The organism is Pseudomonas grimontii (assembly GCF_007858185.1).
GTDB classification, from domain to species: Bacteria; Pseudomonadota; Gammaproteobacteria; order Pseudomonadales; family Pseudomonadaceae; genus Aquipseudomonas; species Aquipseudomonas grimontii.
Map to the genome: position 1 here is coordinate 55,724 of NZ_VFES01000008.1, position 56,973 is coordinate 112,696.

Annotated in this window: 48 protein-coding genes and 3 pseudogenes (2 of these 51 only partly in view); 30 read left to right on the forward strand and 21 right to left on the reverse strand. The window is 58.0% G+C overall.

Annotation, left to right across the window (positions count from 1 at the left end; translation table 11 throughout):
* The 4 genes in view from FIV39_RS14180 to FIV39_RS14195 are tightly spaced (at most 29 nt apart) and all read right to left on the reverse strand, a layout consistent with a single transcriptional unit that may run on beyond the window.
* On the reverse strand, window positions 1-850 hold the 5' portion of the coding sequence (locus FIV39_RS14180) for a bifunctional 3-(3-hydroxy-phenyl)propionate/3-hydroxycinnamic acid hydroxylase (RefSeq protein WP_167361124.1). 806 nt of this gene lie to the left of the window's left edge; only the first 850 of its 1,656 coding nucleotides appear in the window; its start codon is at window positions 848-850; its stop codon lies beyond the left edge, outside the window.
* A 29-nt stretch (window positions 851-879) separates the two neighbouring features.
* Complete coding sequence (locus FIV39_RS14185) at window positions 880-1,701, reverse strand: IclR family transcriptional regulator (RefSeq protein WP_090406417.1); 822 nt, start codon at window positions 1,699-1,701, stop codon at window positions 880-882.
* A gap of 1 nt (window position 1,702) precedes the next feature.
* Window positions 1,703-2,554 carry a fumarylacetoacetate hydrolase family protein gene (locus FIV39_RS14190; RefSeq protein WP_090406414.1) on the reverse strand — a complete coding sequence of 284 codons (852 nt, stop codon included), beginning with the start codon at window positions 2,552-2,554 and terminating at the stop codon, window positions 1,703-1,705.
* 19 nt (window positions 2,555-2,573) lie between these two features.
* Window positions 2,574-3,935, reverse strand: a complete 1,362-nt coding sequence (locus FIV39_RS14195; RefSeq protein WP_090406411.1) for an MFS transporter — start codon at window positions 3,933-3,935, stop codon at window positions 2,574-2,576.
* 216 nt (window positions 3,936-4,151) lie between these two features.
* On the opposite strand from FIV39_RS14195, the gene FIV39_RS14200 reads away from it, so the two are divergent.
* Both FIV39_RS14200 and FIV39_RS14205 read left to right on the forward strand, forming a co-directional pair.
* On the forward strand, window positions 4,152-5,948 hold the full coding sequence (locus FIV39_RS14200; RefSeq protein ID WP_159440132.1) for an FUSC family protein: 1,797 nt from the start codon (window positions 4,152-4,154) through the stop codon (window positions 5,946-5,948).
* An 18-nt stretch (window positions 5,949-5,966) separates the two neighbouring features.
* Window positions 5,967-7,443, forward strand: a pseudogene (locus tag FIV39_RS14205) (aldehyde dehydrogenase family protein).
* Between the two features lie 155 nt (window positions 7,444-7,598).
* On the opposite strand, the gene FIV39_RS14210 reads toward FIV39_RS14205, so the two are convergent.
* The 3 genes from FIV39_RS14210 to FIV39_RS14220 all read right to left on the reverse strand — a co-directional run bounded on the left by FIV39_RS14210 (window position 7,599) and on the right by FIV39_RS14220 (window position 12,242).
* A complete protein-coding gene (locus tag FIV39_RS14210; protein WP_090406405.1) occupies window positions 7,599-9,035 on the reverse strand; it encodes a carotenoid oxygenase family protein in 1,437 nt (478 codons plus the stop codon).
* A 236-nt stretch (window positions 9,036-9,271) separates the two neighbouring features.
* Window positions 9,272-10,597 (reverse strand): NAD(P)-dependent benzaldehyde dehydrogenase MdlD, encoded by a 1,326-nt coding sequence (gene mdlD / locus FIV39_RS14215; RefSeq protein WP_090406403.1) that lies wholly within the window; start codon window positions 10,595-10,597, stop codon window positions 9,272-9,274.
* A 49-nt stretch (window positions 10,598-10,646) separates the two neighbouring features.
* Window positions 10,647-12,242: a GMC family oxidoreductase gene (locus FIV39_RS14220; RefSeq protein WP_032904492.1), complete on the reverse strand. Its 1,596-nt coding sequence runs from the start codon at window positions 12,240-12,242 to the stop codon at window positions 10,647-10,649.
* A gap of 291 nt (window positions 12,243-12,533) precedes the next feature.
* Between FIV39_RS14220 and leuC the strand changes: the two genes are divergently transcribed.
* Together leuC and leuD are read left to right on the forward strand one after the other, a co-directional pair.
* Complete coding sequence (leuC, locus tag FIV39_RS14225; RefSeq protein WP_020300863.1) at window positions 12,534-13,946, forward strand: 3-isopropylmalate dehydratase large subunit; 1,413 nt, start codon at window positions 12,534-12,536, stop codon at window positions 13,944-13,946.
* A gap of 6 nt (window positions 13,947-13,952) precedes the next feature.
* Window positions 13,953-14,597: a 3-isopropylmalate dehydratase small subunit gene (gene leuD, locus FIV39_RS14230; protein ID WP_020300862.1), complete on the forward strand. Its 645-nt coding sequence runs from the start codon at window positions 13,953-13,955 to the stop codon at window positions 14,595-14,597.
* 14 nt (window positions 14,598-14,611) lie between these two features.
* Here the strand turns inward: leuD and FIV39_RS14235 are convergent, their stop codons facing one another.
* Window positions 14,612-15,358, reverse strand: coding sequence for an IclR family transcriptional regulator (locus FIV39_RS14235; RefSeq protein WP_198712613.1), 747 nt, complete (start codon window positions 15,356-15,358; stop codon window positions 14,612-14,614).
* 265 nt (window positions 15,359-15,623) lie between these two features.
* On the opposite strand from FIV39_RS14235, the gene FIV39_RS14240 reads away from it, so the two are divergent.
* From FIV39_RS14240 to FIV39_RS14260, 5 genes are all read left to right on the forward strand, one after another.
* Window positions 15,624-17,012 carry an MFS transporter gene (locus FIV39_RS14240; protein ID WP_020300860.1) on the forward strand — a complete coding sequence of 463 codons (1,389 nt, stop codon included), beginning with the start codon at window positions 15,624-15,626 and terminating at the stop codon, window positions 17,010-17,012.
* Between the two features lie 18 nt (window positions 17,013-17,030).
* Window positions 17,031-18,092, forward strand: coding sequence for a cupin domain-containing protein (locus tag FIV39_RS14245; RefSeq protein WP_047531077.1), 1,062 nt, complete (start codon window positions 17,031-17,033; stop codon window positions 18,090-18,092).
* Entirely contained in the window at window positions 18,073-18,930 is an 858-nt protein-coding gene (locus FIV39_RS14250; RefSeq protein WP_047531075.1) for a fumarylacetoacetate hydrolase family protein, read from the forward strand. Before FIV39_RS14245 ends, FIV39_RS14250 begins: the two co-directional genes overlap by 20 nt.
* On the forward strand, window positions 18,927-20,102 hold the full coding sequence (locus FIV39_RS14255) for a 3-hydroxybenzoate 6-monooxygenase (RefSeq protein ID WP_020300857.1): 1,176 nt from the start codon (window positions 18,927-18,929) through the stop codon (window positions 20,100-20,102). Before FIV39_RS14250 ends, FIV39_RS14255 begins: the two co-directional genes overlap by 4 nt.
* Window positions 20,103-20,207: 105 nt before the next feature.
* Window positions 20,208-21,470 carry an OprD family porin gene (locus FIV39_RS14260; RefSeq protein ID WP_090406400.1) on the forward strand — a complete coding sequence of 421 codons (1,263 nt, stop codon included), beginning with the start codon at window positions 20,208-20,210 and terminating at the stop codon, window positions 21,468-21,470.
* 435 nt (window positions 21,471-21,905) lie between these two features.
* Here the strand turns inward: FIV39_RS14260 and FIV39_RS14265 are convergent, their stop codons facing one another.
* On the reverse strand, window positions 21,906-22,178 hold the full coding sequence (locus tag FIV39_RS14265; RefSeq protein ID WP_081997921.1) for a response regulator transcription factor: 273 nt from the start codon (window positions 22,176-22,178) through the stop codon (window positions 21,906-21,908).
* Between the two features lie 223 nt (window positions 22,179-22,401).
* On the opposite strand from FIV39_RS14265, the pseudogene FIV39_RS14270 reads away from it, so the two are divergent.
* The 3 genes and pseudogenes from FIV39_RS14270 (at window position 22,402) to FIV39_RS14280 (ending at window position 25,710) form a co-directional block, all read left to right on the forward strand.
* Window positions 22,402-23,580 (forward strand): annotated as a pseudogene (locus tag FIV39_RS14270) (IS3 family transposase).
* Between the two features lie 228 nt (window positions 23,581-23,808).
* Window positions 23,809-23,994: an acyl-CoA dehydrogenase C-terminal domain-containing protein gene (locus FIV39_RS14275; protein WP_076961359.1), complete on the forward strand. Its 186-nt coding sequence runs from the start codon at window positions 23,809-23,811 to the stop codon at window positions 23,992-23,994.
* A 63-nt stretch (window positions 23,995-24,057) separates the two neighbouring features.
* Window positions 24,058-25,710, forward strand: a complete 1,653-nt coding sequence (locus tag FIV39_RS14280) for a methyl-accepting chemotaxis protein (protein WP_020300852.1) — start codon at window positions 24,058-24,060, stop codon at window positions 25,708-25,710.
* Here the strand turns inward: FIV39_RS14280 and FIV39_RS14285 are convergent.
* The 4 genes and pseudogenes from FIV39_RS14285 to FIV39_RS14295 form a co-directional block, all read right to left on the reverse strand.
* Window positions 25,698-27,224, reverse strand: a pseudogene (locus FIV39_RS14285) (DHA2 family efflux MFS transporter permease subunit). The gene FIV39_RS14280 and the pseudogene FIV39_RS14285 overlap by 13 nt on opposite strands.
* A complete protein-coding gene (locus FIV39_RS33425; protein WP_244176373.1) occupies window positions 27,217-27,552 on the reverse strand; it encodes an HlyD family secretion protein in 336 nt (111 codons plus the stop codon). Before FIV39_RS33425 ends, FIV39_RS14285 begins: the two are co-directional and overlap by 8 nt.
* Window positions 27,553-28,398, reverse strand: a complete 846-nt coding sequence (locus tag FIV39_RS14290) for an HlyD family secretion protein (RefSeq protein ID WP_244176371.1) — start codon at window positions 28,396-28,398, stop codon at window positions 27,553-27,555.
* Entirely contained in the window at window positions 28,391-28,870 is a 480-nt protein-coding gene (locus tag FIV39_RS14295; protein ID WP_090406397.1) for a MarR family winged helix-turn-helix transcriptional regulator, read from the reverse strand. The genes FIV39_RS14290 and FIV39_RS14295 overlap by 8 nt, the downstream gene beginning before the upstream one ends.
* Between FIV39_RS14295 and FIV39_RS14300 the strand changes: the two genes are divergently transcribed.
* The 4 genes from FIV39_RS14300 to FIV39_RS14315 all read left to right on the forward strand — a co-directional run bounded on the left by FIV39_RS14300 (window position 28,857) and on the right by FIV39_RS14315 (window position 31,974).
* Complete coding sequence (locus FIV39_RS14300; RefSeq protein ID WP_128706716.1) at window positions 28,857-29,057, forward strand: hypothetical protein; 201 nt, start codon at window positions 28,857-28,859, stop codon at window positions 29,055-29,057. The genes FIV39_RS14295 and FIV39_RS14300 overlap by 14 nt on opposite strands.
* Window positions 29,058-29,179: 122 nt before the next feature.
* Complete coding sequence (locus tag FIV39_RS14305; RefSeq protein ID WP_090406394.1) at window positions 29,180-30,121, forward strand: Rieske 2Fe-2S domain-containing protein; 942 nt, start codon at window positions 29,180-29,182, stop codon at window positions 30,119-30,121.
* Window positions 30,122-30,138: 17 nt separating this feature from the next.
* A complete protein-coding gene (locus tag FIV39_RS14310; protein WP_020300846.1) occupies window positions 30,139-31,170 on the forward strand; it encodes an aromatic ring-hydroxylating dioxygenase subunit alpha in 1,032 nt (343 codons plus the stop codon).
* A gap of 24 nt (window positions 31,171-31,194) precedes the next feature.
* Window positions 31,195-31,974 carry an SDR family oxidoreductase gene (locus tag FIV39_RS14315; RefSeq protein ID WP_020300845.1) on the forward strand — a complete coding sequence of 260 codons (780 nt, stop codon included), beginning with the start codon at window positions 31,195-31,197 and terminating at the stop codon, window positions 31,972-31,974.
* Here the strand turns inward: FIV39_RS14315 and FIV39_RS14320 are convergent.
* Entirely contained in the window at window positions 31,971-32,378 is a 408-nt protein-coding gene (locus FIV39_RS14320; RefSeq protein WP_020300844.1) for a VOC family protein, read from the reverse strand. The two genes, FIV39_RS14315 and FIV39_RS14320, sit on opposite strands and share 4 nt — an antisense overlap.
* Window positions 32,379-32,570: 192 nt before the next feature.
* On the opposite strand from FIV39_RS14320, the gene FIV39_RS14325 reads away from it, so the two are divergent.
* Genes FIV39_RS14325 through FIV39_RS14345 form a run of 5 tightly spaced genes read left to right on the forward strand, consistent with a single transcriptional unit; the run spans window position 32,571 to window position 38,738 of the window.
* The gene (locus FIV39_RS14325; protein WP_047531069.1) at window positions 32,571-34,808 is read left to right on the forward strand and encodes a CoA transferase; all 2,238 of its coding nucleotides are present in this window, start codon (window positions 32,571-32,573) and stop codon (window positions 34,806-34,808) included.
* A gap of 50 nt (window positions 34,809-34,858) precedes the next feature.
* Window positions 34,859-35,596, forward strand: a complete 738-nt coding sequence (locus tag FIV39_RS14330; RefSeq protein WP_020300842.1) for an SDR family NAD(P)-dependent oxidoreductase — start codon at window positions 34,859-34,861, stop codon at window positions 35,594-35,596.
* A gap of 24 nt (window positions 35,597-35,620) precedes the next feature.
* Window positions 35,621-36,916 carry an acyl-CoA dehydrogenase family protein gene (locus tag FIV39_RS14335; RefSeq protein ID WP_020300841.1) on the forward strand — a complete coding sequence of 432 codons (1,296 nt, stop codon included), beginning with the start codon at window positions 35,621-35,623 and terminating at the stop codon, window positions 36,914-36,916.
* The gene (locus tag FIV39_RS14340) at window positions 36,913-37,965 is read left to right on the forward strand and encodes a phosphotransferase family protein (protein ID WP_020300840.1); all 1,053 of its coding nucleotides are present in this window, start codon (window positions 36,913-36,915) and stop codon (window positions 37,963-37,965) included. Before FIV39_RS14335 ends, FIV39_RS14340 begins: the two co-directional genes overlap by 4 nt.
* A gap of 17 nt (window positions 37,966-37,982) precedes the next feature.
* Window positions 37,983-38,738 carry an SDR family NAD(P)-dependent oxidoreductase gene (locus tag FIV39_RS14345; protein ID WP_020300839.1) on the forward strand — a complete coding sequence of 252 codons (756 nt, stop codon included), beginning with the start codon at window positions 37,983-37,985 and terminating at the stop codon, window positions 38,736-38,738.
* A gap of 28 nt (window positions 38,739-38,766) precedes the next feature.
* Here FIV39_RS14345 and folE read toward each other — a convergent pair whose 3' ends face one another.
* The 5 genes from folE to FIV39_RS14370 form a co-directional block, all read right to left on the reverse strand.
* The gene (gene folE, locus FIV39_RS14350; protein WP_020300838.1) at window positions 38,767-39,324 is read right to left on the reverse strand and encodes a GTP cyclohydrolase I FolE; all 558 of its coding nucleotides are present in this window, start codon (window positions 39,322-39,324) and stop codon (window positions 38,767-38,769) included.
* A gap of 36 nt (window positions 39,325-39,360) precedes the next feature.
* Window positions 39,361-39,990: a TetR/AcrR family transcriptional regulator gene (locus FIV39_RS14355; protein ID WP_020300837.1), complete on the reverse strand. Its 630-nt coding sequence runs from the start codon at window positions 39,988-39,990 to the stop codon at window positions 39,361-39,363.
* On the reverse strand, window positions 39,987-41,168 hold the full coding sequence (locus FIV39_RS14360) for an acetyl-CoA C-acetyltransferase (RefSeq protein WP_020300836.1): 1,182 nt from the start codon (window positions 41,166-41,168) through the stop codon (window positions 39,987-39,989). Before FIV39_RS14360 ends, FIV39_RS14355 begins: the two co-directional genes overlap by 4 nt.
* Window positions 41,169-41,238: 70 nt before the next feature.
* On the reverse strand, window positions 41,239-44,802 hold the full coding sequence (locus FIV39_RS14365) for an indolepyruvate ferredoxin oxidoreductase family protein (RefSeq protein WP_020300835.1): 3,564 nt from the start codon (window positions 44,800-44,802) through the stop codon (window positions 41,239-41,241).
* Window positions 44,803-44,998: 196 nt separating this feature from the next.
* Complete coding sequence (locus FIV39_RS14370; RefSeq protein ID WP_076961360.1) at window positions 44,999-45,448, reverse strand: hypothetical protein; 450 nt, start codon at window positions 45,446-45,448, stop codon at window positions 44,999-45,001.
* A 231-nt stretch (window positions 45,449-45,679) separates the two neighbouring features.
* Between FIV39_RS14370 and FIV39_RS14375 the strand changes: the two genes are divergently transcribed.
* From FIV39_RS14375 to FIV39_RS14410, 8 genes are all read left to right on the forward strand, one after another.
* Entirely contained in the window at window positions 45,680-47,350 is a 1,671-nt protein-coding gene (locus FIV39_RS14375; RefSeq protein ID WP_032904486.1) for a DUF1302 domain-containing protein, read from the forward strand.
* A gap of 65 nt (window positions 47,351-47,415) precedes the next feature.
* Window positions 47,416-48,768: a DUF1329 domain-containing protein gene (locus FIV39_RS14380; RefSeq protein WP_146371538.1), complete on the forward strand. Its 1,353-nt coding sequence runs from the start codon at window positions 47,416-47,418 to the stop codon at window positions 48,766-48,768.
* Between the two features lie 64 nt (window positions 48,769-48,832).
* Entirely contained in the window at window positions 48,833-49,651 is an 819-nt protein-coding gene (locus tag FIV39_RS14385) for an SDR family NAD(P)-dependent oxidoreductase (protein ID WP_081089279.1), read from the forward strand.
* 33 nt (window positions 49,652-49,684) lie between these two features.
* Complete coding sequence (locus FIV39_RS14390; protein ID WP_047531064.1) at window positions 49,685-50,134, forward strand: nuclear transport factor 2 family protein; 450 nt, start codon at window positions 49,685-49,687, stop codon at window positions 50,132-50,134.
* 38 nt (window positions 50,135-50,172) lie between these two features.
* Entirely contained in the window at window positions 50,173-51,537 is a 1,365-nt protein-coding gene (locus FIV39_RS14395) for a phosphotransferase family protein (RefSeq protein WP_047531062.1), read from the forward strand.
* A gap of 59 nt (window positions 51,538-51,596) precedes the next feature.
* Window positions 51,597-52,418, forward strand: coding sequence for an SDR family NAD(P)-dependent oxidoreductase (locus FIV39_RS14400; protein ID WP_047531060.1), 822 nt, complete (start codon window positions 51,597-51,599; stop codon window positions 52,416-52,418).
* Between the two features lie 11 nt (window positions 52,419-52,429).
* Entirely contained in the window at window positions 52,430-53,677 is a 1,248-nt protein-coding gene (locus FIV39_RS14405; RefSeq protein ID WP_047531059.1) for an MFS transporter, read from the forward strand.
* Between the two features lie 94 nt (window positions 53,678-53,771).
* On the forward strand, window positions 53,772-54,698 hold the full coding sequence (locus FIV39_RS14410) for a quinone oxidoreductase family protein (protein WP_047531056.1): 927 nt from the start codon (window positions 53,772-53,774) through the stop codon (window positions 54,696-54,698).
* A gap of 60 nt (window positions 54,699-54,758) precedes the next feature.
* On the opposite strand, the gene FIV39_RS14415 is transcribed toward FIV39_RS14410, so the two are convergent.
* Window positions 54,759-55,664 (reverse strand): helix-turn-helix domain-containing protein, encoded by a 906-nt coding sequence (locus FIV39_RS14415; RefSeq protein WP_060765608.1) that lies wholly within the window; start codon window positions 55,662-55,664, stop codon window positions 54,759-54,761.
* 142 nt (window positions 55,665-55,806) lie between these two features.
* Between FIV39_RS14415 and FIV39_RS14420 the strand changes: the two genes are divergently transcribed.
* Window positions 55,807-56,718, forward strand: coding sequence for a LysR family transcriptional regulator (locus tag FIV39_RS14420; RefSeq protein WP_047531052.1), 912 nt, complete (start codon window positions 55,807-55,809; stop codon window positions 56,716-56,718).
* 5 nt (window positions 56,719-56,723) lie between these two features.
* Here the strand turns inward: FIV39_RS14420 and FIV39_RS33430 are convergent, their stop codons facing one another.
* On the reverse strand, window positions 56,724-56,973 hold the 3' portion of the coding sequence (locus FIV39_RS33430) for a TetR-like C-terminal domain-containing protein (RefSeq protein ID WP_311775936.1). 86 nt of this gene lie beyond the right edge of the window; only the last 250 of its 336 coding nucleotides appear in the window; its start codon lies off the right edge, out of view — the gene reads right to left on this strand; its stop codon occupies window positions 56,724-56,726.

The following is a 56,973-nucleotide window of genomic DNA, read 5'->3' on the forward strand; positions in this document are numbered from 1 at the left end:
AAACACGACCGTCCTGCCATCGAGAAGCGACCCTGGCGTGGAAGGTGTAGACCACTTTGCGCACCAGCGAATAGGCTTTTTCACCCCGAAACGGCCGCAGCAGGTTGCCGAGGCTGGTGTCGCTGAGCATTTGGTCATCAGTCTCGTCGTCTTTGAGCATGAACTCGAAGCGACGTGTCTGATGAGGGCCGGGCACTTCTACGACAGGTCGCTGCGCATCGCAATACACACGAGTCTGCCAGAACGGGTCATCGTCCTGATCCAGATCCACGACCAACCATCGGGACTTGAAGCTGGAACCCACCATATCGATACCCAGTTGTTTTCGAACCGGGCTTCTGCCGCCATCACAGGCAACCATGTACTGGGCGTGCACCTCAACCGTGTCACCGGCCGCATTTTGTATTCGAGCGAGAACGCCTGAGGCGTTCTGTGTGAAGTCGATCAGTTCATGGCAGAAAAGCGGAGTCAGGCTAGGGAAACGCTCCATACCTTGCATCAGCGTGCGTTCGAACAGGGGTTGCCTGAACGCATTGCGTTTGGGGTAGCCGTATTGCTTGCCGACAGGTTCGACCTTGCCAAAGCAACGTCCCCCTGGCTTGTCGAAGTAGTGAACGCCGTAGCCTTTGACGACGTCAGCCAACACGGCTTCATCCAGCCCGGCTGCCTGCATGGTTCGCAGCGACTCATCGTCGATCGAAACGGCACGCGGTTCAGTCACGGTGCCGGCTTTACGATCAAGGATGGTCGTACGCACGCCGGCCTGCCCTAGGAGGTTGGCCAACGTGAGTCCTGTCGGGCCGGCACCGATAATCAGTACGTCAGTATTCACGGGTGTAAGGGTTGTCATTTTTATTCCCTCGGTGACCGCCGGGCTGGTCAGTCCAGTACTTCTGGTCTGTGCGCCAGCGCGGTCATGAGTTGTGAAAGATTGTCGGCAAGGGCGAGGATTTGCTGGCCTTGCACTTCATCCTGTTCGCTATCGCGTTGCGAGGTCGGGCGCACGCAGCTGATGCTGCCCACCACTTTGCCGTCGCCATCGAATATGGGGGCCGCGAGGCCAAAGACGTCAGCATCGACTTCGCTGGTGCTCAGCACATATCCCTGGCGGCGCAAGCGTTGGAGCGAGCGCCGGAACACCTCCCACGTCTTGCCAAGGTTGCTGGACTCGATGTCACTCGGGTTTTCCAGAAACAGTTGGCTTTGATGCCGTGAGCCCATGTTGGCGAGGATCGCTTTAGAGGTCGCCCCCATGAACAAAGGTCTTGGCGATCCTCGCGAGTAGCTCACTTGGTTGGAAAGGTTGCCGGTTTGATGGACACAGACCACTTGATCCTTGAACAGCCGACACACCAACCAGGCTTGCTCGGCACCCCATTGCGGAAAGGTCGACTCCAGGGAGTGCGCCGCGCGTACCAACGGATCACTGGCGCGCAGTTGGCGATCCCAGGTGATGATTCTCGCGCCCAGCGCATAGCGACCGGCCTCCACTTGAAACAGCAAGTTGGCCTCGGCCAGTTCGCGTACATAACGGTAGGCAGTGGAGCGTGTGAACCCCAGCGCATTTCCCATCCCGTCGACCGTCCAGATGGGATGGTGCTCGGTGAACAGGTCGAGAATTCGCAGCATCCGCTCCAGGCTGGAGCCTTTGCTGTCTGCCAGGTGCTCGGTGGTGTCTTCGGAATCAAACGGTCTTTGCATGTCAGCGCTCGTCTACAATACTGTTGCGCAGGATACCAATGCGCTCGATTTCGATTTCGACGATATCGCCCGGCTTCATCCAGACTGGTGGCTCGCGGAATGCACCAACGCCGCCGGTGGTGCCGCTGACGATTACGTCTCCAGGGGCCAGTTCAGTGAACGCGGTGCAGTACTCGATCAACTTGCGGACATCGAAAATCATGTCGCTGGTGCGCGTGTGTTGCATCACTTCGCCGTTCAAACGAGTCGTCAGTTCCAGGTCCTGCGGGTCGACGATTTCATCGCTGGTGACCATCCATGGGCCGAATCCACCGGTGGCCGGGAAGTTCTTCCCTGGAACAAACTGGATCGTGTGCTTCTGCCAATCACGTACGCTGCCGTCGTTGTAGCAGGCATAGCCGGCGACGTAGTCCAAGGCGTCCTCCGGTTTGACGTGGCGAGCGGTCTTGCCGATCACCACGGCCAGTTCACCTTCGAAGTCAAGCTTGTGGGACACGGTTGGGCGAACGATGGGCTGCAGGTGTGCGGTCTGGCTGTCGGCAAAGCGGGTGAAAATCATCGGGTAGGTCGGCATGTCCCGGCCAGTCTCGCGCACATGCGTGGCGTAGTTGATCCCGATGCAGAGCACTTTGCCTGGGTTGGCAATGACCGGCAAAAAGGTGATTTCACTCAATGCCAGGCGAGGCAGGTCTTTCAGCGCATCAGCCCCCAGTTCGCTCAGTCGATTGCGCGCGATGGCTTCTTTGAGGTCCGCACCCAGGTGAGACTTGAGTGATTCCAGGTCAATGACGTGGTCACCTTCAACAATGCCGTACGTGGAACGGTTTTGGTAAACGAAGCTTGCGATTTTCATGGGTATGCCTCTGGTTGCATCAATGATGAGTAACAGACTGTGAGGGTGTGGGTTGTTGTTTGCTCGCGGGGTCAAGTCGTAGCAAGGAAATCGCCGTCAGCGCGATGATTCCCGGAACCAACGCTGCGCTGAGGATCTCTGTCAAAACCCAGCCGGCTGCCAACATCAAGCCGCCGCAAACGGGCCCTGTAATGGAACCCACTCGCCCGACGCCAAGTGCCCAGCCGATGCCTGTGGAGCGTATTTCCTGTGGGTACAACTCGGCGGCCAAAGCGTTAAGACCTGCCTGCGCGCCTTGCACCAAAATGCCCAGCAACAACATTGCGGGGAAAAGCGAATAAATCGAAACAGGCAATTGGCTGAGCGCCAGCACGATCGCCAGGTAGCCCATGAATTCGATGGTCAATACGTTGACCGAGCCCCAGCGGTTCATCAGCCAGCCTTGTACGACCGAGCCGATCACACCTCCTAGGCTGAAGAGAATGATGGCGCGAATGCCCATGCTCAGCGGTGCATGGGCTGCCACTAACAGCGTCGGGATCCAGCTCATGATGAAGTACAAAATCAGCAAGTTCATGGCATACGGCAGCCAAAGCAGCAGGGTGCGGCGCCACATGCCGGCTGTGAAAAGACGACTCAGGGAGGTAGAGGAGGTTGCCTGTTGGCGTAGTTGGCCAAGACTGGCGGGCAGTTCTGCGAGGTTGGGTGCGAGCCGTTTAATGATAGCGCTGAGGGCAGCACGACTGCCGGGTTGGCGACTGAGGAACTCTACCGACTCTGGAAGCCGCCACACCACAACGCCGGCGACCAGCAACGGCAGCGCGCCACCGATCAGGAAAAGGTTTTCCCACCCCCAGGTAGCGAGCAGTTGGTCGACCGTCAAGCCAGCCAGCATGGCGCCCAGTGGCATGCCACAGAACAGCAGCGTCACGGCACTGCGCGAGTAACGTCGCGGGCTGTATTCAGAGATCAGCGCCACCAGGTTGGGAATTGCCCCGCCGAGGCCTATGCCGGTCAGGAAGCGCACGACGAGCAGTTGCGAGACGTTGTTAACAAAAGCGGTCAGTAACGCGAATGTGCCGAACAGCAGGATCGACAACACCAGAATTCTCTTGCGCCCCAAGCGATCCGCCATAGGCGCCAGTAGCAGTGCGCCGAGCATCAAACCAAATAAACCCGCCGCGAACACCGGTGCCAAGGCTTGGGGCGTTACATTCAAGGTTGATGCCATGGCAGTCACCAGAAAACCGACGATCTGGGTGTCGAATCCGTCTAGCACTGCGACCAGTACGCAGAGGGCGAGCACCTCCCATTGCAACCGGCTGACAGGGCGGGCGTCAACGACGTCGCAGAGGATATTGCTGGGTGTATGCGTGTGCATGAACTGGCCTCTTATTGTTTTTATTGTCTGGGCAGGCAGGTGCCCTTGACTGAGGCTAAATCTATTACGAAGCAAAAATCCTGTAAAGTTAAAATTAACCAAAATCCTAAATAGCAGGAAATATGGTATTTTTGTTCCTCGGCGGCATGCACCAGGGCAATGAGAGCCGCGTGCGGCTGCGTTTCCCTTATCAGGCTGCGGATGTCAGTTCATCAAATGAATAAGTGGATCACTCAATCATTCGGTCGCTTGATAGGCCGTTTTGGCATGCAGCCCGAGCTTCAGTGGCCTTCTCGGTCAGCACTGATTTTCAGTCTGCACACAACCACGGCAGCTCTCTTGGCGCTGGTCATCGCTCAAATGCTGGACCTGCACCATCCTTGGTGGGCTGCGATGACAGTCTGGCTGGTGGCGCAACCTACGCGAGGCCTCTTGATCGAACGCATCGGCGCGCGGCTGATCGGTACGGTGGTGGGAGCCATGGCAGGCGGACTTTTGCTGACGGTGTTCTTTGATCAGCAGCACTGGCTAATGCTCCTACTGGCAGCCTGGATCGCAGCGTGCGCCGGGTATGGAAACCTGTTTCGACATTTTCGAAATTACGGTTTTGTGCTGGCAGGCTACACCGCAGCGATCGTCGCGCTGTTTGGTATTCAAGACCCCGTGCTCGATGTGGACCTAGCCCTTGGCAGAATCTATTGCACCGTCATCGGCGTGTTGGCTTCAGCTTGTTTTTCATGGACGTTTACAGGCAAGTCCGCGTCCCTGGAATCCGTGTACAACCGACTCGATGCGCTGATTGTGGCCAGCGTTCACTACAGCCTCAAAAGGTTGCAGGCAGGCACTGCACACGATGCCAAAAGTTTTAGTGCGCTGTTGCAGGAACTAGCGGCGCTTGATCTGTGCCTGGATGAAATTGCTGCAGGTTCTCGAACAATGCGTTTACGGGTCTTTCGCACTCGCGACACGCTGGGCGCGCTTGTCGATTTGCTCGTAAGTAGCCATTTCGATGTTGGCGAAAAACTCCGATTTCCCTCTGACCTGTTGGTAGCAACTCATCCTGAATCGGCAGCTGCAATGGTGCTCGCGGTGATCAATGAGGTCCACAAAAACACTGAAAACCTTGCCGCAGGCACGCTGTTCGTTGAAAAATTACAACGCGTCTTTGCAGCGTTGAATGCTTGTGAAACGCCAGGCAGGGAAGCGTTGCAATCAACTCAACAGCGCGACTGGCACGCAACATGCCTCGCGGGCTCCAGACCCTTGATTGCGATGTCCATCGCCACCGCAATGTGGTGGGGCCTGGGTTGGTCAGACGGTCCAATGATGGTCATGACGGCCGTGTTGTTCGCCTCGCTGTTCTCCAGCCATAGCCACGCCAGTGCGGCGTTAAAAGACGTACTTGTTGGCTCGACCGCTGGAGCCGTTCTTGGCGTGACCTGCCGTTTTTGGCTGTTACCTGAAGTGGGAACGGTGTGGGAGCTGGCCTTGGTTATCGCACCGTTTTTGATGATCGGAGCGTTGCTCATGGCTCGGCCCGGTACAGCAAAACTGGCCATCGACCTGAACATGACCTTTTTGTTAATCGCTCAACCTGGATTGCAGGTAGACACCTCCCTTGAACATACCCTGTCGCACATGTTGGCAATTCTGGGCGGGGTGTTCACTGCCGTGCTGACCTACCGATGGTTGGTTCCTTCATCGCCAGGCTCCCAGCGCAAGCGCCTGTGCAAGCGCATTGCGCGGCTCGCACTGAAGATCTCGGATACACCTGCCCCACCTGCTCAGGCACGAATTTATGATCAAGTCAGGGGTCTTCTGACAAGTCTGATCAGCCTCGAAAAAAAGGCCTCTCCACGGCTCATTGCTGCGTTCGAATGCGCAGCGATTGCTCAGCTTTTCGCTCACCACCGAACTGATGAACATCACACCCTTGCACTGCACCAGCAATTGGAAAACCTCGCGACTTCCAGGCTGGCAAGCAAGAAGAATACTGGCGCTGACCTACTTTGAATCAACCGGAGAACACCCATGTCTGACCGCCCAACACCGTGGCAAAACTTTACTGGCCAATACATCGCCGGGGCCTGGCGTTCCGGAAGTACGCGCAAGGTCCTGGAGAACCGCAACCCTTATGACAACGCCCTGCTGACCGAGCTTTCGCTGGGTGATGTTAGCGACCTCGACGACGCCTACCAGGCGGCAGCAACCGCGCAGAAAGCATGGGCGCAGACGTTACCTAATGAGCGCTCAGCCTTGTTCATGCGCGCCGTTAGCGTACTGGAAGCCAGGCACGAAGAAATTGTCGACTGATTGATTCGTGAGTCAGGCAGCACGCGTACCAAAGCCGAAATCGAGTGGTCAGCGGTACGTTCGACCATGATCACGGCCGCGGCCATGCCTTCGAGAGTCGTCGGCTGCATTCTGCCAATCGACACCCCCGACAAAGAAAGCCGCGTTTACCGTAAACCACTGGGTGTGGTCGGGGTTATCAGTCCCTGGAACTGGCCGATGCACCTTTCCAATCGGTCTATCGCACCGGCGCTGGCACTCGGTAACGCCGTCGTCGTGAAGCCTGCCGACGATACGCCGGTGACCGGTGGTTTGTTGTTGGCGAAAATTTACGAAGAGGCCGGTTTTCCGCCGGGAGTTTTGAACGTGGTCGTGGGAGACGTGGCTGATTTGGGTGATGCCTTTACCCTGCACCCGATTCCAAAATTCATCTTCTTCACGGGATCGACTCGGGTCGGGCGGCACATTGGGCGCGTTGGCAGTCACAGGCCCGACGCTCAAGCGAGTCGGGTTGGAGTTGGGTGGGAATGCTCCGTGTGTGGTGCTTGATGACGCGGACCTCGATCTGGCGGTGCACGCCGCCGTTGTGGGGCGCTTCCTGCACCAAGGTCAAATCTGCATGAGCAGTAACCGGATTATCGTCGACGCCTCGTTGCAAAAGGATTTCGTCGAAGCGTTTGTCGAGCGCGTTCGCCAGTTGAAAGTCGGCGATCCTGACCTTGCAGATACAGTCATTGGCCCGCTGATGAACCGTCGCCAGTTGGAGGGCGCAGTGGCCCGGATCGAGGCGGCGAAAGCCGAAAGCATCGAGTTGTTGCTCGGTGGCGCTGCACACGGGTAGGTACTGCCGCCTCATGTGTTCGTCAATGTCGATAACATGAGTGACTTGGCCCAGGCTGAGCAATTTTGTCCTGTAGCGCCGATCATCACTGCGCGTGACGAGGCACATGCGCTGGAGTTGGCCAACCAGACCGAGTTCGGCTTGTCGTCTGCGGTGTTCACCAAGGATGAAGGTCGAGGCCTACGTTTCGCTCAACAGATCGAAGCCGGCATGACTCACATCAACGACATCTCGGTCAATGATGATCCGAACAACATGTTTGGCGGCGAGAAAAACAGTGGTATCGGGCGATTCAACAGCGATTGGATCATCGCGGAGCTGACCAGCGATCACTGGATCTCGGTGCAACACAAACGTCGCGCTTATCCGTTTTAAGGTCAGGGTTTTAGTGGACTGATCGTATGGCATGAATGCCCCTTGAAAGGGGCGTTCCTTCATACAAAGACTGCCCTGCAGCGATACGTTATTTGCAGGGCAGTCAGTTGTGCGTTGCTGTTGCCAGAACGCTCGGCTAGACCTCTACCGGTGGGTTATGGGATCCAGTTCCCATGAAAACCCAGCGGTATATGATGATCCAGCTTTACCCGTGCCAATGGTGCGCCCGTGAAGTCGCTCGCGTCGTGGATCACCAGTTCGCTTTTGTTTGTCTGGGGATCCCACCAGACGACCAGCAACCAACCATCGTCTTCACTCACCGCATCGGGTTTGGCCACGAATATCGGCTCGGCAGGGGACACGTCCCTGTCACCTTCCAGTGTTTGGTACTCGGTTTTGCCTGAAATAAAATCGTGCTTTATCAGGCAATTGAAATCGTGGCTGTCACTTTTGGGCTGGTGTACACCGGCAAAGTAGCCGTATTGGTGTTTTGCACCCAGGAGTTTTTCATTGATCCTAGGAAATTCGACGGAGAAATTTCCGACCCGTGCTCGTGTCATCTGACCGGCATCGAGATCCAGGGTCCAGCGGTACAGCGCGGGAGGTGTGAACGGCGAGCGTCCAGCGTCAGGAAAAGGAAACGGAAAGAAATTCTCGACTTTTATATCATCGACAAACTGGAGGTCACTGACGCAGCCGTCGACGATTATTTTGCCATCTTCCTCGTAGGCGTTGACGAAGTGTGTGGTTTGGTAAGCTTCATCGGTGAACCATTGAGTTGCACCGGTCTGCCGATGGACCACCAGGGTTCGATTGCTCTGCTTTGGGTCAAACGTCCACGCAGATTTGCCTGCAGGAACTCGGTCGGGTGATTCTGGACGCCAGTTGATGGGCCCAAAGAAGAAGACAAAATGATTTTCAGTGAACATGAAGTCGTGAATATAGGCGGGGGCGTCAAGTGTAACGACGTGCTGTTTCAGGATGTTCCCTTTTTTGTCAGCCAGTGCACAGACGAATCGGCGGGTTTCGGGTTCGACCGTATACAATAGTAGTTCATTTTTTGCGGCGTCGGTATGGATATGCGCGGTAACCAGTGCATCAATTGCGCCGTGGAAATCAAAGGTACCAATGGTTTCCAGGGTGTTTCGGTCAAGTTCATAATAGTGTCTACCCGCCTCTTGCAGAGCCAATACGCGTCCGTCGATTTCCACGACATTGACGTTGGCTACTTGCTTGACGGCAGCCGGCCCCTTTTCAAGCTGTGGTTGAGCTACTTCGTAAGACCCGTAAATACCGTTGTAGAGCGATCTACCGGCTGCTTCTTCTTCCTTGAAACCCTCGGTGCGCACCCATTTATTGCGGTAGTTGACAGCGCCGTTGCTGATATAAAACCCATGAACCATGCCATCTCCGTCGAACCAGTGGTATCGGTCAGGGCGAGCAGGCTCCCAACGCTGGTTGGATCCGGTTCGAAAAAGCACGCCCTCAAGTTCAGGCGGCACAGTACCTTCTATGCGAAGTTCATTGGCGATGATTTCGTTGGAGAGGGGTTGGCGAATACCTTGTAAAAAGGGGCTGCTATTGTTCCACATGATGTATCTCCCGAAGGCTAATAGGGGTGTCTTATTAAGGGTTAATAGAATGCTAGCCTTTGGTGTTATTGCTGTCTCCGGGTTGTGAGTACGAATTCTTATGGAGTGTTGGTACTGAGGTACATGCAGTTGTTTATGTTGAGCTCGTCACGGTTTATGTGGTCGCGCGATCAAGGCAGGATTGCAAAGAATACCTGCCGTTGACCTGCCTCAGGTTCGCGGAGTTGGTGTTTTATTTATACCGGCTTGCCAGACTCAACTATCCGTACAGACTTTTTGTGGGTAAATGCCAGGTAGCTGTATCGGCCGTGATATTCGCCCATCCCTGAACCGCCCACCCCACCGAACGGCAGGTATGGCGAAAACGCGTGCACCAGCACGCCGTTGACCTGAGCATCGCCGGCTTGAATGTGGTCGATGACGGGGTTGGCATTGGCTGTGTGGCCTGTGAACACATACACGGCCAGTGGTTTGGAGTGATGTTGATTGATGAGATCGACTGCATTATCCACCGAATCAAAAGTCAGCACCGGCAAAATGGGCCCAAACAGCTCTTCGGCCATCAGCGCATCGTCCCATTGCACTTGGTCGACCACGGTGGCGCTGAATACGCGCCGTTCTGGGTCTGCATCGCCGCCGACCAGCACCTTGCCCGCGCTCTTGCTCAACAATTTTTGAAGACGCGATACTTGTTGGCTCGTGACGACTTTTCCCGTGGAACCTATGTCGGGCAGGTCCTGCTGAATGCGCTGCGTCAGGCGAGTTAGCAGTTCATCCTTGATGCTGCTGTGGACGTACAAGTAATCCGGTGCGATGCAGGTCTGGCCGCTGTTGATGAACTTGCCAAACATCAGCTGCGACACCACCAGATCGACATCGGCATCGGCCAGGGCAATCAAAGGGCACTTGCCGCCTAGTTCCAGGATCACTGGTGTGAGGTGCGCGGCGGCTGCCTGCATCACTATCTTGCCGACGTTAGGGCTGCCCGTGAAAAAGATGAAATCGAACGGCAAGCTCAGCAGGTGAGTATTCTCATCGCGTCCACCCTGAACCACAGCTATGTAGTTGGGAGAGAACGCTTCCTGAATGATTTTCTCGAGGACCAGTGAAGTGTTGGGGGTGGTTTCGGAGGGCTTAAGGATGCAAGTGTTGCCGCCAATGATTGCGCCTATCAGCGGCGTCAGCGTCAGGTTTACGGGGTAGTTAAACGGCCCGATGATGTAAGTAACGCCAAAGGGCTCTTGCGTGACATAGCACTGGGACGGCGCAATCAGGTCTGCGGTGGGTACCGTTTCTGGTGTCGCCCACTCGTCAAGGTGGGCGAGGGCGAAATCGATTTCGTGGAGGACTGCGCCGATCTCCGCGAGGTCCACATCGGCCTTGGGTTTTCCTAAATCTTCGTCCAGTGCGACGTACAGCGCCTCTTTGTGATTGAGCACTGCCTGTTTCAGGCGCTCCAGGCTGTGTTTGCGAAACTCGATGGGGTGGGTTTGGCGGGAGGCGAAATAGGCACGCTGCGACTCGAATACTGCATCGATGGACTCGGAGCTTGGATAGTTCATGGGTTGTCACCTTATCGAATTCAGTGGATGTTTATGAGCGTCACGCAGATCAGCGAAAGTAATCTTCACAGAGCATTTTGGCAGCGTGCAGGGCCAGCGCCTGAGTGGGCGCGTTGGTGTTGCCGCTAGTAATGTTGGGCATGATCGAGGCATCGATGACACGCAGATGCTCCACGCCTTTCACACGCAGGCGACCATCAACGACGGCACCTTCGTCCTTGCCCATGCGACAGGTGCCGACCGGGTGCCACATGGTGGTGGCGACGCGTTTGACCCATTCGCCAATCTGCTCATCGGATTGCACGCTGGGACCCGGTGAGACCTCTTCGTCGATCACCGGCGCTAGCGATTCCTGAGTCAGGACATGGCGCATGGCTTTCACCGACTCAACGGCCACTTTCAAATCGTATTCGTGGCCGATGAAATTTGGGTTGATCAGCGGCATAGAGGTAGGGTCAGCGTCAGCCAAACGTACCCAGCCGCGGCTTTTAGGCTGAAGCACCACTAACTCGAAGGTCACGCCGGGGCGCGTACCGGTAGGGCTCAAGCCGTCTTTGGAAATGATTGGTACGTGATAGCACTGAACGGTAGGGTCGCCCTGTAAGTTCAGGGGATCCCAATAGCTGACCGTCTCGATACCGCTGCCTGCGGCCGGGCCGTCTTTGGTCAGGATGTAGCGGATCCCTGCCTTCAGCGTCCCAAGGCCCTGGGCAACGCTTTGATAGCCCAAGTTCCCTTTCACATAGGCGCTGAGCGGTACGATAGGGTGGTCATGTAGGTTTTCGCCCACGCCGGGGGAATCGACCATCACCTCAATGCCGAATTCCTGCAACTGGGTCTTGGGGCCTATGCCGGAATGCATGAGAATCTTCGGGCTGTGTACCGCCCCGGCGCTGAGTATGACCTGCTTGCCCTGGATTTGCTGCGTAGTCCCGCCCTGGAGTATTTCGACCCCTACCGCGCGGTGGCTATCGATCAGCACCCGAGTGACCGTTGTGTTCGCCAGCAAGGTGACGCGGCCACTCTCCAGATGACGGCGCAGGTGCGCGACTACGGCACTGCAACGGCGACTGTTCTCGATGTTCGATTGCACCGGTGACACACCGATCTGGCTGGCGCCGTTGTAATCCGGATTGTAGGGCAGGCCGTATTCCTGAAATGCCTTCAGGCAATACTGGTTCAGTTCGTTGATCCCTTTGGGCAGCTGCACGGCCAGATTGCCTTGGGTGCCATGATGTTCATCATGGAACGTGTCGTTTTTTTCTTGCTCGATGAAGGCACGCCACATGCTGGCGTGATTCCAGTCCCCGTCGCCTGCGGTGGCTTCGTCCCACGCATCGAAATCGCGTTTTTGGCCACGCACATACGCCATGGCATTTACCGACGTGCCTCCCCCCAACACCTTGCCGGAGCGAAAGCGTCGCTCAGTACCATGCTGGGCGACGGTGGAATGGGTCCACACGTGTTTATCCTTGGCCAGGATGGTGCCGAAGCCGGCTGGAATATGGATCAGCGGGTCGGAATCCTTGCCGCCGGCTTCGATCACGGCAATGCTGGCCCGACTGTTCTCGGCCAGATAACTGGCCACCACGCATCCGGCTGCACCACTTCCTACAATCAGCACGTCAAAGCTTTTAGTTGTCATATTTACCCACTGCGGATCGCTCTTGAACGGATGAGTATTGAGGGGGGATAGCGCACTGCCTATCAGACATCGCTATCAAAAGCCGAGATCAGGAATCGTTTAAGCGGGCGCTTTCGCTGTTCAGATTTTACAAATCTGAACAGTACAGTTGGACAACACATAGTACTTTGCCACTCTTTAAAAATCAAAAATAGCGCATTACGATAAAAGCGCTCTATATTGTCTGAGCAAGCTTGCCTACAATCCGGCCAGGCAGGTCCGTAATGATCGATCTGACAAGAGGAGCCTCCAGTGCCCAAAACGCTGCTGCAAAAACTCTGGGAAACGCACGTCGTACGTCATGACCCGGACGGTTCGGCGATGCTTTACATTGATCTGCAGTTGATCAATGAAGTCACCAGCCCCCAGGCTTTTGAAGGTTTATCGGCAGCGGGGCTGAACCCTTGGCGAAGCGGCACGATCATCGCCACCTCGGACCACAATGTGCCGACTAGGGACTTGGCTCTGGGCATTCAGGATCCGGTAGCGAAAATTCAGGTTCAGACGCTTGAGCGTAACTGCGATGACCTGAACCTGCGCCACTTTAAAATGGGTGATCAAAGGCAGGGCATTTTGCATGTCATCGCGCCTGAATCTGGCGCCAGTCTTCCGGGAATGACCATCGTCTGTGGCGACTCTCATACCAGTACCCATGGTGCTTTCGCGGCCTTGGCATTTGGCATCGGCACTTCCGAGATCGAGCACGTTCTCGCCACCCAGTGCCTGCGTGTTTCACCCATGGCGGCGATGAAGGTTCAGATCGACGGCGAATTGCAGCCGTTCGTGACCGCAAAAGACTTGGCCCTGAGCTTGATTCGCAAAATCGGTACTGCGGGGGCCACCGGTCATGCAATCGAGTTCACGGGCAGCACGGTCAGTAGCATGTCCATGGAAGCGCGGATGACCCTTTGCAATATGGCAATCGAAGCCGGAGCTCGCGTCGGGCTGATCGGTGTAGACGAGACCACACTGGCCTACCTGCACGGCCGACCTCATGCGCCGCGAGACGCAGGCTGGGAGGCCGCCGCTACGTTTTGGCGCACGCTTCACAGCGACCCTGGGGCAATTTTCCAACAGGTGGTGAACCTGGATGCAGCAAAAGTTGCCCCTCAAGTTTCATGGGGAACTTCTCCGCAAATGGTGTGCGATGTTCTAGAAAAGGTGCCCGACCCCGCGGACGAAGTAGACCCCGCTAAACGTCAGGCCTTGGTCAGCGCGCTCGACTATATGGGGATTACAGCGGGCACAGCCATCGTTTCAATCGAGCTCGACAAGATTTTCATAGGCTCCTGCACCAATGCACGCATCGAGGACCTGCGGGCTGCTGCCCAGGTTGTAGTCGGTCAAAAAGTATCCACGCGTATCAAACAAGCATTGGTGGTGCCGGGATCAGGACAGGTCAAAGCCATGGCTGAAGCCGAGGGCTTGGACAGGATATTCATCGACGCTGGGTTTGAATGGCGCGAGCCCGGTTGTTCGATGTGCTTGGGAATGAACGAGGACCGGCTGCTCCCTGGGGAGCGTTGTGCATCTACGTCCAATCGCAATTTCGAGGGGCGTCAGGGGCAGGGTGGCAGAACTCACCTCGTGAGCCCGGTCACTGCAGCAGCGGCGGCCCTGGCAGGACATTTCGTTGATATAACCGCTGCCCAGATAAGGAGTTGAAAGGCCGTGAAACCATTCAAGCAGTTTTGTGCAGTAGCGGCGCCGCTTGATCGAATCAATGTGGACACGGACGCCATTTTGCCGAAGCAATTCATGAAATTGATCAGCAAATATGGCTATGGCGATTACCTGTTCGATAACTGGCGTTATCTAGACCAAGGCCAACCTGGGGACGACTGCTCGGTACGACCGCTCAACGAGCAGTTCATGCTCAACCAGCCCCGGTTCAAGTCAGCGCAAATCCTGCTGTGCCGAGATAATTTCGGTTGTGGTTCGAGCCGCGAGCACGCGCCGTGGGCCTTGCGTGATTTCGGGTTCAAAGCGCTGCTCAGCACCAGTTTCGCAGATATTTTTTATGGCAACTGCCTTAAGAACGGCGTGCTGCCCATCGTGTTGACCAAGGATGAAATGGATCACCTGTTCTCACTCGCGGCCCGTGATGCTGCGTTGCAACTTGAGATCAATCTAGCGGACCAAACCGTTTCCCAGCCTGAGGGCGTGATCTACCGTTTCGAGATCGATGCATTCCGCAAAAAATGCGTGATGTTGGGGCTCGATGAAATCAGCCTGACGCTCGCTCAAGCCGACGACGTGCGCTTATACGAAAGCAAGCGACGCGCCACCGAGCCTTGGCTGTTTCCAGAGAGCTGACGGCGTTGTGTATTTCATGATCCAGAAGACGCCAACACCGTCATTTTCTGCGTCATCTCGGCCCCGGCCTTCGCAACAATAGGCGCGAGCAGTGTTCTGACTTCCGGGGAGGCATCGACGACGGGTATCACGATGCTGATGCTGCCGATCACCCGTTTATCGTCAAAAACGGCGGCTGAAATACCCGCAGCGCTATTGCCCAATTCGCCTGAAGTGATGACTACGGACTCGTTTCTCAGCGATCTCAGTGTCTGCTTGACTTGCGCCCAATTGGCCCCAAGGCCAAAGCGCTCGAATTCGCCCGTTACGCCTTCGTAGTAGGGTTTGACCTGGCGCAATGGCAGGTGCGCCAGGATGACCTTTGAGGCTGCGCCTTGGTAAAGGGGCCTTGGGAGGCCGCGCTCATAGCTGATGTCTTGCTTGAAACGGGTGGTGAACTCCTCATGCACGCACATGACGTGCTCTTGGAAGTACCGGCATAAAATCGCGATGCTGCCAGCGGGGGCCGCATTCAGCATGTCACCCATGACCAACCTTGCAGCCTGGATCATCGGATCACCCAACCGCATTTTTCTATCCAACGCGATGATTGCTGGGCCCAGCACGTAGCGCCCCGGGGTAAAGGCGCTGATGTATCCGGCACCCGACAGGGTTCGAAAGTAACGGTACGTATGGCTCGCCGATAGTCCTAACTCGATCGCCGCTTCGTCCACAGACCAATCAGATTTGCTGTCTCCACTGAACAATTCGAGCAGGCGCATCAAGCGATCCTGGGAGCTGCCTTTGGGATCTTCTGCGCCTGAGACTTGCATGGCTGACGCGCCGGTTACCTGCTGCTTTATCAACCCTGCCCCCTTAGAAAGGTGTGCTTGACGGAGCCCGTCATGTTACCGCCAAGCTCGACCACGAGGTGAGTAAAAACAAAAATAGCGCCATAAGATAAAAGCGTTGACACTTTTTGGAAAAAACATAATTATCGTATTACAACAAATAATACAAAACACCTTAAGGTGTGAGGGTTCCATCATGAGCCAGCTAGCGCAGCCATCGTCCCCCGTCCTCGACATCGCCCCTATTCTCGATCACGGAGAGTGGACGTCCTATCAAAAGCGAATTCTCTTCTTGGTCGCCCTCGTCATGGTGTTCGATGGCGTGGACGCGCAGGTGCTTAGCCTGTCGCTGTCCTCCATTTCAGCCGAATGGGGTATCAGCCGCGCAGCCTTTGCACCGGTGCTTGGATTCAGTTTCGTGGCCATGGCACTGGGGACGGCCCTCGGGGGCCTGTTGGGCGACCGCATCGGCAGAAAATGGACCCTCATCGCGTCCAGCGTAACGTTTGGCCTGATGACGTTATTGGGCGCGCTCGCCGATGACATCGTCTTTCTGGGCGTCTGCCGAGTGATTGCATCGTTGGGCATGGGAGCAGCCATGCCTAACGTCACGGCAATGCTGGCTGAGTACACACCTTTGCGCCGGCGCAGCCTTGCCCTCGCCATCGGGATGAGCGCGTTGCCTTTTGGCGGTATCGTCGTTGGCCTGTTAGGGGCGCAAATTCTTCCTGCCCTTGGCTGGCGCAGTTTTTTCGTGATTGCGGGGTGTGCGCCGTTGATCGTCGCGCTGACGCTGATCATTGGCGTCCCAGAGTCGCTGAGATTTCTGGTGGCGCGCGGCATCAAGCCGGCAGCGTGCCTGAACATCATTCGCCACCTGGGGCATGCGGTGTCATTGACCACCACGTTGGAGGACAGCGGCGAAGCGGCTGCAGTCAAGAAGGCTTCGGTGCGAACGTTAATGGCCAGCGAATATGCCGGCGACACACGGGTGCTGGCGGTCGCTTTCTTTACCGTGATTCTGTCTAGCTACCTCATGTTTACCTGGTCCCCCTCCCTGTTCGTCGAGGCCGGTTACAGCGTCAGTATGTCCAGCGCAAGTATGGCGTTGTTCAGCCTCGGTGGCCTGATTGGAGGGGTGGGCGGCGGCTGGCTGTTCAGTCGCTTCGGTTCGCGCAAAACCATGCTCTGCATGGCGGCGGGGGCGTTGGCCTGCTGCGCTGCGCTGATGGTAACGCCGTTGCAACCTGCTGCGAATTCGCTCCCTATCATCACCGTTAGCCTGCTGCTGCTCGGCCTCTGCGTACCGGGCACACAAGCAATCCTATTCGTGCTGGCGGCGCAGATATTCCCTACCTCAATGCGTGCAAGTGGCGTCGGTTTGCCCGCAGCTTTCGGACGGCTGGGCGCGGTGCTGAGCGCTTTCATCGGCCCCTGGATTCTTGCCAGCACAGGCACTCGGTTCTTCGGTTTTATAGCAGCCATGATGTTGATTCTTTTTGTCGCGCTGACCCTCGTCCGTCGCCACATCGCACGGACCGCAAACCAAGACCGTAGCGATGCACGGCTGAACGAAGTTCGATAGATAGGTAAGGAGATATTTGTGAGTAACAATGCCTTTAGAGATCACATTGCCCACGACAACATGACGCCCCTCTGGGAGGTATTGCGCGGGCTCACCCCGCGCGAGCCCAAGCAGACGGCGGACCCCGTAATCTGGCGCGCCGAAACCATTCGCCAAAATATGAAAATGGCCTGTGAGGTCATCTCCGCCGAAGATGCGGAGCGCCGTGTGCTTGTCCTAGAAAACCCTAAGTTTCAGGGCAAGTCGCAGATAACGTCATCCCTCTATGCGGGTATTCAAATGATCCTGCCCGGGGAGGTCGCTCCCAGTCATCGCCATACGGCGTCTGCGCTAAGACTGATTTTAAGTGGCCAGGGTGGGTTCACTACGGTGCATGGCGAAAAGGTACTAATGAACCCGGGTGACTTTGTCATCACGCCCACGAACGTTTTTCATGACCATGGTGCGCAGGGCACGGAACCTGTGATGTGGCTGGATGGCCTGGATGTGCCTGTTGTGCAAATGCTCAACGCCGGTTTCTCTGCTGATGACCCGAATCTACGTCAGGTCCTGACACGCCCGACAGGCGACTCCAATGCGCGATTCGCCGCTGGCCTGAGACCGGTGGGCGACACCCACGGCGGCCCCGTCAGCCCACTTTTTCACTACCCCTATTCGCGCACGCGTGCAGCGCTTGAACAGTTGTCGCTCGTCGATGAGTGGGACGCGTGCAACGGTTTCAAACTGATGTTTACCAACCCAACGAATGGGCTGTCCCCGATTCGCTCGATGGGTGCCTTTATGCAGATGTTCCCTGCAGGGTTCAAGGGCACGAGCTTTCGTGAAACCGACGGAGCTGTTTGCTGCGTGGTTGAAGGCAGCCTGCGTGTTCAGGTCGGTGACCAAACGTGGACAGCCTGCAAGGACGACGTATTTGTTCTTCCGGGTTGGGCATGGCGCTGTTTTGAGGCGGACGAGCAATGCGTACTGTTCAGCTTTTCCGATCGACCGTTGCAAGAACACCTCGGTTTTTGGCGCAGCGAAATCAATCCGAGCGCAACTACTACACCAGGAGAAAACCATGAAAATTTGTCTGTTTAACGATAACCGTTTGGGCCTGATTGAGGGCGACATTGTCTATGACGTTTCCCAAGCACTGCGTATTTTGTCACCTGCCCGTTATCCGTTTCCGCGCCATGACCTGCTGATCGCTAACCTGGCCGAGCTACGCCCCGAAATCTCGCTTGCCAAGGGAAGCGCAGCGGTCTTCAAGTTAAGCGATGTCGAGCTGCTTAGCCCCGTCGGTAACCCAGGCAAAATTGTGGCTGCGCCTGTCAACTATCAAGCTCACCTTGATGAAGCCATCGCAGACACGGAGACGTTTACACGTGCCAATGTCCGCAAAATTCAGGAGACGGGCCTCTTCCTGAAAGCTACCAGCTCGCTGATCGGTGTCAGTAAACCGATTGTGATTAATCTTCCAGAGCGCCGTACCGATCACGAAATCGAGCTAGTCGCTGTTATTGGCAAGCGTGCCAAGGATGTGAAGGCGAAAGACGCACTGGCCTATGTTGCCGGATACAGCATTGGCCTGGACATCACGATCCGCGGGCCTGAAGAGCGAAGCTTGCGCAAATCGTTGGACACTTACTCGGTGTTGGGGCCATGGCTTGTCACGGCTGATGAGCTCAGCGAACCACAGGGCTTGGAGTTGCTGCTGGAGGTTAATGGTGAGAAACGCCAGCACGCCAATACACGGGATTTGATCATGAACGTGGCAGAGCTGATCGAATTCGCCTCGACCTATTACACACTTGAGCCGGGTGATTTGTTGTACACCGGAACGCCCGAAGGTGTGGGTCCCATTGTTCACGGCGATCAGATCAAAGCACGAATTGAAGGGATTGGTGAAATTGTTGTCGAGGTCGTGTCGTCATGAGCCTACAAGATCCGATTGTAATCATTGGGGGGGGCATTGGCGGTCTGGCAGCAGCGCTGGCACTCTCACATAAGGGCTTCAAAACGCTCTTAATCGAACAGGCCGAAGAGTTTCGCGAAGTCGGTGCGGGGATCCAGGTGGGTCCTAACGGTTTTCGCGTGTTGGAGACGCTCGGCGTTGCTGATCAGGTACGCGAACTGACCGTGTTACCCGATGATTTGATCTTCATGGACAGTGTCAGCGCTGAGGTGGTTACCACCATCCCGACAGGCGCAGCGTTTCGGGAACGTTTCAAGTATCCCTACGCCTTGGTGCATCGTGCGGACCTGCATTCGGTTCTTCTGGCCGCGTGTCGCGAGTCCGCTGATGTCGACTTCAGGATCGCCACAAAAGTGGTGGGCTACGAAGATGATGGCCTGTCCGTGTGCGTGACCACTGACCAAGGTGAAACCATTCGGGGTTGCGCACTGATTGGCGCAGATGGATTGTGGTCGAAAGTCAGAGAGAAAATTGTCGGTGACGGTGCGCCTGTGGTCTCCGGGCACATTGCGTACCGGGCGGTGTTGCCCATTGAGGACGTGCCGCTTGAGTTTCGACGCAACTCGATGATTCTTTGGGGGGGGCCAAAGTCCCACCTGGTCCAGTACCCGCTTCGAGGTGGAAAACTATTCAACCTGGTCGCAGTCTTCCACAGCGACCGCTATGTAGAGGGCTGGAACACCGAGGGAGACCCTGAAGAATTACGCCGTCGGTTTGCCGGCACGTGTGACACCGTACAAACGCTCCTGTCCAAAATTGAAAGCTGGCGGATGTGGGTATTGTGCGATCGTGAACCCGTGAAAAACTGGAGTGAGGGACGTACCACGCTTCTGGGCGATGCCGCGCACCCCATGTTGCAATACCTTGCACAAGGGGCGTGTATGGCGATGGAAGATGGCGTCGTACTCGCACAGGAAATCGAAAAGTGTCAGGGTGATTTTGAGTCAGCTTTTAAGGCATATCAGGCTCGCCGATACCTTCGCACTGGCCGTTGCCAGGTGATGGCACGTGTTCATGGAGAGTTCTACCATGCCGAAGGAGTGGCAGCCGAACTGCGTAACGGTATGCTCGCCGCACGCACCCCTGAACAAGCATATGCCGGTCTCACCTGGTTATATGACGCGATAATTTAGAACTCCCAGTGACGGTCAATTATTCAACGTGCTCACGTTGCCGGGTTGATCGTCGCTTTCTGCTGTACGCAATGATCATTCTATAAAAATAAAAAGGGTGAAATCATGTACTACAAAAATTGCGGCCCGCTCGTGTGGCCGGCGTTACTGTGTTTTTGTACGCCAGGCTTGGCATGGGCTGAGGAATCCGATTTTTTCAAAGATTCGACCGCTACACTTCAGGCCAGAAACTACTACTTTCAACGTAACTATTTAGATATTCGCGGGGCCGAGAAACCCAAGGCAGAAGAGTGGGCTCAAGGCTTCATTCTTAATTTCAAATCAGGTTATACCCCAGGCGCGGTCGGCTTTGGTATTGATGCGATTGCCACTCTGGGCCTCAAGCTTGATAGTGGCCCTGGACGGGTAGGGACGGGCTTGCTGCCTATTAAGGATAGCGGGGCTCCTGCCGACGATTACAGTCGCGTAGGGCCAACCTTAAAAGCCAGGTTTTCTAAAACCGAACTGAGGCTGGGTGAACTTCAACCAGACATTCCCGTCTTGCCCTTCAGCGATATTCGTTTGCTTCCACCTTCCTATCAGGGGGCCTCCTTTTCGAGCAGCGAACTTACTGGGCTGACCCTTCAAGGCGGGCGAATCAAATCGACTAGTCTACGAAATGAAGCCGGTGACGAAAAGTTGATCGCGATGTTGGGCTATATTCCGCAACGCACAGCGTCCAGTGATGCCTTCAATTATATGGGCGGTGACTATAGTTTTAATGAGTCACGTACCACTGTCAGTGGTTGGTACGCCCAACTGGAGGACATTTACCGACAGAGTTATGTTGGCATTAAGCATAAGCAGTTAGTAGGGCGTTGGTCGGTGACCGGTACGTTGGCACAGTATGATGCTGTGGAAGATGGTGATCATTTAATAGGGGCGGTCGATAATCGGGCTTTGTATGGCACCCTTGGGGTGGCAAGGTCCGGGCATGCTGTGACCGTAGGGTACCAAAGAATGTACGGTAACACCGCGTTCCCCCGGGTGTTCGCCAATATAGCGCCCTTGGCCAATGAACTACCTACTTATGACTTCTCATCACAAAACGAAGTGTCTTATCAGGTGCGTTACGACTATGACTTCGCTGCGGCGGGTGTATCGGGCCTCCTATTTTCGACTAGATACGTTGTGGGGAACAATGTTGAGACAGGGCGCGGCTATGAGGGTAAGGATAGCGAACGCGATATCGATATGTCTTATGTTTTCCAGAGCGGGCCTGTCAAGGGATTGGGTATCAGGCTTCGCGATGCCGTAGCGCGGTCTAATTACAGAACTGATATTGACGAGTATCGCGTCGTTCTCAGTTATACCTGGAAGCTGCTATAGCCTTGCGCTCTTACCAACCCTGCGCGCCAATGGCCAAATATGTCGTCCGTCAATTGATCTTAATCTGTTCATCTGCGTGCTGATCGTGGGCTATTGCTACCTCAGTCGCTCATAGCGTTGGCGCTGATTGAAAACTGATCAGCCTTTACTGGGTCAGTTTTCGGTCAGCGGCAACACCATCGGAACAGCTCGCGTCCATGTGGTAGCGGGACACCATTGGTGCGTGGATAGCCGGCACGCGCCGGCAAGTCTCTTGTTTCAATTACACATCGCTATACCAACCGGGCTAACCCGATTCAGGAGCGGAACCTCAACCTGGAACTAAGACTATTGCGTCAAGGACAGCCGGCCACCCCCGTCGTCAGGGGGAGGCGTGGATTGAGACAGGGGGGCTGTGAGAGCGGGGATTGGAAGAAAGGGGCCAAAGGCCTGGCGTTAGCCAGTCAACTCGAGAATACCCAACATGTAGGTGCGATCCACGACATGCTTGCGAGTACTCGCCTGGAATTTTCCAAAGAGGTTTTTCAAGTGCCATTTCACGGTTTCTCCAGCGACATTCAACGCCTGGGCAATCTGCTTGTTCGACAGGTTGCGAGCGAGCAGTTGCAAGACCGCTCGCTCCTTGGGTGTGAGCAGGCGGCTGGGTGAAGCAGAGCTTGGAGGGGGCTCCGGGCGCACAACCGGACCTGAGTGAAGCGAGGCCTGCATGGCCGGCCTGGTCGTTTCGCTTGCGATCTTTTGCAACCACTTGACCAGTGCGGGATGGGTGTTCTGAACAATGCGCTGCAGTCTATGTCACGCTCGTTGGCGTAGTAGTGGTGCAATTGGGGACACCAGGCAGCGTCGATTTTTTCGTTACGTGAAGGGTGTAGTGGTCTAATTTCCCCGGACACCCCGATAGGTGGAAAATACACCTATTGAGGAGTTCTCCATGACCGACAAACGCAAAGTATTCGACGACAGCTTCAAGCTGGAAGTTGTAAAGATGATCAAGGACCAGGGCCTGAGTGTTTCACAGGTTTGTCGTGATCTTGATATTGGTGATACGGCCGTTCGACGCTGGGTACAACAGTATGAGGCCGAGAAGTTGGGGCAAGCCGGGATCGGCAAGCCGCTGACCTCTGAGCAACAGCGTATTCGCCAGTTGGAGCAAGAAAACCGTCAGCTCAAGATGGATAACGATGTATTAAAAAAAGCCACCGCCTTCTTTGCCCGCGAGCTGAAGTAACGTACCGCTTGGTTCGCCAGCTGCAACAGAAGGCTTGTTCGGTGGCGTATGTGTGCCGTTTGTTGGGGGTTAGTCGATCCGGCTTCTACGAGGCCAACAAGCGCGCTGGGGCTCCTGCATCGATCTGCCCCGTTGCTCTGCAACTCAAGGCGTCGTTTGCTGAAAGTGGCGGCTGTTATGGCAGTCGCCCATTGCGTAAAGCGTTACGCGCAAAGGGTATGCAAGTAGGCATTTACAAGATTCGCCGCATGATGCGCGTCAACGGCCTGCGTTCGGCCTGGAAGCGTAAATTTGTGCACACCACCGACAGCAAACATGACCTGCCGATTGCTGAAAATGTATTGAACCGCCAATTTGAACCCGAGGCGGCGAACAAGGCCTGGGTAGCAGACATTACCTACATCCGAACCCGCAGTGGCTGGTTGTATCTGGCTGTGGTGCTGGACTTGTTCTCACGCAAGGTAGTGGGCAGGTCAATGGCGCCGAACATGCCCGCTGAACTGGTGTGCAGTGCAATGCAGCTGGCGGTTGCTCAACGTCAACCGCCACCCGGCTTGATCGCCCACTCGGATCGCGGCAGCCAGTACGCGAGTGCGAGCTACAGAGCGCTACTGGCAAGAAGTGACATGCAGCAAAGCATGAGCCGTAAAGGTAACTGCTGGGATACGCAGTGATGGAGCGCTTCTTTCTGAGCTTGAAAATGGAGCGGGTATGGCGACGTGATTACGCCAACCATGCCGAGGCGATACGCGACATCACTGAGTACATCGTTGGGTTTACAACAACGAACGGCTGCACTCGAAACTGGGATATCTGCCACCGACCGTTTACGAACGGGCGATGGCGTCAAAATCACCTATCGAGGTGTCCGGAATTAGTTGACCACTACAGGGTGCGGGTTCCTCCCTGCTTGCCCGGTGACTCCGCATTTAGCGGAATTCCCGGCCTTCATTGAAAAACTTTCCCTCGCCTGAATAGGTAAGCACTTGCTGGAAGCCTCACATGGACGTTCGCTTACGGCTGAGCAGGTCGCCGCAGGCTCGATGAAGCCGCAGGGCTGCGGCATTCATCGGTACTGGCGGCGGAATTAATCAAGGCACTGGCGATTCTGTGGGGGGCGGTATCGAACCTGACCTTGGTCTTTGCAATGCCGCTGCTTACCTGGGCCTGTTCGTTCCAGTGCTGGTTGGCTGGCTTTGGTTACGCCAGGCGTTAGTTGCAGGGCGGAGGCAAGGCACGATGGCGGGACATCAAACTTTTAATATTGTTCTGATAATAGAATTAAATACTGTATAAAGAATAATGCAGGATAAATTGCCTGCCTATTCACGCCCTATAAAAACAAAAACGGTAACCAACATGTCATTTCTGAAAGGCTTCTCAATCGGCGCCAAGCTCCTCGTGCTGCCCGGGTTATTTGTGCTCGCTCTACTGGTTGTCTCGGGTCTGGCCTACCGCGGGCTGGCTAAGCAACAAGCGGTAATCGAGGAAATCGACCAGTTGCGTTTCCAGCAATATCGGCAAGTGTTAGAAACCTCGGCCGCCTCGCAGGCGGCGATGGTCGGCGCATATGCCACAGGCGCGCGCATCCTTGAATCCAGTGGGCAAGCTTCCGCGGAAGACCTTGAGTCATATCTTGAAGATATGCAGGCCAGTGTTGACGACATGCGTGCCGGGCTGGACAAGGTGGCTCGTGAAACTCGCCTGGGCGAAGAGGAGAGAGCGCTCTATCAAGCGGTGCAGGAGCAGGCCGCAGTGGTCGGCGAGGGGCTTGCCGAATTCAAGCGCACTGCTTTGAGTGACCAGATACAGGCTGCCTCGCTGCTGGGTCGGGTGCGTGCCGACAACAATGGCCTGCAAGGTCAATTCAACCGGCTGTTGGGCCTACAAGCCGAGCTGACCTCTGGCGCCTTCGCTGAGGCGGGCGCAACACAACAGCAGGTCTCACGGATGCTCGTCGCGGTGCTGCTGGGTGGCAGCTTACTGGCTGTGTTAGTCAGTCTTTTGTTGCGTGCGCAAATCATCCGGCCCATTCGGGAAATCGAGAGGGCTTCGATCGAGTTGCGCGATGGCGACCTGACCCGACGCGTGCGGGTCATGGGTCGAGACGAGATTGCCCACACGGCTCAGGCATTCAACGAACTCATTGATAGCTTCCAGCAGGCAATGCGCAAGGTAGCCGGAGTCGCGGCATCGGTCGGCGCCTCGGCAGAGGAGCTGGTGGGCGCTTCGGCGCGTGTGGCGCAAAGCTCTACGGCGCAGGCCGGTGCGGTGGGCGCGGTGTCGATGACCATCGAGCAGATGAGCGACGGGATTGCGGCAATCTCCAGTCATGCTGAAAGCCTGCGCAGCTGCGCCGAAGCCAGTTTGCGCGGTGCGCAGGATGGACACTTGGCCTTGTCGCGACTGCTCGAGAAAATCGACAGCGTGCGCCATGCATTCTCCGCCATCCGTGGCTCGGTGGGCGATTTTGTCGAAAGCACTACTGCGATCACCGCCAGCATCGGTCAGGTCAAGGACCTTTCCGCGCAGACCAGCATGCTGGCGCTCAATGCGGCGATCGAGGCGGCACGGGCTGGCGAGAGTGGACGCGGCTTCAGCGTGGTGGCGGACGAAGTGCGTAATCTGGCACAACGCTCTGCGCTGGCAGCCAACTCGATCAACCAGTTGACGGTAAAGCTCGAGAGCCAGTCCGAGGTGGTCGACGAAGCCCTGCGCGCCGGCACGGTGGCATTGGACGACAGCGGCCGACTGCTGAGTGAGTTGGAAAGTACCCTGCAACAGGCAGCGGAACTGGTCGGCGACTCCACGCGTGGGGTGGACCGGATTGCCGATGCGGTGAGCGTGCAGAACGAGGGTGGGCGGGGCATCGTTGCCAACGTCGAGCACATCGCACGCATGGCCGGCGAGGGCGATGCGATCACTCATCAGGTGTCCGGAGCTGTGGTGTCTTTGCGCGAACTGTCCGATGAGCTGAATGTAGCAGTGGGACGTTTTCGCTACGAGGCCTGATTTGCTTGAGACTTCGGTGTCCTGAATATCAGCAGCAGGGGTATGACTCCAATGGATAACCACATCAGCAGCTTGAAGTCATCCAGGTAGGCCACCCAGCTGGCCTGCACAGTGATCATGCCATCCAGCGCCGCACGCCCGCCGGCGGTTAATGGATTGAGTTGGTTGTTTACAGGCCAGGCATCGAACAGGCGGTTGAACGGCGTAACGTATGCGCCGATTTCGGCATGATTGATCTGAGTGTTTTGAGCCAGCAGCACCGTAACGATCGAGATGCCAACGCTTGAGCCGACATTGCGTGACAGGTTGTACAGACCAGTGGCTTCGCCACGCAAATGCGGCGCTAGGGTGGTAAAGGCGATGGTGGTCAGTGGGACGAACAACAGACCCAGGCTCGCGCCCTGAATAAAGCCGACGTACACGATGGTGTTGATGGACACTGCCGGCGTCCAGCCGGTCATCATGTACATCGACCAGGCGGACAGCAACAAACCGCAAAACAGTATCCAGCGAATATCCACTTTGCCGATGATCTTCCCGGCAAGGAACATGCTAAGCATGGTCCCCAGTCCGCGTGGCCCCATGACCATGCCGGCGGTGAGCACCGGGTAACCCATCAGGGTTTGCAGGTAGGGTGTCATCAGCGCCAATGACGCTAAATAGGTAATGCCGATGATGAAGATAAACACGACCGCCACCGAGTAATTGCGGTCCTTGAACAGTTTCAGACTGATAAAGGGCTTGTCGTGGGTGAAGGTGTGGACGATGAAAATGTACGAAGCGATGGCGGCCACCAGCGCCTCCAGGATGATTTCTCCTGAATCGAACCAGCCCAGCTGTTCACCGCGGTCGAGGAACAATTGAATCGACAGGATCGCCACGCTGAGCGAGCCAAAGCCTAGCCAGTCCAAACGGGCGGTTCTGTCGGCCGGGGTTTCCTGAATGAAGCGCATCATGCCGACAAAGGCCAGCAATCCGATAGGCAAGTTGATGAAGAACACCCAGCGCCAGCTGAGGTGTTCTGTTAGCCAGCCGCCGATCATCGGACCCAGCACCGGACCAACCATCACCGACACGCCGAACAAGGCCACTGCCGAGCCACGGTCTTTCTGCGGGTAAATATCCAGCAGAATGCCTTGCGATAACGGCACCAATGCTGCCCCTGCCAGCCCTTGCAGTAAACGGAACAGGATGATTTCTTCCAGGGACCGGGCAATGCCACAGAGCACCGACGCCAATACAAAACCGAAGATCGATCACAGCAATACGCGCTTGCGACCGAAGCGTCGGGCAAGGAATGCCGAGGGCGGCGTCATGATGGCGGTGGCGACGATGTAGGAAGTCAGTACCCAGTTAATCTGGTCGGCACTGGCCGACACACTGCCCTGCATATAGGGTAGGGCGACGTTGGCGATGGTGGTGTCCAAGGCTTGCATGACCACTGCCAGCACCACACACAGCGTAATCAGTACTCGTAGCGGCGAAGGTGGCAGCGGCCCAGTTACTTCACTCATGATGGCGGGCGAGCAGGTTGGCCAGCGGTTTCGGCAGACCACGGGCGGTTCCGGTATCGATCTCTACCAAGGCACTCATGCCGTGGCGCAGCGCGGGTTTGCCTACGGCATCGTCGATACGGATCTTCACCGGAATACGCTGCACAACCTTCACCCAATTGCCCGTGGTGTTCTGTGCCGGCAGTAGCGAAAAGCTGGAGCTGGAAGCCGGGCTGATGCTTTCCACGGTGCCGTGCCAGGTCACGCCGGGATAAGTGTCTACCTCAATGGTTGCGTCCTGGCCGACGTGAGCGTTGGTCAGCTCGGTTTCTTTCGGCGAGGCAGCCACTCATAGGTGTTCGCTGGACACCAGGCTAAAGCCTGATTGTGGGGGTTGCAGGTAGGCGCCCACTTGCAACGAGTCCACGTTGGTCACCACGCCGTCGAACGGGGCGGTCACCACCGAGTTACGCAGGTTGCGTTCGGCTTCATTGAGCGCTGCTTGTGCTTGTAAGTAGGAGGGATGTTGCTCGAGAGGCCTGTCCAGCCGTCCTCCCAGTTGGGCTAATGCCGCAGCAGCCTGGGACTTGGCTACCAAAACCTGCTGGCGGGTATTGTCGAGGTCCTGATGGGCGTCGTCGTAGATTGTCTTGGAGACGGCGGCAACGCTGACAAGTTTTTCCAGCCGTTGGAAATTGGTCTGGTAGTAGGGCAGCCTGGCTTCAGCCTGGGCGATTTCGGCCAGTGACTGGTTGTAGCTGGCCTTGAGGTAAAGGATCTGGTTGCGCGCGCCTTCCAGTTGCGCGCTGGCACTGGCCAAGGCGATTTCAAAGGGTTCTGGCTTCAAGCGAAATAACACTTGGCCCTTGCTCACGACTTGGTTGTCACTGACCTCAATGGCCGCCACGATCCCGGCCACATCGGTCGAAACGCCCACCCGTTCGGCCTGAACGTAGGCGTTGTCGGTACTGACCACTTGGCCACCCAACACATACCAGGCGCCACAGGCCACGACGACAATCGGCGCCAGCAAAAACAGGCCGACGCGCCAGCGTTGCCGTGGAGCGCCGGAGGATTCTGGCCCATGACGATCAAGGGTGGGAGCTTCAGGCGCCTGCGCTTCAGGTTTCGCCAGTGGGTCGAGTGGACGGGCTTCTGCCTGCACCGCATGACGCTGCAATGTGGACTCAGCCATGCGTCACCTCGTCTGCCGCGCAGTTAGTGGGCTCATCCACCGGCTGGCTGCAAGCCGTCAGCAAGTGTTCACGCATGCGTTCGAGGTACTGCAGCAATTGATCGTGCTCCTGAACGGAAAAGTCGGCCATGGTTTCCACTCGAGTCTGCTCGCCAATGGTGCGCATGAATTGCAGCAGCGGATGGGCATCCGGAGTGAGAAATAACAGGGAAACACGGCGATCGGTGGCGTGGTTGCGACGTTCGATCAGACCGCGCTCCTGCATTTTGTCCAGCAAGCGCACCAGCGTGACCGACTCGATTTCAAGCAAGTCGGCCAGACCCTTCTGGTGAATGCCTTCATGCGTGGACAGTTTGGCCAGAACTTGCCATTGAGAGCGCGTGAGACCGGCTGCGCGGGCCCATTGTTCGAAGCGTTTACGCATCAAACGGGCAACGTCATGGAGGACAAAGCCGAGGATGGATTGGGTCATCGTCAACGCACCTGAAGTGAATGAGCATGCTCATGGTGATCAGGCTTATAGGTTTTCTGCTGATCCTTTTCAAGGAAAAATGGGCATTAAAGTTAAGAATGTTCATATTCAGCGATTTATTTGGCTGATAATCCGTTTTGTTGAGCAGTGTTCGGAGTATTTCTGGGTTCTAGATAGGTTTTTATGAGTATGAACATAAATCATTAAAATGTTTACTTATGGTTGCCATCACAGCATTGTACCGCTACCGTTAGCGTTGATTGCATTGCAAACAAAAGCCCAAAAACACAACAACAATGAGGCAAACCGATGACGACCCCTGGCTGGTGGGCCATGGCGCTTTCCGAGGCTGTGAATGATCAAAAGCCATTGGCCGTGGCCTTTGGTGGCGAGGAACTGGTCCTGTTCCGCAACGCAGCCGGGCAGGCTTTTGCTCTGGAAGACCGTTGTCCACATCGGCGGGTGCCGTTGGCTCTGGGACGAGTTGTCGAGTCTGGTTTGCAATGTGGTTACCACGGCTGGACCTTCGATGGTGCCAGTGGCGGTTGTACAAAAATTCCCAACCTTAATGATGATGAGCGCGTACCGCCACGCTATGCCGTGCGGGCCGTTCAGGTGAGCGAAGCCAATGGCTTCGTCCATGTGTGGTTGGGTGAGGGCGCATCGCAAGGGGAGCTCCCCAGCAGCGATTACCGGCCAAGCGGTCGCGAATTTACCGGTTCCACCGTCGTCAACATGAGTCACGACCAGTATCTGGCGGCGATGCTCGACGGCCCGGAATGCTTGCTCGGCTTTACCCATGTGCGCCTCACCGATTTCTTCCTTGGCGATCTACGCAGAGAGCAGGGCCGCGTGGTTCTGGAGCGCGGTGCGGTATGGTCCACACAATTTCTGCCATCGCAGTTTGTGGTGGACTACCCCTTGATTGTGCGCACCGCAGTACCCCTGAGCGGCGGCAGTATTCGGATGGATTTGCTCAACGAAGAAGAAATGCCGCTCGTTACCCTGATGATCGCAACCGGGGCCAACCGCCGTGGCACCACCAGCCTGTGCTGGCGAGGATTCGTGACTGAGCACGTGCCGGCCAAGGCACCGTTGCGTTGGCGTATTGCCCGTGCATTCAGCAGGTCGCCGTTCCGGGTGAACCACTTGATTGACGGCGTAGCCGTCGCGGCCCTGCTGCAAGCCCCATCCCGCGACCTGCGTGCCTTTCGCCGACCGCATCTGATTCCCGCAAGCGCGATCGTCTGAGCACAGGAGAACTCACCATGCATTCCGTGCCTTCCTCTACCGATACTCCGTCGCGCAAAGTGCGGGGTGACTGGACACCGATCAACTATGACCTGCGTGACACCTGGTTTCCGGTCTCCCATAGTCGCGACCTCAGTGCCCAGCCAATTCGTCGAATCATTCATGCCCAACCCTATTACCTGTGGCGGGAAAACGGGCAGCCGAGAGCAGCTGAATTCCATCCCTATCGTCTGCGTGAAAATACGTGCGTGCTGACGGCATTCACTGGCGGCAGCGGGTTTTATCCGCTGGTCGAGCGTTACGGCTACATTTGGGTCTGGTACGGCAACCCGGATGCCGCCGATACATTGCTGCTGCCGCATATCCCGTTCCTGCCGCAAGACGGCAGTCTTCCTGGCTACACCCAGCGCACCGTGCGATTCGATGCGACCTCTGCGCTCTCTGTAGAAAACCTGATTGACCTGACCCACGCCGATTTCCTGCATGCCAATACCATCGGCGACGGCATCAGCGAGTCGGACGAGGTCGAGGTGCAATGGACCTCTGAAACGGTGACCCGCACCCGTACAGTCGCACAAAAATCAGTGGCGCCGATCATGCGTTGGGTCGGCGGGGTGCGCGCCAAGTACCAGGATTTTCGCGCGGTGCTGCACATCCATTTGCGCAGTAATGTGTGCATCTCCTACCCGCGATTTCGTCCCGGTTATGACGTTCCTAACTTGCAACCGTTCTTGCCGGTGGGCAAGCATCGCTCGCGCTGTGACGTCACGTTCAATACCACCGCTGCACCGTCACCGTTTCGCTACGTGATGCCGCGCATCAACTACATCATCCAGCCCCAGGACAACTCGGTGGTGCGTCCGCAAAATCAGCGCTATTTCGAGACCGATGAGCGACGTGACCTGCATTCGCGTTTCGATACCCCAGGTACTCGTTATCGCTACCAGATGGAACAACTGGTCGAACGCCAGCGCGCCGGTCAGTTCGCCTACGGCAGCGATGCTGAACCCGGACGCGATATCAGCACGTTGTTGGGCATGAAAGACTGACCCCATCACGCAAGGAGTACGGCTATGGATCTGGGCATTGGCGGGCGCATGGCGGTGGTATGCGCGTCTTCACGAGGGCTTGGCAAAGCCTGTGCGCTGGCATTGGCGCAGGAGGGTTGCGAGATACTGATCAACGGCCGCAATGCCGAGACCCTGGCGCAAACCGCGCAGGACATTTTTCTCGGCACTGGCCGGCTGCCCCGCACGGTGGTGGCGGATCTGTCCACCTCTGCCGGGCGTGCGACATTGTTGGCCGCGTGCCCGGTAGTCGACATTCTGGTGACCAACAACGGCGGCCCAGAGCCGGGTCGTCTGGAGGATTGGGATCACGCGGCCTGGATGGCGGCCATTGAGGCCAACATGCTCTCAGGCATTCTGCTTATCCAGGCTGTGATCGGCGGTATGCGGGCGCGAGGTTTCGGCCGCATCGTCAATATCACCTCGGCGATGGTCAAGTCACCGCGTTTGCCGTTGGGTTTGTCCACCGCTGCACGTGCCGGGCTGACCGCTTTTTGCAAAGCTCTGTCGGTCGAAGTGGCACGGGACAATGTAACGATCAACAATCTGCTGCCGGAGCGCATTGAGACGGACCGTCTGCGCTTTATGACCGAGCAGCTGGCGGGGCTTCGCCAGCTCAGTTTTGAGCAAGCACGGGTGGAAATGCTCAAGCCGATAGCGGCGCGACGATTTGGCCAGCCGAGCGAATTGGCAGCCGCCTGCGCATTTCTCTGTTCGGCGCAAGCCGGCTATATCACCGGGCAAAATTTGCAGATCGACGGCGGCAGTTATGCTGGATTGATTTAGCTTCCCCGGCGTTCCTTCCAGTCGGCGGGCAGCACTTCGCTGGCGTCGAAATCCAACTCCACTTCAACCCCATTGGGGTCCTGCATGAACAGCTGCCACGTGCGATCGGCGCCGGGAGCACGGATCACCTTGAATCGCACGCCGTGCTCATCCAGGTGCGTCCACATTTTCTGCAAGCCCTGGGCATGAAACGCCATATGGTCGAGCACGCCACGTCGCGGCTCCGGCATTTGTGATACGCCCACCACATGCAGTACGGGCTGTTGCCGGGCGTACAGCCAGAAGCCGGGAACCGGGAAGGGCGGGCGTGGCCCGTCGACCAGACCCAGTACCTCCACGTAGAAATCCCGTGTCGCCTCCAGTTGGTTGGTGACGATGGTGAAGTGGTCCATGCGCAGGATCATCGCAACGCCCCTGATCGGCTTTTAGTGATATTTAGACGAATTGTTATTTGCTGTTCATATTCCTGCTTATGATTCTATATTCGGAATACTAATCTATCTATGGAATTTATCATTGATCGCTTAGGGTAACGCCATGGATTCGTTCTGCAGCTCTGCTGCAAAACGCTAAGCGCAGAAGAAGACAGGTGCTGAATGAGCCAGGCAATCCTCGAAGGAATTCGCGTCATCAGTCTGTGTTCCGGCATTGCCGGCTCTGCCGCTGGCATGCATCTTTGCGAAGCGGGTGCCGAAGTGGTGATGATCGAGCCACCCGCCAACCCCGCCAGAGAGAAACAGGCGCTGTTTGCTGTGCTTAACCGTGGCAAGCGCAGTGTCATCCTCAGTCTGGAAAATCCCCAAGATCGTCAGCAACTAAACTCTCTGCTCGCGAGCGCCGATGTGCTGCTACACGACTTCACACCTTCGGTAGCGCAGGCCCATGGTCTGGCCGACGCGCAACTCGCTGCAGACTTTCCTCGCTTGATTATCTCGGCAATTAGCGGCTGGCCCCAACGGCATGCACTGGCGAATGCCATCCCCTGGGAAACTTTGATCCTGGCGCGCCTTGGCCTGTTGGACGAGCAACCGGCGCATCGCCCCGGCCCGGTATTCGTGCGCATGCCCTTTGCCAATTGGCTGGCCAGCTGGTTGTGCGTGGTTGGGGTGATGGCGCGGTTGCTTGCACGCGAACGTGACGGCTGCGGCGGTATCGCTCATACGAGTTTGGCTCAGGCAGCCTTGGTGCCAATGACCATGCATTGGAACCGAGCGCAAACGCCGACGCAGGCCTTTGCCAAAGGCCTGGATAAACACATTCCTATTCCGTTGCACCAATGCGCTGATGGCCGCTGGTTGCATGTGCATTATTCGCCGGACAAATCCCCGTGGATGGCCGCGGCACTCAGTGAGCTCGGCGAAACCGAAGTGGCTCGCTTGAACGCGCTGTGGCCATCGAGCCATGTGGCGCCAAACTTCGGCGCCAACAAGGCGATCATTGCCACACGGCCGGCACAGGACTGGGTCGAGCATTTCTGGCAGCACGACGTGGCCGCGCAAATTGCCGCTCCCTTTGGCGATATCTACTTCGACGAGCAAGCACGCCTGAATGGTTATGTGGTTGAAGTCGACGATGTGCAATTGGGCAAGACCCTGCAACCAGGCCCTGCCTGGCAGGTGCAGCCACCCGCACGAGTTGGCGGTAGCGCACCTCTGGCAGGTGAGGGGAACGCCGGACTGTCAGGCGCCGATGCTGTGATCCCTTCGCAAGTGCCCAGGTCGAGCCCGGCGCCCTTGCCTCCGCTGCACGGTCTGAAAGTACTGGATCTGGGCGCCTACCTGGCCGGGCCGTTTGCTTGCATGCTTCTGGCGGACCTCGGCGCCGAAGTCATTAAAGTCGAAGCGCCCAAAGGCGATGCCATGCGCCGCCTGGAGCGGATTTTCAGCGGCACCCAGCGTGGCAAGTTGGGGGTAGCGCTGCAGTTGGGCGATCAGCAAACCGAGCCCGCCGTAGAAACGTTGGCCCGTTGGGCCGATGTTGTTCACCACAACATGCGGCTGCCGGCCGCACGCAAACTCAAGGTCGACTACGAGAGCCTCAAAGTGCTCAACCCGCAGCTGGTGTATTGCCATGTCAGTGCCTACGGACCGACCGGACCGCGCGCGGATTGGCCGGGTTTTGACCAATTGATGCAGGCTTCCTGCGGCTGGGAGAGGGAGCAGGGCGGGGAGGGGCAGGCGCCGATGTGGCTGCGTTTTGGCGTGGGCGATTTCTTTGCCGGTTTATCCTCGCTCTATGCCTTGCTGCTGGGATTGTACGAGCGCAACCGCAGTGGCGTCGGGCAAATGGTCAGCTCGTCATTGTTGGGCGCTACGTTGCTATCGATGAGCGAAGCGGTGGTGCTTGAAGACGGCAGCCTGACCCCAATCGAACATATGGATGCGCAACAGACTGGTGTGAGTGACGCACACCGTTTGTATCTATGTAGCGATGCCTGGCTGGTGGTGGCAGCGCTGCAACCGGATGAGGTGCAGCGTTTCAAGGCGCTCATGGGTGATCAGCCCGAAACCTGGTTTGCAGGTCTTACCCGGCAAGCGGCGCTCGCAGCATTGGCTGAAGTGCAAGTTCCTGCGCAGGCCGTCCTGGAGGCGCAGATGGATGCCTTTCTCGACAGCCCCGAACACGCCGCCGCGGGTCTGCACGCGCATTACTCACATGCTGTTTACGGCGACTTGCAACAGATCGGCGCGTTCTGGGATTTCGGCAACTTGCCGTTATCGCTGCAGCGCCCACCGCCCGCCCTCGGCCAACATACCCGGCAAGTTCTGGAAGGCCTCGGCTTTACCGGCAGCGAGCTCGAACGATTGGCCTCGGCTGGCCTGGTGGCGCTGTAACGGTGGGCCTATTGGCCGGCAGCATTTTTCGACAAGCACAAGGAATACCCATGTACGAGTTAGATTTCAGCGGTAAAACCGTGCTGGTAGTCGGCGGGTCCAGTGGCATCGGCAATGGCATTGCGCAGAACTTTCGCCAGCGCGGTGCCGAAGTGCATGTCTGGGGTACGCGTGCCTCGGCGGCGGCCTATCACGACTCACCCGACTCTAACCTTGAAGGCTTGCATTACGCGCAGGTCGACGTCGCGGATGCAGCGTTGATCGAAGCGGTCTGTGTGCCATTCACCCGTCTGGATGTGTTGGTGCAAGCGCAAGGCACGGTGCTCTACGACCGTCAGGAATTCCTCGCTGAGGGCTTCAAGCGCGTGCTCGACATCAACCTCACCAGCCTGATGGTCTGCGCGCAGAAATTTCACCCGCTGCTGATGGAAGCCAAGGGTTCGATGATCACGGTCAGTTCGGCAGCAGCGTTCCATTCTACCCGTGGCAACCCTGCCTACAACGCCTCGAAAACCGGCGCTTTCGGGCTGACTCGCACCTTGGCCGAAGCCTGGGCTCGTGATGGTATCCGGGTGAATGGCATTGCCCCGGGGCTGGTGGAAACCAAGCTGACACGGGTGACCACCAGCAACCCGAAACGCCTGGAAGGTGCGCTGCGCGCCATTCCTCAAGGGCGCCTCGGCACGCCTCAGGACATGGCTAATGTGGCTCTGTTTCTCGCCTCGCCGCTGGCCAGCTATGTGCTCGGCCAAACCCTATTGGTCGACGGCGGCATGCTGCTGGCCTGATCGCTATTTGCTAGGAGAAACACCATGGCCTGGGACTTTCAGACCGACCCCGAGATTCAAGTGGAACTGGATTGGATCGAGCAGTTCGTGCGTGAGGAAGTCGAGCCTCTCGACCACGTGTTGGGCAGCCCGTGGAATATCCACGACCCGCTGTTCAAGCAACTGGTCAAACCGTTGCAAGCGCAGGTGAAGGCGCGCAACTTGTGGGCTTGTCACCTGGGCCCGGAACTGGGCGGGGCAGGGTATGGCCAGGTGCGCCTTGCGTTGATCAATGAAATTCTCGGCCGCTCGCTGTTCGGACCGATTGTGTTTGGTTGTCAGGCACCGGACTCCGGTAACGGTGAAATCCTCGCCCATTACGGCACGCCGGCGCAGAAGCAGCGCTACCTGCAACCCTTGCTCGACGGCGATATCGTGTCCTGCTTCGCCATGACCGAACCCCAAGGCGGCGCGGACCCTGCGGTGTTCACCACCGAAGCGGTGCGTGAGGGTGATGACTGGCTGCTGAGCGGCGAAAAATGGTTTGCCTCCAATGCCCGCTACGCCGCGTTCTATATCGTGATGGCGGTCACCGATAAAAACGTGTCGGTGTATGAAGGCATGTCGATGTTTATTGTTGCCGCCGATGCTCCGGGGGTGAGCATTATCCGCAACGTCGGTATCGCCGATGACCCGGCCGCAACCCATGCCTACCTGTCGTTCGACAAGGTGCGAGTGCCTGCTGGCGACATGCTCGGCGCGCCCGGTCAGGCGTTTGTCGTGGCCCAGGTACGACTGGGTGGCGGCCGCGTGCACCATGCGATGCGGGTGATTGGCCAAGCGCAGAAAGCCCTGGATGCACTCTGTGAACGATCCCTGTCGCGTAGTACCCAGGGCAGCCGCCTGGCGGACAAGCAGATGGTCCAGGAAAAAATTGCCGACTCGTGGATCGAGCTCGAACAATTTCGTTTGCTGGTCATGCGCACGGCATGGCGCATCGACCAGTATCAGGACTACAAACGGGTACGCAAAGACATCGCTGCGGTGAAAGCCGCCATGCCCAAGGTGCTGCATGACATCGCCGCGCGCGCCCTGCATGTACATGGCTCGTTAGGGGTAAGCGAAGAAATGCCGTTTACCGGGTACATCGTCCGCTCCTTCCAGATGGGGCTGGCCGACGGGCCCACCGAAGTGCACAAAATCACGGTCGCCAAACAACTGCTACGCGATTATCAACCCTGCGACGAACTGTTCCCCGATTACCACCGGCCCACCGCGGCGGCCCGAGCCCGGGAAAAATACGCCGATGCATTGGCCAGTCTGGGCGAGTACGACGCATGAACGACTGGCAGGATCTGGTCGAACTCGAGCGCCTGGCTCTATGGATGGACTCAAAGGGTCTGGAAAGTGGCTCCATCGAGGCCCCACTGCGATTAACCGGAGGCACTCAGAATCTGTTGCTGCGCTTTCGGCGTGGCACGCGCGAATTCGTATTGCGTCGGCCTTCCAGGGAGTTGCGCGAAGTCGGCAGTAAAACCATTGCCCGTGAAGCACGGTTGCTCAAAGCGTTGGCCGGATCGCCGGTGCCCCATGCCGGCCTGATAGCCGACTGCGCCGACCAAGACGTTCTGGGCGCCAGTTTCTATTTGATGGAACCAGTACAGGGCTTCAATCCCAACTGCGCGGCAGGTTTGCCGACGCCGCACGCGCAGCAGCCAGCAATGCGCCGACGTATGGGGCTGGCCATGGTGGACGCGTTATTGCGTCTGGGAGAAATCGACTATCAGGCGGTGGGCCTGGGGGATTTTGGGCGGCCCGAAGGTTTTCATCAACGCCAGGTCTCACGTTGGCTGGCGCAACTGGACAGCGTCAAAGACTACCCCGGTTGGCCGGGCGCGAGCGGTCTGCCGGGACTTGCCCGGTTGGCCAACTGGTTGAGCGAGCATTACCCGACGCAGTTCCAGACCGGTATCCAGCATGGTGACTTTCACTTGTCCAACGTCATGTTTCGCCACGACAGCGCGGAACTGGCCGCAGTTGTCGATTGGGAGCTGGCGACCATCGGCGATCCGTTGCTCGACCTTGCCTGGCTGGTAGTCACCTGGCCCGGTGCTGATGGTCGTGGTGCCGGCACCATTGAAGTTCGCCCCTGGGAAGGCTTTTGCAGCAGCGACGAACTGGTCGCCCATTACCGCGCCGGCAGCTCGCGCTCGTTGGCGGACTTCACCTGGTACCTGGTGTTGGCCGGCTTCAAGCTCGGCATCTTTCTCGAAGTCAGTTACGCCCGTGCGTGTGCGGGCAAAGCCTCGATGGTCTCGGGTGAAAAACACCACGCCTCAGCGTTGCGTCTGTTCGCTACGGCGTTGCAGCGCATCGATCAAACAGTCTGATATCAGAGGAACAGCCCATGCAGCTGGCCGGTAAACGCATCATCGTCACGGGGGGCGCCAGGGGTATTGGCGCGGCAGTGGTCAAAGCATTTGTGGAGGAGGGAGCCTATGTCGTCAGCCTCGACCTGGGCGAAGCCGCCTCGATGACGGGGGACGGTGGCGGGTGGGCGCATACACGAGTCTGCGATATCGCTGACAGCCAATCCGTGGACGCCGCTTTCGCCTGGGCCAACGAACGGCTCAATGGTCTGGATGTGCTGGTACATGCTGCGGGTATCGCGCCGAATGCCAGTGCCGACAGCATCACGCTGGACGAGTGGGAAAAAGTCTTTGCGGTGAATACCCGTGGCACATTCCTGACCAACCGCGCGGCCTATGAGCTGCTGAAGGGCAGCGGTGGGCGGATCATCAACTTCGCCTCTGGGGCAGGCGTCATCGGACAGCCCGGCAAAGCCCATTACGCGGCCAGCAAGGGGGCCGTGCTGGCGTGGACGCGCACGGTGGCGCGGGAGTGGGGCCCATTGGGCATTACCGTCAACGCTATCGCCCCGGCGATGTGGACGCCGATGTACGAGGCGACTCGCGCGAGCATGAGCGCCGAACAACTGCAGCAGCACGATGCGTACATGGCAGGGCAAGTGCCCATCGGCGGACAACTGGGTGAACCGGCCCGGGATCTGGCGCCAGTGCTGGTATTTCTTGCCGGAGAAGGTTCTCGATTTGTCACCGGGCAGACGCTGATGATTGACGGCGGGATGCTGATGCTCAGTTGAGTTGAAGGTGGGGCGCCTGGCGCCTCGCCTAGCGGCTGCGGATCAGCTGCAAAAATTCCTGACGGGTGTTGTACGACTCGCGGAAGGCGCCAAGCATCACTGAAGTACTCATCACCGAGTTCTGCTTCTCCACACCTCGCATCATCATGCACATGTGTTTCGCCTCGATCACCACGGCCACCCCGGCGGCATTGGTGACCTGGGCGATTGCATCGGCAATCTGCCGGGTGAGGTTTTCCTGGATCTGCAGGCGGCGGGCAAACATGTCGATAATTCGCGCGACCTTCGACAATCCGAGCACTTTGCCTGTCGGTATGTAGGCAACATGAGCCTTGCCAATAAATGGCAAGAGATGATGTTCACACAGCGAATACAATTCGATTTCACGAACGATGACCATCTCATCGTTATCCGACTCGAACAGTGCTCCGTTGACGATCTCTTCCAGCGTTTGCCGGTAGCCATGGCAAAGATAACGCATGGCTTTCGCTGCACGTTCCGGAGTCTTGAGCAGGCCTTCACGCTGTGGGTCTTCACCGACGTGCTGGAGAATTTCCCGATAATTTTTCGTCATTTCTTCGTTCATCGATCGACCTTATTGTTAGTGATGTAAGGGGAGCAGCTAAGCCAGCGGCCTGCTCAAACCGGTCAGCACCATGCTGGTAAACAGACTCGTCAGACTTTCCAGAGGAGGCCGCGCATCCTGCGGGTAACCGGCTACCACGCCATCGAGCAATGCTTGCATGCCCAGCGCCATCGGTGCGCGCTGGCCGGCCGGCAATCCACAACGGCTGAGGATGTTTTCCAGGTCCCGGGTGCGGGTGTCGCGCAGTTGCTCGACGCGTTCGCGCTGCTCCAGGCTGAGGCTGCGAAATTCCATGCGCGTCAGCGTGTGGCGCTGATCGTGCAAGCTGTTGAACTGCAGGTGCACACGTACAAAACGTTGCAGTTGCAGCCGACCCTCAGCATGACGCGCGACCTTGGTTTGCAGTAACGCCAGAAGATCGCTTTCATGCGTCTCGATCAGTTCGAACAGCAGCGCCTGCTTGCTTTCAATGTGGTTGTACAGCGATCCCGGCTGCAAATGCATTGCGGCTGCCAATTGGCGCAGGCTGACACTTTCGAATCCATGCTCGGCAAATAATCTGAGCGCCGTGTGGTACAGCAATTCGTGGGTTCCGACATCGCCATCCGGCTGCCCATGCCAGCGCGGCTGAGGGCCGGCGGCCGTTGCGGGGCGGGCGCCAATCATGGACGTTCCAGCAACAGGGCGACGCCCTGGCCGCCGCCAATGCATAAGGTCGCCAGGCCTTTTTTCGCGTCGCGCTTGAACATTTCGTGCAGCAGCGTGACCAGCACACGACAACCCGAAGCGCCAATCGGGTGACCGAGGGCAATGGCGCCGCCGTTGACGTTCACTTTGTCAAAATCCCAACCCAGCTCTTTACCCACCGCCAACGACTGGGCAGCGAACGCTTCGTTGGCCTCGATGAGATCGAGTTCAGCCAGGCTCCAACCGGCTTTTGCCAGACACTTGCGACTTGCCGACACCGGCCCGATGCCCATGATCGCCGGGTCTACGCCAGTACACGCACCCGCCTTGATCTTTGCCAGAACGGGCAAGCCCAACTCCCTGGCCTTGTCTTCGCTCATCAACAGCACTGCAGCGGCGCCGTCATTGATTGTCGAGGCGTTGCCGGCGGTGACGCTGCCGTCTTTTCTGAAGGCTGGTTTGAGCCCGGCCAGGCTGACAGCAGTGGTTTGCGCGCGAGGTTGCTCATCCACGGCAAACAGCAGCGGCTCGCCTTTGCGCTGCGCAATCGGCACCGGGGTGATCTCCGCGACAAAACGGCCGGCCTCAATGGCTGCGCTGGCAAGTTGCTGCGAACGCAGGGCATAAGCGTCCTGCTGCTTACGGGTCAGGCTGTGAGCGTCGACCAGATTTTCCGCAGTGATGCCCATGTGGTAGTCGTGGAAGGCGTCGATCAGGCCGTCCTGCAGCAGCGAGTCGGCCAGTTGCGCGTTACCCATGCGCAAGCCGGTGCGCGCTTTGGCCAGCGTGTAGGGAGCCAAGCTCATGTTTTCCATGCCGCCGGCAATCACCACCTCGGCATCGCCACAGCGAATCGCCTGAGCCGCCAGCATCACGGATTTCAACCCGGAGCCGCAGAGCTTGTTCAGGGTCATGGCCGATACGCTATGGGGCAGGCCTGCTTTCAGCGCCACTTGGCGTGCCGGGTTTTGCCCACACCCGGCCGTGAGCACCTGGCCGAAAATCAACTCATCGACCAGGTCGACGTCAATCCCGGTTTTTTTCAGCAACGCCTGGACCACCACGCTGCCCAATTCCACGGCACTGGTGGTGGCCAATGCGCCTTGGAAGGTACCGATGGCGGTGCGGGTGGCGGCGACTATCACGACTTCATGCATGCTGTGCTCCAGTTTTCGGTGGATACGGCGTGGTGCCTTTTCAGGCAACCGACGCCTGCCACACTCGGGCTTACAGTTGGGTAACGGCTATTTTGCTGCCGGCCTGACTGGCATCGTGGAACTGCGCGTTCGAGCCATCGCGCCACCGTTCAAGCAATTGCGCCTGACGCTGTTGGGCGTGAACGAGGTAGCGCTCCTTGACCGGGCCATAACCGCGCACGCTGTCTGGCAGCTGTGCCAGGTCCTGGGCCAGGGTCAGGTTGTCGGCGGTCAAATCCATCAAGACTTCGTCGAGGACACGTTCATAATTGGCCAGCCAGTCACGTTCCACCTTGCGTTCGTGAGTGTGGCCAAACGGATCGGCCCAGGTGTTGCGCAGGAACCGGAACCTAGCCAGCAGCTTGAAGCCTTGCAGCATCCACGGGCCGAAGCTGCGCTTTTTCGGCTCACGGCCGCTGCCGTTATCATTCAGCAGCGGTGGCGCCAGGTGGAAACGCAGGCGGTAGTCGCCCTCGAAGCCAGCCTGGATTTTTTCCAGGAACTGGCCATCGGTAAACAGGCGTGCCACTTCGTATTCATCCTTGATGGCCAGCACTTTGAAGTAATAACGGGCGACGCTTGCCGACAGTTTGCCCGGTTGCCCGAGCAGCGCCGTTTCCGCTTTCATGAATTGCTCGACTCGTTGCCGGTAACGTTGGGCATAAGCCTTATTCTGGTACGCCGTGAGAAATGCCATGCGTCGTGCCAGTGTTTCTTCCAGGCTTTGCGACAGCAAGCGATCTGTGTTCTGCACTTTACCTGCTTCCAGTTTGCGCAAGACCCGTGGCAAGTCTTCGGCACTGCGCCGGCCCCAGGCAAAGGCGGCGAGGTTGAAGGGCACCGCAGTGCCATTCAGTTCGATAGCCTGCAGCAGCGCGGCTTCGCCCACCGGTAACCAGCCTTTCTGGTAGGCGTAGCCGAGCATGAAGGTGTTGGTGGCAATCGAATCGCCCGTCAATGCCGTGGCGATTTTGCTCGCGTCGACAAAGTCCGCCTGGGCATGGCCAACCGCTTCGGCGATTTGTGCCGACATGTTGTGGGTGTGGAATTTCGGGTCCGGGTGCTTCAGCAAATCTCCGCTTTCCGCCTGTTGGGCGAAGGTCCGCACGAATGCGCTGGTGATGGTTTCTTCACTGTTGATCAGCGCATGGGTAACGCCTTGACGCAGCTTGGACAAGGTTTCGGTATTGGCACTGACCACCAGATCGCAGCCTAACAGCAAGGCTGCTTCACCTTCGGCAATACGGGGTGCGAACAATTGATCCTGGTGCGCGGCAATGCGGATGTGCGACCACACCGCGCCGCCTTTTTGCGCCATGCCGGCCATGTCCAGATTGAGCGTGCCTTTGCCTTCGATAAACGCTGCCATTCCTAGCAAGGCGCCGATGGTCACCACGCCGGTGCCACCCACGCCGGTCACCAGAATGCTGTAGGGCTCATCCAGCGTAACGGTTGATGGCGTGGGCAATGCCCATAATTCATCCGCTTTGGCTGCCAGCGCTTTGGGTTTGCGCAACGAGCCCCCTTCGACCGTGACGAAACTCGGGCAAAAGCCGTTAAGGCAGGTGAAATCTTTGTTGCACGAGGACTGGTCGATTTCCCGTTTGCGGCCGAACTCGGTTTCCACCGCCACCACCGACATGCAGTTGGATTTGCTGCTGCAATCGCCACAGCCTTCACACACCGCTTCGTTGATCACAACCCGGCGTGCCGGGTCCGGGAACTTGCCGCGCTTGCGACGCCGACGTTTTTCCGCAGCGCAGGTCTGGTCATAGATGATTGCGGATACGCCTTGGAACTGGCGCAGCTGTTCCTGCACTTCGTCCATCTGGTCGCGACGCAGCACCGGCACGCCGTCTGCCAGTTCATGGATGTGCTGATATTTCTCGACATCTTCGCTGACCACCACCACACGCTGCACGCCTTCGGCAACGAGTTGCCGGCTGATTTGCGCCACGCTGAGGCTGCCGTCCACCGGTTGGCCGCCGGTCATGGCCACGGCGTCGTTGTAGAGAATCTTGTAGGTGATCTGCACCTTGGCCGCGATGGCAGCCCGAATCGCGAGAATGCCGGAGTGGAAATAGGTTCCGTCACCGAGGTTGGCGAACACATGTTGAGTAGTGGTGAACGGTGCCTGGCCGATCCACGTCACGCCTTCGCCGCCCATCTGACTGAAAGTCTGGGTTTGCGGGTAGATCCAGGCGGCCATGTAATGGCAGCCAATGCCCGCCAGTGCGCGACTGCCCTGCGGGACTTTGGTCGATGTATTATGCGGGCAACCGGAACAGTAGTGGGGCACGCGTTCCATCAGGTTACTGAATTGGTCTTTGCTAGCCAGTTGCGCATCCAGCACGGCCAGGCGCACTTGCAGCGGGCCACTTTGGTGCAGACGCAGAATACGCTTGGCCAGCGCACGGGCGATCATCGCCGGGGTCAGGTCGTTGATGGCTGGTAGCAACCAACCCGTGTGCGGCAGGCTCCACTCACCCTTGTCGTCAAACTTGCCGACGATGCGCGGGCGTACGTCCTCGCGCCAGTTGTAGAGTTCTTCTTTCAACTGGTATTCGATCATGTGGCGTTTTTCTTCCACCACCACGATTTCTTCCAGGCCCTCGGCAAACTGCCGGACGCCTTCAGCCTCCAGCGGCCAAACCATGCCGACCTTGTAGACCCGCAGGCCAATCTGCTGGGCGAGTGTTTCGTCGATGCCGAGGATTTTCAGTGCCTGGCAAACGTCGAGGTACGATTTGCCTGACGTGATGATGCCGATGCGCGCTTTCGCTGAGTCCATCACGACACGGTCGAGGCGGTTGGCCCGGGCATAGGCGAGGGCAGCATATAGCTTGTGTTCCAGCAGGCGCTGTTCCTGTGCCAGGGGCGGGTCTGGCCAACGGATATTCAAGCCACCTTCGGGCAGCGGGATATCGGGAATGATCGGTTGTACGCGATGAATGTCGATGTCGACGACGGCCGCGCTCTCTACGGTGTCGGCCACCGCTTTGAGGGCGACCCAGCAGCCGGAATAGCGCGACATGGCCCAGCCATGCATGCCGTAGTCGAGGTATTCCTGCACCCCCGATGGCGCCAGCACCGGCATCATCACCGCTTTGAAAATGTGCTCGGTCTGGTGCGGTAGTGAGGAGGAGCGCGCGCCATGGTCATCTCCGGCAATGGCCAGCACACCGCCAAATTGCGAGGTGCCGGCGGCGTTGGCGTGGCGGAACACATCGCCGCAGCGGTCGACGCCCGGCCCCTTGCCGTACCACATGCCAAACACGCCATCGTAGGTGGCGCCTTCGAAGAGATTGACCTGTTGCGTACCCCAGATTGAGGTAGCAGCGAGGTCTTCGTTCATGCCTGGATGGAACACCGTGTGGTGTTCCTTGAGGTAGTCGCGCGCCTTCCACAATGCCTGGTCAAAACCACCCAGCGGCGAGCCACGGTATCCGGAAATAAACCCGGCGGTGTTCAGACCATTGGCCAGATCGCGTTGGCGCTGCATCAGTGGCAGACGCACCAGCGCCTGAATGCCGGTGAGCAAGATTTTTCCAGTGTGCTGGACGTATTTGTCATCCAGAGATGGGGGCACACTCATGTTCATCCTCCAGGCTTTATTGTCATGGCGGCGCCAGGAGAGCGGCGTTGCCTAGTTATTGGCTGGAGTCTAGGGAGCGGTTTTGCCATCGTAAAATCACAAAAACAATGGGGCGGTATCGGTTATTCAAATACCGGTATGCACACTGTTCTTCACGCTGTTGTAGATAAAGCCGGTTACCGGTCTGGTGTCATTTTCACCTTGTTTCTGGCTTGATATCCCCACAGAAAATATCCACGTTGCCATCGGCCGGTGTGGTCCTTACCACTAAGTAATATCCACCAGAAAGCAGCTCTGACAGCGCCACTGGCGCACTTCGTGAATAGGTCCAGCCGCGCGTTGCAGAAATGCGATTGGTATTGATCCGGTCATTCATTGCATAGGCGACAGACCCGGGCCGCTCGCAGCTGCCTTTGTTGATAAACGTGTAGAGATTCAAGGGCCGAAGAGTGCCGCTTGGAACTCCACTGACGACAAAGGAAAACGCTGTCTCATTGCCCTGAACGGCCAGCGTTGTATTGGCGATCTGACCGCCGTTGCGTGGTGTAGCGTTCAAGGGAACAGTCACTGTCTGGCTTGATGAATTCGTACAGCCGACGATTATCGCAGCGGCTAGGAGTGCCGCTGTCTGGGTTCCCGATTTCATGGTCACCTCCTGTACTCAAAAAAGCACAATCCAGGGCCTTTGAGTATAGGTCGGGAGTATTTGACCAATACCAAAATGCATTTCAGCAATACTCCCAATCGTTGTCTCAAACCTCCCCGTCCCGTCTACTTCAGTCCATACCGAAAGCCCACGGATCAGCGCTCATTGGCGCGGTCCAGACGGCCCAACGCTTCGGCTGCCAACAACAATAAAAAAGTAATGGGAGTGTTGATGATCGACGCAAAGCTAAAGCCGTTAAGCCTGGCTGTCTGGTTCAGCGTGACCGGGTGTGCCTTGACTGTTGGCGCTGTGCAGGCCGCCGAGTTTGATACCGGCAATCCGGACTGGACCGCGCGCTGGGACAACACCGTGCGTTACAACCTGGGCATACGGGCCGAGGGGCGCGACTCCGCGTTGGCCAATAACGCCAGCTACGACGAGTCCGACGCCAAGTTTGATCGGGGCGATGTGGTGACCAATCGGGTCGATGTGATGAGCGAAATGGAGGTCGCGTACAAGCAGTACAACGGTTTTCGCATCAGCGGCGCGGGCTGGTACGACCAGGCTTACGAAAACACCGACGTCGAAACCAGCCCCGGCAATGTCTACTACCCCGGTGCGTTTCCCGGTACGAGCACGCCGAGCTACAACAACGGTAAATACTCCAGCTTCACCAAGCGCTATCACCGTGGCCCTAGCGGCGAGTTACTGGACGCCTTTGCGTTTACCCGCTTCGATCTCGGCGAGATTCCGGTCAGCGTGCGTGCCGGCCGGCATACCGTGTACTGGGGCAACGGCCTGCTGATTGCCGGGCATGCGGTGTCCTACTCGCAAGCACCGTTGGATGGGCGCAAAGCGGTAAGCAACCCAGGAACCGAGACCCGTGAAATCTTCCTGCCGTTGACGCAGATTTCAACCCAGGCTCAGGTCACCGACAAGTTGTCGCTGGCAGCGCAATACTTCTTCGAATGGGACACCACGCGCGCACCTGAAGGCGGTACCTATCTGGCTTCCGCCGACGTCGCCCTGGAAGGGCCGGACCGTTTGCCGTTGTTCAGCGGTGTTTCGCGGCCGTTGATTGACCCGGTCAAACCCAAGGACAGGGGCAACTGGGGCGTGATGGGCACCTATAGCTTCGACTTCCTGCATTCGGAGGTCAGCGCGTTCTATCGCGAATTCGATGACTACAACCCGTGGGGCCTGCAAGTGGCACCGACTTTCGCCCGTTACGTGTACGCCGAGAACGTCAAGCTCTATGGCCTGGGTTACTCCGCAGGTCCGGTGCTGGGTGGCGGCTCCCTTGGCGTAGACCTGTCGTATCGCCAGAACACCTCGTTGGTCTCCAGCAACATCAGCACTGCCGACAACCAGGGCGCTCGCGGTGACACCTGGCACATGGTGGTCAACGGCCTGTGGTTGCTGCCGCGCACTGATTACTTCGACACCGGCAGCCTGATCACCGAAATGGCGTTCAGTCATGTGCAACGGGTGACCAAGCACGAGGAACTGTTCAAAGGCGAGGGCTATGGCGGCTGCCCGGAGGGGCAGGACAAGCACTACGGCTGCGCCACCAAAAATTATGTCGGCCTGGCCGTGAGCTTTGCACCGCAATGGCTGGGGGTGTTCCCCGGCTGGAACATTTCCACCCCGATGAGCGTGGATTACGGCGTCAGCGGCAATGCCGCAACGGGCGGGGGCAACGAAGGCAAATACACCTGGAAAGCCGGGGTCAAGGGCACCTACGACGAGCGTACTGACGTGACCCTGTCGTACATCGGGTACGGCAGCGAACGCAAATATGGCGATATTGCCGGTGTCGGCAAAACAGTCGTCGGGGGAACCGGCGACGTTGGCCTGACCGACCGCAATTGGGTCTCGCTGACGGTCAGTACCGCGTTCTGAACCGCCCTGAACTGCACTGCAGTGATCACCGGACTCGGCGATCACCCATCTGAATGGAGAACGTAATGACGGTCAATTCTTATGCGATAGGCCTGGTGGCCATTGCTCTGACGGGGGCGACAGTCGCTGATGACACCTCTACCGCAGCCGATCTGGGCGGCAGACTCACGCCGTTCGGGGCGATTGTCGCGGGCAATGCCGCTGGCACCATTCCGGCCTACGACGGTGGTTTAAAAGTCCCGGCCGGGCTGGTCCCAGGCGACGGCAACTGGCCCAACCCGTTTGCCGATGAAAAGCCACGCTTGCGCATTACCGCAGCCAACGCCGATCAGTACGCCGACCAACTGGCAGCCGGACAACTGCAATTGCTCAAGCAGAACCCCGACACCTATTACCTTGAGGTGTACCCCACCCACCGGACAGCAACCTTTCCGGCGAATTTTCTTGCTGCCACCCAGCGCAATGCTGGCCGCAAGGACTGCAAGACCGAGAACGACGGTCTGTCGATCAGCGAAGGCTGCCGGGGCGGTCTGCCGTTCCCACTGCCGCGAGATGGCCGGGAACTGATGTGGAACTACATCCTGAACTACCAGGGTGTGAATGGCTGGGACTGGAACCACAGTGCCTATGTCGTCAATGAGGGTCATGCGACGTTGACCAATACCAACCGGTCCACCGGCGAAAAACCCTTCTACCAGATGGACGTTCCCGGGCGTGATCCGAAAATCGCCCAACGTATATGGTCGCGCATCGTTGCGCCGGCCCGTACGGCCGGGCAGGCATCCGGGTATTGGGATTACCTCGACCCGGTCGCTGACTCTCGATATGCCTGGAGCTACAGCACCGGCCAGCGCCGCGTGCGCAAGGCTCCGGAATTCAACTACGACACCCCCAGCTCGGCGTTCGGCGGGGTCGCGTTCTACGACGAAATCTTCCTGTTCTCCGGAAAGATGGACCGTTTCGACTGGAAGCTGGTGGGCAAGAAGGAAATGTTCATTCCCTACAGCAACTACACGCTGAAGTGGGGTTGCGACATGGACAAGAAACTCATGCCCAAACACATCAACCCCGCCTGTGAACGCTGGGAGCTGCACCGTGTCTGGGTGGTGGAAGCGACCCGCAAGGACGGCGTCCGCCACGCGCAGAAAAAACGTCGCTACTACATCGACGAGGACACCTTTGGTGCTGCGGTCTACGACGCCTGGGACGACAGCGGCGCACTGTTCCGTACCGGCTCGCAATACAACATCGAGGCCTATGGCATTCCCAATAACCCGCAACAGGATTCCTACTCGTTGTACGACTTCACCCGTGACCAGTACGGCATGTTCGGCAACGGCCCGACGCGCTACCGCCAGGAACCGGTCGCCGAGCGTGAAGCCAATCCGCAGACCATCGCCGGTGGCCAGACCCGCTGACCTCATGCTCCTTTTCGGCGCTCGTCACGGGCGCCGATTTTTTTATCCGTCCCGAGACCCTTTTATGAGCGAGATTGTGCAACGTTTAGACGGCAAGGTCTGCGTGATCACCGGCGCCGGCAGTGGCATCGGCCGCGCCTCGGCACTGCGTTTTGCCCGGGAGGGCGCCACGGTAGTGGTCACCGACCTTTTCGCCGAATCGGCGCAGGCCGTGGCAGCTGAAATAGGTGCCAAGGCAATGGCCATGCAAGTGGATGTTGGTGAGGAAGACGCCTTGCGGCAGATGGTCGAGCAGACCGTCGAGACCTTCGGTCGTATCGACGTATTGTTCAATAACGCCGTGTACAGAAACCCGGCCACAACCCGCGATATCGACTTCATCAACTTCAACACCGAGCTGTTCCACAACTGCATGCGGGTCAACGTGTTGGGCGGCGTGCTGGCGTGCAAATACGCCTTGCCGCACATGCTCGCCCAGGGCAGCGGTTCGATTCTGTTCACCTCGTCCACCAGCTCGATTGCCGGCGAAATTTCTCAGTTCAGCTACGGCGCCTCCAAGGCCGCGCTCAACTGGTACGTGCAAAGCATTGCCGCCACCTTTGGCAAACGCGGCATTCGTTGCAACGGCATCCTGCCGGGAGTGATTCGCACGCCAGCCATGGAAAGTTGGGCCAACGAGGCGATGAAGTCGGCCTTTCTCGACCTGCAAAACGTACCGCAACTGGGCGAGCCGGAAGACATCGCCGCCATGGCCGCTTTCCTCGCCAGCGACGACGCCGCCTACGTCAACGGCACGCTGATGCGCGTGGACGGCGGCATGAGTTGCGGCACGCCGATGGTGCCGGTGGTGCGCAATTTCCTGTTGCCCCAGGCCTCGGTCTGATCCCGATCCATTCACTGCACTGGAGCCCGTTTTATGGCACTCGAACAGGAACGCTTCATCCTCGACATGCTGGCCGCCTGGGGCGATGGCCGCGACGGCAGCCGCCCCGATATCGAACGCATTATGGCCACCTTCGCCGACGACGCCATCTGGCAACTGTGGGTGCCCGGTGGTCCTGTGATCCGGGGGCGCGACGCGTTACGCCGGGAGATAGAGCGACAGATGAGTTATGTCACGCATAACCGTTGCACCACGCGCCACATCGTCTCTTCGGAGCGCGTGGTGATGACCGAACGCGACGATTACTGCGTCAACAACGGCGTCCCCATGCCGCACTCGATGGTGGCGGTGTATGAGCTGGACGAACACGGACTGATCTGTGCCTGGCGCGAGTACCTGGACACCGCCGACCTAGCGAAGAAAAAGGGCGTGCCGCTGGAGCAGGTAGGCGGGCCGAACGCTGGTAGCACCAGCACCCATTGAGAGCGGCGCTGGACATCAGCGCCTGAGGAAGACCCCGTATGCCAACAACAATAAATGCGACTGTTGATCCAGTCGAAGAAAAGCTGCGCACCTTTGTCGAAGGGCTGCTGGGCGGGAACATCACGGCCATGCAACGCCTGCTGCGCTGGCGCCCGGCGTGGAACCTTGAACTGCAACGCGATGGCGAAACCCTTCAACTGCATATCCGTGGCGAGCGCGGCGGTGATGTCAGTCCATTCCCGGAGCTGCGCCGGGAGGCGGATATTCTCACCTTGCTTGGTCAGCAAGGCGTGCCGGTGCCGCGTATCTACGGCTTCTGCGAAGACCCGCAAGCGATCGTCATGGAGTTGGTGCCGGGTAGTCGTGACGTCAGCACGGCGAACAGCAATGCCGAACGCCATGCCGTCGCACGCCAATGGGTCGACGCCATGGCGCGCATGCACCAACTGCCGTTGCAACCCTTCATTGCGCAGGGCATTCATCTGCCGATCAGTGCCGAGGACATTACCCTCGCAGGTTTGGAAGCCTATTACCCGCTGTATGCGCGCAATAAAACCAGGCCTCAGCCTCTGGCCGAATTCGCCCTCGGCTGGTTGCGCCGCAATGTGCCACAGCACCGTACCCAGCCTGCTTTCGTTCAGTACGACTCGGGGCAGTACCTGTTCGAGAACGGACAGGTGCAGGGTCTCTACGATTTTGAATTCGCCATGATTGGTGATCCGTTGGCTGACCTGGCTTCGGCGCGGATGCGCGACAATTACGAGCCGCTCGGAGACAGTTTCGCGGACCTGTATCGCTACTATCAGCAAGTGACCGGCGAGCCGGCGGACCCTGATGTCGTACGTTACCACACCGCACTGTTCGCCACCGTCAGCACGATGCAATTCTCGGCATCGGTGGCCACGCCACAACCAGGCGACCCGCACGACATCTACACCGAGTTTGATATCGCGTTGCGCCGGGTAGTGGTGCATGCGCTGGCCGAAGCCATGGGTGTGCCGCTGCAAACGCCAACACTGGAGATTGTCAGCAGCGGCCCGAATGCGCAGTTGCTGACCATGCTCGGCGATGCCCTGGCGCAGGTGGAAGTCGGCAGTGACTTCCAGAAAACCAACCTGCGCGCAGTGAGCAAATTGGTTGAGTACCTGGGCCGTGGCGATGCCATGGAATTGCGTTTGCGCGAGCTGGAACAACAGGAGGCGCAAGTCCTGCTCGACCGCACTTTCAGTGACTACAGCGAGATTGATGCAGCGCTGGAAGCCTTGGTCAAAAGCGCCGGGCCCGAATACGACGAACCCTTGCTGCGCCTGTTCATGGCGCAAATCGAACGACGTGTTCTGGTCTACGGCAGCACCGCCATTGGCGCCTCCGCCAGCCACATCGACCTGCCACCCGTCGCCTGACAGGGTGAAACCTTTCTCGCCCGGTGGCTGGTCGCCGGGCCTTCGTTTTCGGAGTGCTTATGTCTGTTTCTGATGATGCCTTCCTGCATCGCTATGGTCCGTGGGCGGTGATTGCCGGTGGCTCCCATGGAGTGGGCGCGGCGTTTGCCCGTACCCTCGCCGAGCGTGGCCTCAACTGCGTGCTGGTGGCGCGCCGTGGCGGCACCCTGGCGCAATTGAAAGGCGAATTGGAGCAACGTTACGCCATCGAAGTGCTGGTGGTGATCCAGGACCTTTCTCAACCCGATGCCTGTGAGCGTTTGCTCGCAGCTGTCGGTGATCGGCAAGTTGGTCTTTTTATCTACAACGCGGGTGGCGATCCTTACATCACACGCTTTCTCGATACCTCGGCCGAGGACTGGGGCGCCTTGCTGCGCCTCAATTGCTTGACCGTGATGCAATGCAGCCACGCCTTTGGCGCTGCGATGCTGGAGCGCGGGCAGGGCGGCTTGCTGTTGGTCGGTTCCCAGGCAGCCTTGGGGGGAATTCGCAAACTGGCGATGTACACCGCAACCAAGGGCTTTGCCCTGAACCTCGGCGAATCGTTATGGGCGGAGTGGAAAGACCTTGGCGTCGATGTGCTCAACCTGCTCATCGGCACCGTCGACACACCCACCATGCGCGATGCCATGGTCAAACTGAACATTGCCGACGCCCTGACCATGACCTTGCCCAAGGCTGAAGACCTGGCGCTTCTGGCGCTTGAGCAACTGAGTAATGGCCCAACGCTGATTCACCCCGAAGACACCCTTGCCCAAGTCGCGAATGCACCTGGCCCGGCACGCCGTGCTCATGTGCTGAGCAAGAGCGCGGAAGCGGCTGTGTTTATCGGCAACGACTGAGGTCACACACCATGAAAGGCTTTGATAACGCAGAATTCAAGCTCGGTTGGCGAGTATTGATTCTGGCGCTGGTCGGCGTCGCCACCAGTTCCAGCTCGTTGCTGCTGTACAGCTTCAGCTCCATGGTGATTCCGCTGGAACAGGCCATGGGATGGGGCAGGGCGGAGTTGCAGGCGGCAATCACCGCATTGTCGCTGGGCACCATCGTCGCGTCGCAATTGGCCGGCTGGCTCAACTTGCGCTACGGCTTGCGCCGGGTCACGTTGCTGTCGCTGCTGGCGTTGTCCCTGAGTGTCTTCACCCTGACCTGTATCAATGGCTCGATCTGGACCCTCTACCTTGGCTTTTTCCTGGTGCCGCTAGCCGGGCTGGGTACGTTGCAGGTGACCTGGTCGCACCTGGTGAACTTGTGGTTCGAGGACAACCGTGGTCTGGCGCTGGCGATCATCCTCAGTGGCTCCGGACTGGCGGCCATCATGCTGCCGTTGATCACCGCCTGGACGATCAGCCGGTGGAATTGGCAGGCGGGATTCCTCGCGCTGGGCGTGTTGCCGGTACTGCTGGCGTTGCCGTTGGCCTTACGCTGGTTGTTGCCGACTGCCGATGTCAGCGCCCACTCGGCGCAACGCCCCGCCGCCAGTGAACAAACCGGTGGGCTGCTACTGCGCGAGGCGCTGCGCTCATGGCGGTTCTGGGTGTGCAACCTGTCGATGACGTTGGTGGTGTCGTGTGTGGTGGGCATGGTCACCAACATCGTGCCGTTGCTGCAGGACCGTGGACTGAGCGCCCTTCAGGCCAGCCAGATTTTCGCCAGCTTCGGCGTGTCGCTGATTCTTGGCAGGCTGCTGGTGGGTTACCTGATTGACCGGTTGTGGGCGCCCGGTGTTGCCTCTGTGGCGCTGCTGATGCCGGCATTTGCCTGCGGCATTTTTGCCTATGGGGATTCCAGTATTGCGATGTACACCCTCGCCACGTTGTTGGTAGGCGTGGGTGCCGGCGCCGAGTTCGATATCGCTGCCTTCCTCATTGCCCGTTACTTCGGCATGCGCGACTACGGCCGTTTGTTCGGCGCGCACCTGGGCTTGATTACCGCAGGTGCGGCGATCTCGCCGTTACTGTTCGCCGGGCTGTTCAAGCTCACCGGTGGCTACTCGGCCATGCTGCTGTTCAGTTTTATCTGCTTTGTGGTCGGCCCCTTGCTACTCCTGACGTTGGGTGGGTATCCGCGATATCAGTCCGAGCCGTTGGCGGCCAATTGAGTAGGCTGCCGAAGTAAATATGGACAAATAATAGATTAATGTTCAATTATTACTTCAAGTGCAGCCTGACAATAAAACAAACAAGGAGAATGCCATGCGTGCAGCAATCATTTCCGAGCGCAATGCGCCGCCGGTAGTGGGCGAGTTTCGTGATCCGCAGCCGCAAGACGGCTCGGTGCTGATCGATGTCGATACCGCTGGCCTTGGGGGCTGGGATGTACTCGGCGCCTACCGTCTGGGTGTTGAATATCCCTGTGTCATTCGCGGCGAAGGCGTTGGCCGTGCGCCGGATGGCCGCCGGGTGTATTTCGGCGAGCGCTCGGTGTTGCCGTTTGGTGCCTGGGCAGAGCGTACCCTGGTGCCGCAAGCCGAAGTATGGAATGTGCCAGACGACGTGGACGATAAAACCGCGATCAGCATGGGCATCGCCGCGACCGGCGCCATCGTGCCCCTGGAAAAAGCCGCGATTCAGAAGGGTGAGAAGGTGCTGATCCTGGGCGCCACCGGCACTCTGGGTCAGATCGCCCTGCAACTGGCGCGCGGTCTGGGTGCGGGCAAGGTGGTCGGTGCTGCGCGGTCCGGTGAAGCGCTGGGCCGGTTGAAATCGCGAGGTCTTGCCGATGAAGTGGTGACCTTGGGTGGCAGCGATGATGTCGCTGCGCTCAAAGACGCGGCCGATGGTGGATTTGATGTGGTGCTCGATCTCGTGTGCGGTCAACCGATGTTGACGTCCCTGAAAGCGACCAATTGGGGTGCCCGGATCATGACCATTGGCACGGGGGCCGGTCGTCAGCTCAATCTGGATATTGCCGATCTGTTGTTTCGCAACTTGTCGTGCATCGGCACTGGCCAGCGTCCGCCCGCAGACCGTGAACAGATCTGGCTGCGTCTGCTGAAGATCGCCAAAGAGCAGCAGATTCAGGTGGATTACCTGGATTTCACACTCGATCAGGCGGCGCAAGCCTGGGCCGCGCAGGTCAATGGGCCGCACGCCAAAATTACCGCCACGATTCGTCGTTAAGGCCTGTATCGCTGATCGACCTGTGGCGAGGGAGCAAGCTCCCTCGCCACAGGTTCAGTGTCAGCGCTGGCGCTGGTGGCGAAATTCCTCGGGTGTGACACCGAGCTCTTTACGGAATGCGGCACTGAAAGCGGCGGCGTTGTTGAAGCCAGCCTGATAGGCCACCTGTTTGATCAGCAATCGTGGGTCAGCCAATAACGCCACGGCTTTTTGCAAGCGAGTTTGCGCCGCGTACTGGCGCAAGGTCATGCCGGTGGTGTTTTTGCAGCGACTGGACAGGGTCCGCAACGGCAGCTCGCAGGCCCGCGCCAGATGACCCAGAGAGCGGCCTTCGTCACTGGCGCTGTCGAGCAGTTCACGCAGGATGTTGAGTTGCCGGGGGCTGAGTTTTTCAGCGTTGAGTGAATCACTGCTCGCTTCGTCGGGCGCGTCGATAAATTCGCGGCGCAGGTCCAGGGCAATGCTGGTGAGCAGGCACTCGGTGTGCAGTTCGCTGGCGAAGCCGGGGTTGGCCACTTCTTCGGCCAGCCGTTGCAACGAGGCGTGCAAGTAGCCGCTTTGCAGATTGAGCATGGCTGCGCTGACGTTGTCCTGCCAGTTCCAGCGATAGCTGCCCAGGACGCCGAGTGAGGAGGGGTCGAATAGACACACAAGGGCCTTTTGCTCTCCGGCATCGTGACGCAGGTGGAACTCGGTGCCGTGGGGAATGAACAATAGCTTGCCCAGGGGTTGGAATTGGGGCGCACCGTGGCTGGAAAAACCGCCGCAGTTAGGCTTGATCTGCGAGCTGGCAGGTAGCATCAAGCGCAACAGGCAACTGTCGCCGGTTTCTATCAAGGCAGTGCCAGTGTTGGACCATTGCGCGTGTTCAACCCGGATGTCGAAGCCTTGCCTGGCCAATGAAGCTTCTGTCAGGAAATTACCTGACGCTTCACAGTCGTACTCGCTGTAGTGGATCGCGTTCATTTTTCAACCTTCAGCCATTTTTATTATTGGCGCTGAAATTCGAAGGATAACGATACGTCAGGGCAGCTACCCGGTCTCGAGTGTAACCAGCCCGTAGACCGAGCTGTTTCATATATTCAGGCGGCAGGTATCAGAAAATCAGATGACGAAAGGCAAAGATATTTCCATGCGTCAACTTCGCTATTTCGTTGCCGCCGCCGACGCCGGCCAGTTTTCCCAGGCGGCGCTGAAGGCGCATGTATCGCAGTCGGCGATTACTGCGGCGGTGTTGCATCTGGAACAGTCCATGGGCGTCAGCTTGTTCGACCGCTTGCCCCATGGCGTGGCGCTGACCGCTGAAGGCAACAAGTTTTCCCAGCATGCGCGGCACATTCTCGACACGCTGCAGGACGCTCTCAGTGAACCGCTGTTTCTCGGCCACGCCATGCAAGGAACCGTGCGTGTGGGTGCCTCCTACACGGTGCTCGGCTACTTTCTGCCAGCGCTGCTGGCACGCTTCAAACGTAGCTACCCTCAGGTAGAGATCGACCTGATCGACATGGACCGCCAGAGCATTGAAGCAGCCCTGAGCAATGGCGACCTCGACTTGGGCCTGGCGATTGTCTCCAACACGCCTAACTTGCACGGTTTTGCTCACCATGTGCTGATTCGTTCGCGCCGCCAACTCTGGCTGGCAAGTCAGCACCCATTGATGTCTGCCACATCGATCAATCTCGAAGACGTCGCCGAGCATGCCTACATCCTGGCCACGGTCGATGAGGGGGAGACCTCCACCATGCGCTATTGGGAATCCCGCGGACTGGCACCCAAGGTGGCTTTTCGCACCTCTTCCATGGAGGCGTTGCGCGGGCTGGTGGGGCATGGTTTCGGTGTGACCATTCTCTCGGACATGCTCTACCGGGCCTGGTCCCTGGAAGGCAAAAAGATTGAAATCCGCCCGTTGGTGGACGTGATTCCACCTATGGAACTGGGGCTGATCTGGCTGCCAGATAACTGTTTGTCGGCGCCGGCCCAGGCATTCCGGCAGTTTCTGATCATGGCCTGCGCCTCTTGATCCCGCTACTGGCGCACGCTGTTGTCAGGCGGCCAGGTGCCGTTGTTCATCAAGCTGTCGAAGGTTTCGGTCATTTCCCGCGCCGGGTTCGGATAGTCGTGGCGCACCCACCACAACCACAGCCCCACCAAGGCACCGACGAAACAGCGCACGGCGGCCTCGCCACGCAGTTGATCGATTTGGTACAGACCCTGTTTCCGGTAGTGTTCCCGGACCTGGATGATCAAGATGTTTTCCAGGTGCGCGAGAATCACG

What these genes read in the sequence shown, in the direction of transcription:
- FIV39_RS14185 (WP_090406417.1), bottom strand. Translation starts at nt 1,701, where the DNA reads ATGCAAAGACCGTTTGATTCCGAAGACACCACCGAGCACCTGGCAGAC.
- FIV39_RS14190 (WP_090406414.1), bottom strand. Translation starts at nt 2,554, where the DNA reads ATGAAAATCGCAAGCTTCGTTTACCAAAACCGTTCCACGTACGGCATT.
- FIV39_RS14195 (WP_090406411.1), bottom strand. Translation starts at nt 3,935, where the DNA reads ATGCACACGCATACACCCAGCAATATCCTCTGCGACGTCGTTGACGCC.
- FIV39_RS14200 (WP_159440132.1), top strand. Translation starts at nt 4,152, where the DNA reads ATGAATAAGTGGATCACTCAATCATTCGGTCGCTTGATAGGCCGTTTT.
- FIV39_RS14210 (WP_090406405.1), bottom strand. Translation starts at nt 9,035, where the DNA reads ATGTGGAACAATAGCAGCCCCTTTTTACAAGGTATTCGCCAACCCCTC.
- mdlD (WP_090406403.1), bottom strand. Translation starts at nt 10,597, where the DNA reads ATGAACTATCCAAGCTCCGAGTCCATCGATGCAGTATTCGAGTCGCAG.
- FIV39_RS14220 (WP_032904492.1), bottom strand. Translation starts at nt 12,242, where the DNA reads ATGACAACTAAAAGCTTTGACGTGCTGATTGTAGGAAGTGGTGCAGCC.
- FIV39_RS14235 (WP_198712613.1), bottom strand. Translation starts at nt 15,358, where the DNA reads ATGCGCCTGCTCGAATTGTTCAGTGGAGACAGCAAATCTGATTGGTCT.
- FIV39_RS14240 (WP_020300860.1), top strand. Translation starts at nt 15,624, where the DNA reads ATGAGCCAGCTAGCGCAGCCATCGTCCCCCGTCCTCGACATCGCCCCT.
- FIV39_RS14250 (WP_047531075.1), top strand. Translation starts at nt 18,073, where the DNA reads ATGAAAATTTGTCTGTTTAACGATAACCGTTTGGGCCTGATTGAGGGC.
- FIV39_RS14255 (WP_020300857.1), top strand. Translation starts at nt 18,927, where the DNA reads ATGAGCCTACAAGATCCGATTGTAATCATTGGGGGGGGCATTGGCGGT.
- FIV39_RS14260 (WP_090406400.1), top strand. Translation starts at nt 20,208, where the DNA reads ATGTACTACAAAAATTGCGGCCCGCTCGTGTGGCCGGCGTTACTGTGT.
- FIV39_RS14265 (WP_081997921.1), bottom strand. Translation starts at nt 22,178, where the DNA reads ATGCAGGCCTCGCTTCACTCAGGTCCGGTTGTGCGCCCGGAGCCCCCT.
- FIV39_RS14280 (WP_020300852.1), top strand. Translation starts at nt 24,058, where the DNA reads ATGTCATTTCTGAAAGGCTTCTCAATCGGCGCCAAGCTCCTCGTGCTG.
- FIV39_RS14290 (WP_244176371.1), bottom strand. Translation starts at nt 28,398, where the DNA reads ATGGCTGAGTCCACATTGCAGCGTCATGCGGTGCAGGCAGAAGCCCGT.
- FIV39_RS14300 (WP_128706716.1), top strand. Translation starts at nt 28,857, where the DNA reads ATGGATTGGGTCATCGTCAACGCACCTGAAGTGAATGAGCATGCTCAT.
- FIV39_RS14295 (WP_090406397.1), bottom strand. Translation starts at nt 28,870, where the DNA reads ATGACCCAATCCATCCTCGGCTTTGTCCTCCATGACGTTGCCCGTTTG.
- FIV39_RS14305 (WP_090406394.1), top strand. Translation starts at nt 29,180, where the DNA reads ATGACGACCCCTGGCTGGTGGGCCATGGCGCTTTCCGAGGCTGTGAAT.
- FIV39_RS14310 (WP_020300846.1), top strand. Translation starts at nt 30,139, where the DNA reads ATGCATTCCGTGCCTTCCTCTACCGATACTCCGTCGCGCAAAGTGCGG.
- FIV39_RS14315 (WP_020300845.1), top strand. Translation starts at nt 31,195, where the DNA reads ATGGATCTGGGCATTGGCGGGCGCATGGCGGTGGTATGCGCGTCTTCA.
- FIV39_RS14320 (WP_020300844.1), bottom strand. Translation starts at nt 32,378, where the DNA reads ATGATCCTGCGCATGGACCACTTCACCATCGTCACCAACCAACTGGAG.
- FIV39_RS14325 (WP_047531069.1), top strand. Translation starts at nt 32,571, where the DNA reads ATGAGCCAGGCAATCCTCGAAGGAATTCGCGTCATCAGTCTGTGTTCC.
- FIV39_RS14330 (WP_020300842.1), top strand. Translation starts at nt 34,859, where the DNA reads ATGTACGAGTTAGATTTCAGCGGTAAAACCGTGCTGGTAGTCGGCGGG.
- FIV39_RS14335 (WP_020300841.1), top strand. Translation starts at nt 35,621, where the DNA reads ATGGCCTGGGACTTTCAGACCGACCCCGAGATTCAAGTGGAACTGGAT.
- FIV39_RS14340 (WP_020300840.1), top strand. Translation starts at nt 36,913, where the DNA reads ATGAACGACTGGCAGGATCTGGTCGAACTCGAGCGCCTGGCTCTATGG.
- FIV39_RS14345 (WP_020300839.1), top strand. Translation starts at nt 37,983, where the DNA reads ATGCAGCTGGCCGGTAAACGCATCATCGTCACGGGGGGCGCCAGGGGT.
- folE (WP_020300838.1), bottom strand. Translation starts at nt 39,324, where the DNA reads ATGAACGAAGAAATGACGAAAAATTATCGGGAAATTCTCCAGCACGTC.
- FIV39_RS14355 (WP_020300837.1), bottom strand. Translation starts at nt 39,990, where the DNA reads ATGATTGGCGCCCGCCCCGCAACGGCCGCCGGCCCTCAGCCGCGCTGG.
- FIV39_RS14360 (WP_020300836.1), bottom strand. Translation starts at nt 41,168, where the DNA reads ATGCATGAAGTCGTGATAGTCGCCGCCACCCGCACCGCCATCGGTACC.
- FIV39_RS14365 (WP_020300835.1), bottom strand. Translation starts at nt 44,802, where the DNA reads ATGAGTGTGCCCCCATCTCTGGATGACAAATACGTCCAGCACACTGGA.
- FIV39_RS14370 (WP_076961360.1), bottom strand. Translation starts at nt 45,448, where the DNA reads ATGAAATCGGGAACCCAGACAGCGGCACTCCTAGCCGCTGCGATAATC.
- FIV39_RS14375 (WP_032904486.1), top strand. Translation starts at nt 45,680, where the DNA reads ATGATCGACGCAAAGCTAAAGCCGTTAAGCCTGGCTGTCTGGTTCAGC.
- FIV39_RS14380 (WP_146371538.1), top strand. Translation starts at nt 47,416, where the DNA reads ATGACGGTCAATTCTTATGCGATAGGCCTGGTGGCCATTGCTCTGACG.
- FIV39_RS14385 (WP_081089279.1), top strand. Translation starts at nt 48,833, where the DNA reads ATGAGCGAGATTGTGCAACGTTTAGACGGCAAGGTCTGCGTGATCACC.
- FIV39_RS14390 (WP_047531064.1), top strand. Translation starts at nt 49,685, where the DNA reads ATGGCACTCGAACAGGAACGCTTCATCCTCGACATGCTGGCCGCCTGG.
- FIV39_RS14395 (WP_047531062.1), top strand. Translation starts at nt 50,173, where the DNA reads ATGCCAACAACAATAAATGCGACTGTTGATCCAGTCGAAGAAAAGCTG.
- FIV39_RS14400 (WP_047531060.1), top strand. Translation starts at nt 51,597, where the DNA reads ATGTCTGTTTCTGATGATGCCTTCCTGCATCGCTATGGTCCGTGGGCG.
- FIV39_RS14405 (WP_047531059.1), top strand. Translation starts at nt 52,430, where the DNA reads ATGAAAGGCTTTGATAACGCAGAATTCAAGCTCGGTTGGCGAGTATTG.
- FIV39_RS14410 (WP_047531056.1), top strand. Translation starts at nt 53,772, where the DNA reads ATGCGTGCAGCAATCATTTCCGAGCGCAATGCGCCGCCGGTAGTGGGC.
- FIV39_RS14415 (WP_060765608.1), bottom strand. Translation starts at nt 55,664, where the DNA reads ATGAACGCGATCCACTACAGCGAGTACGACTGTGAAGCGTCAGGTAAT.
- FIV39_RS14420 (WP_047531052.1), top strand. Translation starts at nt 55,807, where the DNA reads ATGACGAAAGGCAAAGATATTTCCATGCGTCAACTTCGCTATTTCGTT.